Source organism: Fervidicoccus sp. SLHALR4 (genome assembly GCF_058692745.1).
This window is the reverse complement of the sequence record NZ_CP182483.1, coordinates 573,649-629,942: the sequence shown is the minus strand read 5'-3', so window position 1 is coordinate 629,942 and position 56,294 is coordinate 573,649. Positions and strand designations below refer to the sequence as shown.

Below are 56,294 nucleotides of genomic sequence, written 5' to 3'. Positions count from 1 at the left end.
GAACACCAGCTTCATCGGAAAACAGAGATGCTTGGAAGAATCTCAGAAGACCGTTTTTCTCCAATATGAGCCTCGTTATCATTCCCGGCCAGAACATGACATTTCCGAGAAGGCCCATCCTGATCCCTTTCTCATGAAGCCCTTCAACTGCTCTCCTAGCGTCCTCGAATGCCATCTTTTCCGCTTCTTTTCTCGAGACAGCCTTCACCAGGGCTCTGAATAGATCCTCCTGGGAAGCTCGTAGCTCCTCAGCGAACACTTCCGCGGAATCGAGGATGGGGCTCTTGAACGCTCTTTCCAGCCTCAGTCCATACGCTCTTCTGTAAGCTCTGAACAGAGCATCCTCTGTTTCGCTCCTCTCTTTTCCCAAGATTGCCGAGAGCTCTTCGGCTATCAGTGAATAGAACATCCCCAAGTCCAGCAGCGTGTTCCATATGTCGAAGGATACGCACTTCATCATCCTGCCCCAATCATCCCTTTCTGCCGTACTTAGCTATGAACTCGTCGAGCATCCTCTTTGCTTCAAATGGGGATGAGACGGGCTTCGGAGGGTGCTTCATGTAGTAAGCGCTCGCCTCCTGAATAGGTCCCGCGAGTTTGTTGTCCAGCGCAAGCTTTGCCAGCCTGATGAGATCTACCATAGCAGCTGCGTACATGCTCTTGTCGTCGACCTTCAGCTTCACGTCGAGCTCTACTGGAAAGCCTAGGAAAGATGTGGCCTTGATGTAGATGTATGCTATTTTCGTGTTCCCCAGAAACGGAACCCAGTCGCTTGGACCTATCCTTATCCTCTTCGCCTGTATTATCTCAGCGGGGTTCTTGAGAGTGTGAGCCACCGCGCTCGTCTTGCTCTCCCTCTTGCTGCTCAGCCTCTCCTCTTCCTTCATGTTCAGAAAGTCCGTGTTCCCACCTATATTCAGTTGATAGGTTTCGTTGACGGTGAGGCCCCTCTCCCTCATCAGCGCAGTCAATGAGGAATGCAGTATAGTCGCCCCGAACTGCCCCTTTATGTCATCTCCCAGAAGAGGAAGTCCTGCTTTCCTGTACTTCTCCTGCCACTCGCCCTTCGGATCGCTCGCTATGAAGACAGGCATGCCGTTTATGAAAGCAGCCCCTGCCCTGAGGGCAGCTTCAGCATAGAACCTCGTGGCTTCCTCCGATCCCACTGGAAGCATGTTGATTATCACTTCCGCCCCGGAATCCTTCATGGCCTTCACGATTTCATCCATGCTCACTTCCCTCCCGTGGGGCATGAATATGCTCCTCATGTGCTCAGCAACGCCGTCGAGAACAGGGCCCGCAATTACCTTGACTCCGGTTCTAGTATCATCCAGAAGCCTTGGGAATATGTTTGGGCCCTCGAAGATCGCCTCCCCGAGGTCCTTGTTTATCTTCCTCACGTCCACGTCTATGGCGAGAACGAAGTCTATGTCCTGTATCTTGTAGCCTCCAATATCTTCGTACAGCACTTCCTTCGTTCTGGAAGGATCCTTCTTCGCCAGGAGGACCCCCTGGACTATGGCTGAAGCGCAGTTTCCAATTCCTATTAGTCCTACCTTTATCTTCCCCATGCTCATCACGTATAAATTTTTTTATATGTAATTCGAAACATCAATTAGAAGCACTCATTAAAAAACTTTTCAGGCTGGTAAAATGACAGATCCGAAGACGTCTAAGGCATTCGAAAGGCTGAAGAAGAAGCTGGAGGGGGAAGTTCTGTGGATTTACATATCGAACCTGCTGATGGAAGAAGGGGGACTGAGCGTCGTTGAACTGAAGAGGAGGCTGAAGGAAAAATTCGACATCTCGGTGAAAACTGTGTATCTCTACACAGTCCTGTACAGAATGGAAAGGGAAGGTCTTGTCGAGAGGAGGACTGAAGCTGGGAAGGAGAGCGTCTACCTCCTCGAAGAAAGGGGAAAAGAGATCTACCGCAGAGGGCTAGAGTATTTGAGGAGCAAGCTGAAGCTTCTCTCAGTAGGGGAGGAAGCCGAGTGAGAGGGGGAGCTCTCTGCTGTAGGTGTACTCCTCTTCAGACTTTTCGAACAGAAATATGTGCTCATGTTCGATTAGGAGGAAGTCTCTCTCCTTCCTCTTTCTCCATGCTATGGTACCTGTCATGTTGTGCTGGACTTTGATTATGTGCTCTCTGAGCGTGAATCCAGCCTTAAGGAACTGGAGCATAACCATGTAGCCAAGAGGTATGATGTGCTTCTTTGCCCTGGCATCCCCAACCATTATGGCGGCCTTCTTCCCGGGCTTCAGGATTCTGTAGAGCTCCCTTGCCACCTTCCCCATTTCCCTCAGATAATCTTCCAGCTTGAGCCTTGAGAGATCCCCATCGGCCTCGCTCCCGCTGGAATACCTTATTATTCCAGCATAGGGGGGATGACCAGCCACAAGATCTACGCTCTCATTTTCCAGAAGGTTGAGGTTCCTCGCATCTCCTTTGAAGAGCTTCACCTGAGCCTCCCTTTCCAGGAGGGGCTCGATCCTGCTCCAAGCGAGCATTACAGCTTTTTCATTTACATCAACGCCTATGCACTTCCTCCGCAAGAGGGCGCACTCTATTAATGTCGTGCCGCTTCCCATGAAGGGGTCCAGGACAAGCTCTCCTTCTTTGGAGTAGAGGAGGATGAGGTTCCTCGCCACCTGCGGAGCCCAGTTGCCCCTGTAGGAAGAATTGTGCTTGTGAGTAGCCCACTTGCCCCTGACTGGAAAGCTCCAGACAGTTGTTTTTTCAACTTCGAATCCTTTTGGCTCTACCTTTCTCGGATTAGGGACCTTGAGGGAGAACTCCCTGCCTCCCATGACGACTCTTTGATTGGCGTCTCTGAAGCGGAGGAAGTCTTCATATGTTACTTCGCTCATCCCCTCCGACAGCAGAGCGTGATGCAAAGCTATTTTTTCCGCATAAATCTCTGCTTCCACCAACCGCCATCACTGAAAAAAAGATAACGCATAAAATAGGATCAAAAATGGCAGGGCGATGCTGCTCACTCTTCGATTGCTTCCCTATCGTATGGTTTTCCCAAGGAAGCTGGCATTTCAGCTTTTCGAGAAGTGTAGATGAGGATGATGAGAGTTACAATGAAAGGCAGCATGAAGAGGAGCTGATAGGGCAGGTTCACTTCCATTGCCTGTAGAGTATAGACCAGGACTTCAACGCCAGCAAACAGGAGAGCCCCCAGGAGGATGGGCAGGGGACTCCACCTTCCAAATATCGTTATCGCTATCGAAATCCATCCCCTCCCACTGACAATTGTATTTGTATAGATCCCAGTGAACCCGAGAGCGAGATAGGCACCGGCCATCCCCATGAGAGCGCTCCCAATGATAGTGAAGACGTGCCTCATTAGGAAGACCTTGATTCCAAGCGCATCAGCTGCTCTCGGATTTTCGCCAATGCTTCTCACTTTCAGTCCAAAGGTAGTGCTGAAGAGGAGATAGTGCAGGCCAATAGCGAGGAGAATAGTTAGATAGACCATGATATCTTGGTTGAAAAGAACTGGACCCAGATATGGGATCTGCGAAAGGAGGGGTATGCTGATTTTCGGAAGCAAATTCACCCTTGGTGGAGATAAAGTTACACCTATGATCTCCTTATAGAGGAGAGAGCCGAATCCTGTTGCGAAGATGTACAGAAGTATTCCAACTATGAACTGGTCTATTTTCAAGTAGTTCGCAAAGAACGTCATCATGATTCCAATAAGAACACCAACACCTAAGCCGGCCAGTATCCCAAGCAGATAGCTTCCGCTGAAGTATGTAACCAAAAACGCTGTGCTGGCTCCGCTCAGCATAACGCCTTCAGTCGAAACATTGAAAACGCCCACCCTGCCGCCTATCATAATTCCCATTGATGCCAGAGAATATGGAACCATCAATACAAGAACGTAGCTCATCAAGCTAGTTAATTCTGCGTAGTCCATGCCTTTCACCTCCTCCTCTGCCTGAAAGCATCTACTGTCATTATAAATAGCATCATCAGAGCTTCGGTTATCAGTGCTATTTCATACGGGGTTCCCATGGTTCTCTGCATAGCATTTGCGCCAATCTCTATTACAGAGAAGAAGAAAGAAGTGAGAAGCAGCAAAATGGGATTACCTCTAGCCATCAGGCTGACGATAATTGCGAGATTAGCATAGTTGCTCTGCATACCCTCAACGAATCTGAAGTAGAGGCCGGATACCTCCAATCCTCCTGCTAATCCGGCGACCGCGCCTCCAATTACAAGAGAAAGTGGGAATAAGTAATTGGTTTTGATCCCAAATTTGAATGCCGCTATCGGGTTAGATCCGGTTGCTCTCAGCTCATATCCAAATACGCTTTTGTATATGGCGAGAAATGCTACAAGAGCTACAGCAACAGCAATTAGAGAACCGATGTTGATCTGAGCTCCTATAATTGGGAGGTGGGCTGAGGGGGAAATTGGGATCGTCATGGGATGTCCTGCTGAGACGTCTCTCCACCTACCCAGAGCAAATAGATCTACTAAGTAGAAGGAAATGAAGTTCATGAGAATTGTGGATATTATCTCATTAACATTGAATAAGTAAAGTAGCGCTGCTGGAATGCTGGCCCAGAGGGCTCCCATAATCATGGCGAACAACAACATTGAAGGGATAAGAATGTAGCTGGGAAAACCTGAGAGCCCGATTCCCACTACAGCGGCTCCAACAGCACCCAAAAGGAATTGCCCCTCAATGCCGACGTTGAATTTTCTGGCTGCTAGAGGTATCGAGAACCCAACACCCATCAAATAGATTGGAGTAAACTTGAATATTGTCAAGGCGAAGTTTGGAAGCGATGAGAAACTTGTGGTTAGTATGGTTTTATAGCCTGTTAGAACGTCCTGGTGCAGGGAAAGAAGGATGATGCCGGCCACGGCAAATGCTGCGATGACGGCCAGCAAATAATATAGCACAGTGCGAAGTTCTCTCTTCAGAGAGGATATCGAGATCTTTTCCACATGCATTCACCTCATTTGACTCCTGCCATCAGCAAGCCGATCCTCTGCTTGTTGAACTCCTCTCTCCTGAGGATCCCTGCTATTTCACCTTTGTACATCACTGCTATTCTGTCCGAAACAAGCATAAGCTCGTCCAGATCTTCCGATACGAAGATTATCGAGTTTCCTCTGTTTCTGAGTTCGATTAGCTTTTTCAAGATCCTCTCTGTTGCTCCGATATCGAGCCCTCTGGTTGGATTATAGGCAATAATCAGTTCGGGATTTAGCATTAGGGCTTTTGCCACTACAACTTTTTGTATGTTGCCTCCGCTCAATCTGCCAACTCTGACCTGTTCGCTCGGGGCCTTTATTTCATATTCGCTAATAGCTTTTCTAGCATTCTCGTTCATCTTATTGTAGAGTAGAAATCCCCTTCTCTGAAACTCCTTGAATCTTTGAAAGCCCAAGATCAAGTTCTCAGAAACGCTCATGGTTGGAAGAGAGCCGTCGATCAGTCTATCTTCTGGTATGAATCTGAATCCCGCCTCTATTCTATCTTTTATTGTCAGCTTAGAAATTTCTTTTCCTTTGAAAAATATCTTTCCTTTTTGCTGTTTATGTACTCCCATTATGGTTTCGCACAGTTCCTTCTGTCCATTGCCAGACACGCCAGCTATACCTAAAATTTCCCCGCTGTATGTAGCGAGCGATATTCCCTTGAGGTCGACTTCCCCCACTCTCGCCCAGAGATCTTCTATTCTGAGGACCTCGGTTCTTTCGCCGGCTGCAGGTATAGAAGTCATCCCTCCTATCTCGCTTTCCAGGTCGACTTTCCTTCCAACCATCATTTCGACGATCTTTTCTGCATCCATTTCTTCCTTCTTCATTTCTCCAATCTTTTTCCCCTTTCTGAGAACTACTACCCTATCTACAGTCTCAAGAATTTCTCTTATCTTGTGGGTTATCAGAACTACGCTTATTCCTCTTTTTTTCATAGCTAGCACGGAGCGGAGCAGCTCATCTGTTTCCTGGGGGGTTAAGTTGGTTGTAGGTTCATCGAGTATCAGAAGCTCGGCCATTCTGTAGAGCGCTTTTAAGATCTCTACTCTCTGCTGAATTCCAGCGGGGAGGTACTTAACTTTCTCTTCGAGAGGAACTTCCAATTTGTGCTCCTTCATTAATTCCTCTACTCTCTCTCTGTATTTGCGGATATCCATTTTGGTGAAGTCGTTTTTCCCTGTTGTAGTGCCAAGTATTATGTTCTCCAGAGCAGTGAAATTTCTCACCAGCTTGAAGTGCTGGTGAACCATGAAAATTTTGCGAGAAATTGCGTCCTTGGGGGACTGTATTTTGACTTCCTCGCCATTGATGATGATTTTTCCGCTGTCGGCTCTGTAGAGGCCGTAGAGTATATTCATTAGTGTCGTTTTTCCTGCACCGTTTTCTCCAACCAGCCCTACTACTTCTCCAGCGCCTATCTTCAGCGAAACGCCATCTAAGGCCTGCACTTCACCGAATCGCTTTCTGATATCGATCATCTCAACTTCCAAACTTACCACCGCAGTGGATATGCTCAGGCACTGAACTTCTCATTAATTTACATTTAAGTTACATCATAGTTAAGTTAAGAAGCCAGTATATATAATTTTTTTAAATATATATGTCACAAAAATTTAAATATAAATATACCAAATATAATTATCAATGTAGAATATAACAAAATAAATCGTGTAAGGTGTGTGTTTGTGGTAAAGGCTTCAAACAGAGGGATTTCAACTTCGGTTGTTGTAGTAGTCGTAATAGCAATAGTAGCTATAGCCATCGCGGGGATCTACCTCTCAAGCAGAAGCGGCGGAGGCGCTACCCAGACAACTACGACGACATCGACCTTTGCAAATACAACAACGACAACTCAACCGCCCAAGCAGTACAAACTTGCAGCTATATTCCCAGGAAGCGTTCAGGATGCTGATTTCAACACTCTTGGCTATCTAGCAATAACAAAAGCAGGAGCAACTTATAACATTCCTACATCATATTCAGACAATGTGGCTGTTCCGGACGCCTCCAGAGTACTAACTGAGTACATAAATCTGGGTTACAACATCCTCTGGGTCCACGGTGCGCAGTTCAACACAGCGGCCCTGCAATTGGCTTCTCAGTATCCAAATGTAATATTCATAATAGAAACCGACGGGCCACTTGCAAATCAGTCAAAGAACGTCTGGACCATCGATAGAAACTTCCCAACAGGATTTTACGTTTTGGGGGCCATTGCTTCGCAAGTGACAAAAACTGGAAAAATCGGATATTTGGGGGGGCAGGATCTTCCGTTTAGCGTTGCAGAGCTGAATGCTGTCCTCCTGGCAGTGAAGACCTACAACTCCAGTATTCAGGTTGTAGCGAATTGGGTCGGAGATTTCAATGATCCTGTCAAAACGAGAAGCATAGCACAGAGCATGATTTCCAGTGGCGTCGACGTGATTCTTTCAAGTGTTAACTTAGGAAACTACGGGCTATTTGAGGCCGTAAAGAACACTTCGGTACTGGTGACTGTTAAGTACACGGATAAGTCTTCGTTTGCGCCAAACAACTACATAACTTCATACATCCAAGACTACAGCGTCGCATTGAACTACATACTGGACAGAATAATTAACCACAGTGAGACTTCGGGCTATTACAAAATGAAATTTGGCTTACCGGGACAGCCAGATACAGCATGCTACATTCAGCTACCACTGAAGAATGTCCCCAGCAACTTGAATAACTTCACTCAAGATATTATTAATAAGATTGCCAGCGGACAAATCGTGGTGCCGTTCAACACAACCAGACCATAATTTTTTTCATAAAAAAGTTTTGTTCAATCCTCGCGAAGAATTTACTTCCTCTTAAGAGAAAGATTCTTTCGAGTGTAGCAAAAAGTTTGATGAGGATGTGCCAGACTCTGACCTATCCCCTCTCTAAAATGGAAAGCTTCCCTTCAGGAGGTTCACCGTTCCCCCGCATCTGTAGGGGTTTTCATCTGTAAATCTGAACCAGCCTCTTTATAGAAAAATCATGTGCTTCCATTGATTTGTTGCTAAGCTTTCTCATATTCAAAGAGTCAAGCGCTGCACTCCTGCAGAAGCTATCGCCAGGAGCTCAACTAGGCTCACAGCATCTAGAGCGCTGTTCAGAGAGAGCTCAACCGTCAAGCCGTCTATTCTCTTCGCCCACGGAAGATATTCTGCGATGTCTGCATATCCTGTGCTGAGGAATGTTATTCTCAGATTAACAGGCTTCTCCAGAGATATGAGCCTCAGCTCTCCATTCCTTGCCCTTTCCACTGATGCCTTCACAGCGCTCTTCAGCTCTTCCAGAACTTCAGGCATAGAAGGACTCGAGGATGAGTACCTGCTGTATGAGTGCTTGAATGGAATGAAAACCGCCCATGGAGTGAATTTCCTCACCTCCTGCTCAAGAGCCGCGTCTCCAGCAACCAATGCAACGGGGATTTTCAGCTCGCTCAATGCAAGAGAATTGATGAGGTACTCGCTGACCTGAACCTCATTTATCTCGATCCTCTGAATAGCACTGCCACTGTAACTGTGGTCGAACGTGGCCCACTTAGTTCCAAAACTGGCATGATAGCCCAAAAACAATGCTATGGAGCCTTCGCTTGCTCCAGTGAGCATTGACCTTAGTCTTGGGTAGCCCCTAACTAGAACAGTCCCTCTTGGGAGCTCAAAGGGATCAATGTTCAGCATTTCCCCATGGCTGTCAGCCACAACCGCTTCTTTGTACCCATTTTCGAATAATGTCCTGACAGTCTCGGAAACTATAGACGTCGCGATCCTCCTGGCTTCATTCCAGAGGGGCCTATCATGAGAGAGATGAGCCCTGCTGACTACGTGGGGCATCCCTTCCAGGTCAACCGAAATGAATGCTTTCACTTTCAATTTCACCTCCATAACATTCATGCTGGAAGTTAAATTGTTTACAATTGAAAGCCTCGCTATTTATGGCGTGTATGGAAGCTTATAAATTTCTGCGAGCACTCAACGGGGAACCAGTGAACCTCCTGAAGGGAACCCCTCGCTCTAGAGGGCGAAGAGGAGGTCAGAAGGAAAAGCGTAATAGTACGAGAAGCGAAAAGCAGCATAGATGAATGGTGATCCCGGTTGATAGATGAGCTTGAAAAGCTTATAGAGGAGGCTGACAGAGCTCTCGAGGGGAAGATCCACAGAACCCCCCTCGACTACAGCGCCACATTCTCTAGAATTGGCAACAGCAAGGTTTACTTGAAGCTCGAAAATCTGCAGAAAACCGGATCTTTCAAGGTAAGGGGAGCTCTATTCAAGATAACGAGGAATCTGGAAAAGGCAAAGGCTAGGGGTGTGGTGGCAGCCTCCAGCGGGAATCATGCACAAGGTGTGGCCTATTCTTCTTCCGTGATGGGGGTCAAGGCTACCATAGTTATGCCGGAGACCACCCCTCCATTCAAAGTAAACGCCACAAAGTCCTATGGAGCTGAAGTCGTTCTCTTTGGAAGCGTGTACGACGATGCTTACAGCAAAGCGCTCGAGATCTCCGAAAAAACTGGGGCAATGATAGTGCATCCTTTCAACGATCTCGAGGTAATGGCGGGGCAGGGAACGATAGGCCTTGAGATATTGAGGCAGCTTCCAGACGTCGAAGAAGTGGTCGTCCCGATAGGAGGTGGAGGGCTGATTTCAGGCATAGCAACGGCGATTAAGGCGAAGAAAAAGAGCGTGAGAGTAGTTGGCGTGGAGCCTGAGGCAGCCCCCAAGTACAAAGCGGCGAGGGAGAGGGGATCCCTCATTCGCATCGATCCTCATCCAAGCCTGGCAGACGGCGTCATAACAAAGTCAGTTGGCGATCTAACCTACGAAGTAATGAACGCTGTCGTCGATGATGTTGTAACGGTGAGTGAAGATTCCATTGCGAGAGCTATATACCTGCTCATGGAGAGGACCAAGCTCGTTGTTGAGGGAGCTGGTGCTCTTCCGGTGGCGGCCCTGCTCGAGGGGAAGGTAGGCGGTGATGAAAGGAAAACAGTCTTTGTCCTGAGCGGAGGGAACATAGATCTGACGACGCTCTACAGAATAATTCTGAGGGGGCTCTCCGCTGATAGGAGGATAGCAGAAATAGCCCTTATACTGAAGGATTCGCCTGGAGAGCTGAAGAAGGTTCTTGAAATCATCACTAAATACAGGGGAAACATTCTGGAAATAAAGCACGACAGGCTGGGAATAAACATCCCACCAGGCTATGCCAAGACTGAGCTCATTCTTGAGCTCCCGAGCAGCGACTTGGAGGATAGGGTTAAGGAAGATCTAAGGGCTTTCGGGTTCCGCATAATATGAAAGCAATAGCGGAATCCTTTTATATCCTCTTAGAACTGCAATAACCTAGTCGCACATTTCAAACGATTTTCAAGCATGAAAGCGGAAGCCTGATGCAAATGTCAAGAAAGTTCGAGCAGTCCTTCAAGCTTCTGCTTGGGAGGTCTGCGAAGAAGATCACCTACGGAGCTCTGGGACTAACGCTCATTTTCTCGATAATAAAAGGGACATTCATTTATTTCGGGGAGCTGGCGTTCACCTCGGCTATGCTGCTCATATCGAGAAACAGGGTGCTCAATTTAAGGAGGATACTAGCTATATCTTCGCTGACTGTTGCCATAGCCGCTATGATGGAGCTCGTGTTATTCAGACCTCCCTTCTCTCTTTTCCTAATGGTACCCTCAATAACTTCGCTCGTTTTGCTCTCTCTATCTCCCGGCAGCTACATGTATATAGTTCCATTTTTGGCCTCGGCTGTCATATACAGCAGGATAAGCGATAGAGCTGTAGCAGGGAGCTTCATCTTGCTTATGGGAATAATCGCAGTGAAGCTGCTTGCTAAAAAGCTTGCGTTTGGGGAGGATCCCTTTCTACTGTTCAGCTCGTTTGTTCAGTCTCTCTTCGGCAACACAAACTCATTCGAAGATGTCATGAGCAAGCATTCGGAGGAAAAGACCTTCAGGCTCCCAATCTTCAAAATAGAAGGGAACCCTCCAGTGCTTATTATGGTATCTGAAATCCATCCTGGTCCCTTCAAAAATGTTAGCGGTGCGAAGCTGATAGAAATGCTCAGAAGCGTGGCGAAGGAGAAGGGCTACGAGCTGGTCTTTCTCCACGGAACCGGCGGACATGAGAATGACCCAGCTTCTATAAATGAAGTGGAGAAAGTTGTCAACACTCTGCAGTCCTCTCTCGAAGAGGGTAAGTGGATCCCGTGTATGGGAGAAGGAATGGAGCCGTTCTCCATCAGCAGCTCCGATGTTAAGATAAGCGGATTCAGCTTTGGAAGCTGCCCTCCATTGATCTTGATCTCCAGAAAGAAGAGCTCTATGGATGATATCCCGGAGGAGGTTGTCAAGGAGCTCGGAGAGGTTCCTGGCATATTGGTCGATGCGCAGAACAGATTCGATGGTGAGATCGATTGGGGACGCGGAACCATTGAGGAGCTGAAGGAATTACTCGCGAAAATCCCAAAAAAGAGGTGTGAACCTGAGATCGGGTTCTCAAGGGTGCCGCAGGAAGAGCTGGATCCCTCGGGGAGAGAGATCGGGCCTCTCGGCATGGGCATCTTGAGCATCCGCTGCGGAGAAAAGCGCGGAGCCTTCGTTGTCATTGATGGGAACAACATGACGGAGGAGGCAAGAAGTGCGCTTGAGAGCGCCGCAAAGGAAATGGGATATGATGTGGTTGAGATAGCCACAACCGACAACCATGAAAACACGGGGGGAGCTAAGGGGAGAGGATACAGAGTCGTAGGAGAGAGCATTTCACCTTCTCTCCTAGCAAACAAGCTTGTCTCAGCGCTGAGGAGCAGCGAGAAGTCCTCCAGCCGCAGAATTGCCTGGTTTTCCAGTCTGGAAGTCAAGATCAAGGTTTTGGGGAAAGAAGGGTTCGGCCTATTTCAGAGGATAGTTGGAAACCTTGGCTCCTTCGGCGTCTTGCTTGGTCTCTATATCATACTCACCATCACAGTATCACTGATATTCTGACCTTCACGATTTTTGGATTTTTCCTCAAAAATATTGAAATATATACGATGAATTAAATTTCAGCATGTATAATGTGCATCTGGTGGTCTTCGTGGAGAGACTGAAAGAGTTCAACGAGATGGTCTCCCAAATAAGCAAGGAGAACCCAGACAAGTTCGCTGCTTTCGCCCATCTCTTAGAGAAGGTTGAATCAAAAGGAGCTCTGGATGTAAAGACGAAGGAGCTGATAGCACTGGGCATTGGTATAGCAAAGCACTGCGAATGGTGCATATCCTACCACATCAATGAGGCCCTCAAGGCTGGAGCTTCAAGGGAGGAGATCCTCGAAGCTGCCTGGGTCGCTGTGCTGATGGACGGTGGACCGGGCCTAGCACATCTGGTACCAGTTCTGAAGGCTCTAAACGAGCTATCCAGAAAGTAGGTTTTGTCTCGATGTCTAGAAGAATCTGGAAAGCTTAAAAAAATGTGTGGTTTTTTGAGAGCTCAGAATTTTTTCACTTCTTCTGAAGCTTTTCGGCCTCAGCCTTGCTGAGTATCCTGTAGATGGTTATGCCGGTCTCGGGGCTCTTGCCCTTTACAGCAACTCTTCCGTTCTTCAGTGTCACTATTTCGGGGTTGAGGAGCTTCACTTTCTTCCTAGCTTTCACATCGAATGCTTCGAACTCCATATATCAGGCACCTCTTCGTTTCAATTTGAGATAAGATTCGGTGCGTGCTTATATAAACATATTCCAGCCTTGTGGTGCGGAATGCTTTATTTAACCCACAGCGCTCCAGAGCTTCCCCGCACGGATGTTTAAAAACCAGCCTGTCATATATCATTAAAATTTTGATTGTTTATTCGTAAAGTGGTAATACCAGTCTGAATTTTGACAGTAAAATGAGCTCGTGTATTACGCAAAAAATAGCCTTGTGGTTTGTTTTGCTATAATGGTATTACCAGTGAATCTACCGGACATCCACAGTTAGCGATCATAAGATCTTAAAGCCGAACCGTTCAAGCGTTTTTGCTACAGAATAAATTGGAAGGCCCACGACGTTGTAGAAATCTCCTTCGATTTTTTCGATTAAAACGGAGCCGAGGCCCTGCGCTGCGTACCCGCCCGCTTTATCCATTCCTTCTAAGCTCGAAGCATAGGACAAAAGCTGCTCTTCGCTGAAGCTACCGAATTTAACCCTTGTGCTGACTATATACTCCTCCTTCCTGCTTCCATCTCTGCTCGAGACATGCACTCCACTTATGACAGTGTGCCACCTTCCGTTGAGCTTCCTCAGCATTTCCACATTCTCATTGAGAGAAGAAGGTTTTCCCAGGATCTCCCCATTTATAAATACAACTGTATCTACTCCGAGAATCACGGAATTCGGAGGCGCTGCAGCCCTGACTGCTTCAGCTTTCCTGGATGCGTTGCGGAGTGCTGTGAACTCGGGATCCCCCTCGATTACTACCTCCTCAACTTCCGGCTCTATCACAATGAAGCTCACTCTGAGCTGCCTTAGCAGCTCCCTCCTCCTACTGCTCCTGCTGGCCAGTACTAGCATCCTTGCTCCTTCCTCCCAACTCATATGCAGAGGACTCAAGAAATATTATCTTGAGGACGGCGATTTAATAAAGGAATTTCTCTAAAGGCGATATTGCTTTAACCTGGATTTCGCAACTTAGTTTTGTCTGTCTGAAAGGGTGGGTGGTATTATGGGACAAAGTTTATTCTTCATAGGGACAGGCGCTGGGGGGAGCTCGGGATCCGGGAGATGGAGGGCTTCCACTCTCGTTGAGCTTTCAGACCAGCTGATTCTGGTAGACTGTGGAGTCGGCTGCCACTACAGGCTGAGCGATAGGGGATATCTCCAAGACCTCGATCTGGTTTTCATAACTCACATGCACATGGACCACTTCCTCGGGCTCCCTGAGCTGATATTTCAAGCACACATGGAAGGGAGGAGGAGATCTCTGAGGATCGTTGGTCCCGATGGAATTGCAGAAGCTATCAGAATTGTAGGGCCCCACCTCTTCACCAACATAAACTTTAAGCTGGAGATCGAAAGGGCAATCCACGGCAGGGTTTTCAGTGTGGGTAGCGCAGTGCTCAAGACGCTGGAAGCCTGCCACGTCGTTCCAAGTTACGGCCTGAGAATAGAGGAAAAAGACTTAAGCATTGGCTTCTCATCTGACACCAAGCAACCTTGTGCGGGCCTCTCGGAACTGAGGGGAGCAAAGGTGCTCGTTCATGAGGCTACATGTGATGATAGAAACGAAGAGCTCTGCAGGACTTACGGCCACAGCACAGCGAGACAAGCCGTTGAGGCTTCGATTTCTCTGGGAAGCGAGCTCCTCCTGCTGAACCACATCGATGAGAGGTTCCATGATGTGAGATCTACTGAAGCGGAGCTTCTCAAGAACATCAACAAACCTGCTGTGAGAATTGTGAATGATTTGGAGAGGTATTTCATTCGATGAGACTTTCGAATACTAGAGCGAAAGTGGTTCCTCCTTTCTCCTCAATTAATTTGAATTTTCCCTCGGCTTTCCCTTTGACTTCTTCAGGCCTCTTCCTTATCCTCCCTTCAATAGCGTCGAGAAGCCATATGTGAGGATATTTTTTATCGATATCTATGATGACTATCCTGCGGGCGACTCTGCCTGCTTCGATCATGCTGGCCTCCCAGTCGGAGTAAAAAATGGAGTTCACGAAAAAGGCGCAGTCGAAGCTTTTTCCACCCCTGACGGGCAACGCTTCCATGCTTCCCATCACATATTCTCTTTCTCCGTCGATCTCGAAGATCTCGGCGAGGTCTATCCCCACATATAGGGATAAGCTCCCCAAAATCTTGGCGAGATTTCCCCTTCCACAACCGAGATCCAGGATTTTCCTGCAGTTGAACCTCCTCTGAATTTGATAGGAGAGCTCATATTCCTCAAAGCTCCTCCTGGCGGGGTAAAATCTGTACAGCACGGACAGATAAGAAATAAGGAGCTTCCTCCTAAGTCTTTCCAATTTGCTTCTGATCTCTTCGCTCAGCATCGCGCCCCGCTGCCTGCAAAATATATGTTAATATAAAAAAAGATTTTTGGTTCCGAAGATCACTCCTTTCTCAAGCTCCTGCTGGCGACTACTACGCCAATCGCAAGGAGAATTGCTGCGGTAAATGCAAGGATCACCAGGTCTTTGAATATGTCAGGGCTGCTGGCGGCGCTCCCCATCAGCAAAGCCTGCCTCAGTATATCTGCCGTGTATGTTAGCGGGTTGAACTTTGCGACGCTCTGCAACCAGTCGGGCATCATGGTCAGCGGAACGAGGACGTTGCTGGCAAACATAAGAGGGAGGTTGAGCAGGTTCATGACAGCCATCTGCGTCTCCCAAGACTTCGCCCTCAGCGTTATCGATATCATCAGGGTTCCGATTCCCACAGCAAACAGCACCAGCCCTAATACTGCCGCCAGGACCTGCCAAAGGCCTGCCACATTCAGCTTCAGTCCAAACGGAATTGCAATGGCCAAAATTATCAGAGACTGAGTCAGCGCCTTTATCGTTCCTCCTAGGACTTTGGATACGATTATGCTCCCTCTAGATATTGGGGCGACAAGCAGTTTGTTTAGGTAGCCGAGCCTTCTGTCCCAAGATAGGCTCATTCCTGTCTGAAGCCCTGCGAACAGCGAGATAACTGCCATCATTCCAACAGCCATGTACGAGAAGTAATCTATCTGCGCTGTCCCAAACAGCCTTGCCACTATGCTGTTGAACAGCCCCTGTATCTGCTGGGTAACGAAGGGTGGAAGGCTGTTCAGCACATCCGGAGGTATGCTGAATATTCCCGTCAGATTGAATGCCTTTCCAAAGAGCCCTATCCACAGTACCGGCTGAATGAGCATCATTATTACTACATATGGCTTGTTGACCCACTTCTTGAGCTCCCTAAGTGTGAGGGCGTTTATTTCTGTGAAGAGACCACCTCTCGAACGATCTTCTGCCACTCCGCTTCACCTCCTCCTTCTCATTATAGCTCTCTCCCTGAAAGCCTCCTCCTTTGAGACCTCTGCCTCTCTTATTCTCTTGCCAGTGTATTCGAGGAAGACCTCGTCGAGAGAGGGCTTTATCAGGTTCACGGATTTCATTAACACTCCCTTTCTGGAGAGCTCCAAGACTATGCTCGGAAGCACTTTTTCTCCCTCATAAGCCTTTATTCTGATGGTGCTTCTCCTCAGCTTGACATCCCTTATGAGCCCGTTGTTGGGGATCAAGCTCTCAACGCTCCCTTCAGGAAGGCTCTCCACTTCTATTTCAATGATGTCTCCTCCGAGAGAGTCTTTGAGCTCCTTCGGAGTCCCAATAGCCTTTATCTCCCCGTAGTCTATTATGGCAACCCTGTCTGAGAGCTTATCAGCTTCCTCCATGTAGTGAGTTGTCATGATTATAGTCATGTCCTCCTCCTTCCTTATCCTGTTTATGTATTCCCAAACAGCAGTCCTCACCTGGACATCCAGGCCGAGAGTCGGCTCATCGAGGAATAGGATCTTCGGCCTGTGAAGCAGAGCAGCTGCGAGCTCCAGCCTCCTCCTCATACCTCCCGAGTAGTTCTCCGCTTTTTTGTCGGCAAATTCCGTGAGGTCCATGAATTCGAGTAGCTCCTCTGCTCTCTTTCTCGCCAGATCCTTCGGCATGTGGTAGAGGGCTGCCTGTACCATCAGATTGTCCCATCCGCTGAGGTCATCATCTACTACAATATCCTGAGGGACCAGGCCGATTATCTCCCTGACGCGCTTCGCCTCTCTTACGACGTCGAAGCTCCCAACAATGGCCTTTCCCCTCGTGGGCTTTATCAGCGTTGTGAGGATGCTTATGGTCGTGGTCTTTCCCGCCCCATTGGGGCCGAGGAGGCTGAAAATTTCACCGTGGTGAACGGTGAAGGAGATCCCCCTCACTGCCTGTATATTTCCAGGATATATTTTCCACAGATTTTCAACGATTATTTCATCCATCTGAATCACCTTCAAAAATTGAACTGATCCTTTCTCTGGCCTCATTCAAAATGCGTATAACTTCTTCCTCTTTTTCTCCCCTGATTTCAGGCAAGTATACATAGATTGTCCTCAGCAGCCTTCCAACGGCCTTCTTGAGCTCCACGTGCTCTCCGCACTTGAGCTCCCTGACCCTCTCGATGTGCTGGTCAATCTCCTCTTTCTTTTCGTCGAGGAGCTTCTTCCCGCTTTCGGTGAGCTGGTAGTATCTGCTCCCCCCTATTTTCTCTGAAGCGATCAAGCCCTCCTTTTCGAGCGCTCTCAGAGTTGGATAGACGAGGCCTGGGCTAGGGGAATATTCCCCCGAGAAGAGCTCTTCGATAGATTTTATAACCTCATAGCCGTTTATCTTTCTGTCACCTATGACCTTGAGGACGAAAAGCCTGAAGGCCTTCCTGGCAACAGCTTTTCTTTCACCCATTCGCACGCTGTCCTTGCCCAGAGATTTCATTCTATCCGCCTGTTTTTTATTATTTCTTGATATATCGAGAAATATCTTATAAGCTAATAAACTTTTAACCAATACACACAAGTTCTTCATCACCGTTCTAAACTAATCGGAATATCGTGCCTCCCTTTGCATCTCCTCATTTTAGAGAAGAATCCTTTCTTTTATGTAGGGATGGAGAAGAGAGAGGTGCGCGAATTGGTGGGCCCGCTGGGACTCGAACCCAGGGCCTCCGCCGTGTCAGGGCGGCGTCCTAACCAGGCTAGACGACGGGCCCTCTTGCGCAACTATTTTTCGAAAAGCACTATTTAATAAATTTTCATTGAGCCTTCATGCTTTCGATCAAGCAGTTTTTTGAGGCAGGTACTCATTTTCTGGGGAACTTGCTTCTGGAGAGGTTGTAGCATCCGTTCCCTCTCTCGAGATACCCTTTCTCTATGAGAGATTCTATGTGCTTCTTAGGGTCTTTCAGCCCCATTATGCTCTCCAGCTCTCTCACTGCGAGTATTTCTCCAACAGATACATTGTTGATGAAGTAGGTCAGGACTCTGTACTCTTCGTCGCTCAGCTCAGGAAACTTGCTTCTTGTTTGCTGAGATTTCTTATCTTCGTGAAGCAATCCCCTTCTCATCCCTTTCGCTGCTTTGAGCTCAGGAGAAGGCCTATAGCGTATCTAATGGCGTCACTTCTGCTCTCAAAATGCCCGTTGCTGACAAGCTCATCTATTTCCTGCGCCATCTCCGAGGGGATCTTGCAGGTAATGAGCGCCATTCCTGACCTTCTCATCCAATCATTCACCAGTAGAGTAATAATTGCAGGTGTAGGTTTTTAAAACGGAGCTCGTTGCTAAAAAACCTCAATGAAGTGGGAAGATCAAACAGCAAAGTTAGCAGATAACCCATCGTCCTCTTTATAGCGCAAGATCCGCTCAGAAATACTGCTTTCAGTGCTCAATCCTATGTGGAGAAACTGCCCATCCAAGTTTGTGATAGAACATGTTATCTATAACTATGATTTTTACCTGTTGAATATTTGACCGTTTCGTTGGCAGTTTCCTGGAGTAAAGGGAGTCTAATGAGAACAACAGACCTTTTATACAAGCAGAGCAGAAAACTTCGTAGAGATGATGTGCTATGGATCCGATGCATAAAGAGCTCCAATTGACATGCCGCGTACTCAGGGAACTAGGATACAGACCAGTGATAGTGGGTACATATGCCTTGATTTTGCAAGGCTGGCTCCCCAAATCATATATAATAGAGACAAAGGATATCGACATATTTGTTGATGACCCGGCAATAGTGTTCGATGATAGATTCGAGAAAAAAGTAATTGGACTAGGATTCAATCTTGGGAGAAGCGAAGTTGGGGGAATTTATATAGATACGGAAAAGCCCATAGAAGTACTCTATCCTATCCACGATATTTTCATTCCAAAAAATCTTCTTAGATATATCATAACAATAAGTGAAATGGAAGTACTTGAAGGCCACGCGGTTTTGGTGGCAAAGTCTCTCGCTGGAGATATCAAGCATTTAGCTCACACAATAAAACAAATGAATGTCAAAGTGGATATGAAGATGCTTCGAAGATTATTAGAAGACACTCAAAATGAATTGGATCCCAACATTCGTCATATTGTGGCTAGAAGGATTGATGAGTTCATCAGAGAATTCCAGTTTCAGAAAGCAACCAAGAGGTGATATTGTGAGGTTCAATCTCGGAAGTCTGCTCTCTGCCCTCGAAGGCTGGATCCTATGCATAGAAGAGTGCAGCGATGAATGCTCTCTCTGCATAGACCCACCTGACGAAATTAAGACTTTAAAAGATAGCGAGAAACTCTACGTAGCTCTCTACCTTGCTGGCAGAAAAACCATGGACTACAGAGTTGCTGCAGCCATGCATATTTATTTCCTCAGGAACAGAGTGTTGGTGAATCCCGAGCTTTTGATGAAGGCCCTAAGCAAAGCGAAGATAATATCCAGAATTCCTCCGACTATGGAAGATGATTCTCCATATCTTTGGGAAGCGGTGAAATGGAGAGGTGTCGCTTATGCGCAGACGATCCTAGACCTGGAGAAACTCTTAGTTATAAAAGTCAAGCCTCCAAGGAGTAAGAGGGAGAGGGAAAAGCTTAGGATATTGCTGGAGGGTAAGAGAATCAGCACTAGGAGAAAAACTTATACTGTTGAGGGGATGATCAAGAAGCTAAGTGGCGATAGAATAGCTCCATGGATCTACGTAGTGCCGAAAAAGGCTTTGCCGAAGCTTCTAGAACTTATAAAAGAAGAAAGCCTTGAGCGGATTTATCTTTACAGCTGAAAACTTCACACTTCTGACCTCCTCCCCATTCTAAAATGGAAAGGTTCTCTTCAAGGGTTCGCAGGCTCCCCGTATCTGTTCTGGCTTACATTTGCCATCTGCGGGGCAGTCGGAGTGGTCAGAAATCCCCCACTGGACCGGTATCCTTTCCACGGGGTTCGGGCTAACCCTCATCCTCACCGAGAGGGTTAAGAGACCTTCATAGCTCAACATTCTTACTCGACCCTGTACTTTGAATGCTTGTAGAAATTTATAAGCTTCATCCTCGTCATAAATGGCGAGGCTCTCGATTGTAATTGATCGAGGAAACCTTTGCTCTCCAATGGGAGGTCAGCATGCACAGCTGGGAAAAGAGAAAGGCCGAATATATGGAGAGAATTGAAAGAGATAGGGAGATCGGTTATCTCGACCCAGGCATCGATGAAATTCTGAGAATTATAAATTCGAGGGAGAAGAGCTACACAACCTCTTCATGCACCGGCAGAATTTCAGCTGTAGATGCTGTATATCCGTGGAAGAGAGAGGAAGAGACCCCTTTATTCAAGAAGCACGATTTCGTTACAGCAAAGGAGATCAGGGAACTGCTGAAAATAGTGCCGAGGGACATCCTTTGGCTGATTGCGAGCGGTCCAATACTCCACATATGTTGCAGGGACCTAGAAGAAGCTGGATATTATTTGCAGGTAGCAAGGCAGTCGGGGTTCAAGCACTCCGGGATAATGAGCTTCTCGGAGGACTGCTTCATGGTTGAGCTGATCAGCGGAACCCAGCTGTTCGTTCCATTGAGGAGCGCAACCAGCATATTTATCAGTGAAGACTCTATAGATGAGCTTTTGAGCTTACTTAATGGTGCCCTCTCTGAAGGGAGGGGAAGGTTAGAGAGGTTTAAGGTAAATTTGGGGGGAAGAGGTTGAAGGATAGAAAGCTTTCCGAGATCGGAGAGCTGAGAGCTATAAAAGGCCTTCTGAAGATCTTGGAACCCGTCGCTCTCAGAGATCCCTGTTTTCCTTTGGACGACGATGTTCAGGCCGTCGATGATTGCAAAATAGCGGTGAAAATAGACGGCTACAGTGAGGGATCGAGCAGATACCCGTGGGAAGACCTGGAAGACTGGGGGTGGAGGGCTGTGACTGGCCCGATAAGCGACCTGTCGGCGAAGGGATACTCCGTCGTTGGGATAGTCTACAGCCTTGGAGCTCCAAGAGATGAGAGCTTCAGAAAAATCGCCAGAGTGGTTGAGGGGATAAGAGAAGCGCTGGAGCAGTACGGAGTTCCATTCCTAGGAGGAGATCTGAATTCCAGCGATGGTGGCATGTGGATAGACGTCGCTGCAGTTGGGGTGCTCTCTGCCCCCCACCCTGTTCCCCGCAGAGGAGCGAAGCCAGGGGACTCTGTGTACACGACGATGAAGAACGGCTATGGTAAGCCGGGTCTCCTGTACAAAGTTTACCTTGAACGCTCTTGGAACTCGATTTCCAAGAGGATGCTCAGGTTCAGGCCAGCGGCTGTGACCGAGTTTCCAAAGATAATCTCGTCACTGCATATAACTTCAACAATAGATTCGAGCGACGGGCTCGCCAAGAGCCTCAAGCTGATGGCTGAGGGGGGAAACATTTCCATAGTCTTGAAAAGAGTTCCCATAACAGGCTGGATGAAAAGGACTCTTTCCAGGTATGGAGTAGATATCGAAAGCTCTGTGTTGTTCGGAGGGGAAGAGTACGAGGTGATATTCACAACGGACGAGGAAAAGAGCAGAGTGCGCGAAGTTTGCTCGAGCATTGGAATAAGATGCCTGGAAATAGGCGAGGTCGTCGAGGGGAACGGAAAGCTCATTTATAGGGGGAGGGAGGTGGCTGGTGGAGGATGGGATCAGTTCAAGGGAAAGGAGCAGTGAAGAAACTCTCCGTCATCCTGCTGGATCTGTTCAAACCTGTTCAAACAGCTTTCCTCGCTGCTTCTGGGGTGATAAGCTACATCGTTTCTTCGAAAGGGTTAATAAATTGGAGGATCCTGTTCCTCCTTACCATTTCCCTGTGCTTCACAATAGCAGGAACAACCGGGCTGAACATGTACCTCGACAGGGATATCGACTCACTAATGGAGCGGACGAAGAGGAGGGCTCTTCCATCTGGGAAGATCGATAGCAGCGAGGCAGTTGCTGCATCGATAGCTTTCCTGTCCTTCGGGCTGATCGCATCGATGCTCATAAACTGGGGGGTCTTTCTGGCAGCTGTGCTAGGATCCTTCATTGACTTGGTTATCTACACGTGGATGCTCAAGAGGAGGACTCCCCTGAATGTTGTATTCGGCAGTATAGCAGGCGGCATGCCTGCTCTCGGGGGCTGGCTGGCTCATCCAAACTCCTCTGTTCTGGGAGGCCTCCTTCTATCATCCGTTGTTGCCCTTTGGTCCTTGAACCACATATGGTTCATATCCTCCTACTATTCACTTGATTATGTCAGGGCGAAAGTACCTATGCTGCCTCTCTTGGTCGAGAGGAGGAGCATGGGATTTGCATCGAACGTAGTTTCTTCATTAATACTTCTGCTGCTCGCATCAATGTGGTATTTCGGAGAGCTCGAGGGCTGGGCTCTCGCAGTCCTGGGAGCTTTTCTGGTCTACTTATCCTTTCTACAGCTGAGATACTCGAGGGCTGGCAGCCGAGATCTCGTTAAGAAGCTGTTCCGCGGCTACACAGCTTTTCTGGGCACTACTATGATCGTGTTGCTAATAGGAGCAATAGCTTAGCAAAACTGCAACAGCATCTGTGCTGCGTAGAGGCTCCTGAAGGGTGCCGAATTCTGCTCAGACGGGGCGCTTCCCGAAAACGTTCTGCTTCAAAAAAAAAAAAGAAACAGAAGGAGTTTCAGAAAAATTATTTTCTGTAGTACTTAGCTGCATCCATTATCGCATCTATTATCTGCTTATAGCCGGTGCACCTGCATAGAATCCCGCTGAGGAACTCCTTGACTTCTTCCCTTGTGGGGTTTGGATTCTTCTGCAGGAAGTAGTGAGAAGCGACAACGAAGGCGGGGGTGCAGAAGCCACACTGAAATGCTCCATGCTCAATGAAGGCTTTCTGAACTGGTGCGAGCTCGCCATCTTTGCTTATTCCGGCTGCTGTAACTACTTCTCCCCCGTCAGCTTCAACTCCCAGCACCATGCACGACTTGACGGGCCTTCCGTTGAAGAGCACAGTGCAGAGGCCGCACTCTCCCTTCCAGCATGCAGCCTTGACGCTCATCTCCCCCAGCTTATCCCTCAGCACTTCAAGGAGAGTTTCGTTGTCTTCAACTTCCACTGTTCTGACTCTTCCGTTCAATTTGAACGTGATTGTTCTCGCCACATTGCCTCACCTCATAAGGGTTTTGAACGCTTTCACGGTTAGAACCTTGATCAAATGCTTCCTGAATTCCGCGCTGGCATAGGGATCATCTATGACATCCAGGCCGTTTGCCAGCTTCTCTGCCTCCTCCTCGAGCACATCCTCAATACTTCTCGCTTTTTTCAGGCTCTCCTCGAATTCCCTGGCCCTGTACGGAAGCTGAGTAGCAGCTGTGATGACCAACCTAACATCCCTCCTTCCCGGATCGCTCGGATTTGCCAGGAGGGCCGAGATGTTGACAATTCCGTATTCCGTTCTGGACTGCAGCTTGATGTAAGTGGATTTGCTCCCTTCAGGCGGCTCTTTGAAGACGACCTCTGTAACAATCTCGGTTGGGTTGAGCTGAGTCATTGCTGGACCGAGCACGAGGCCATCGACGGGAAGCTGCCTCTCTCCTTCGGCGCTCACTGCACGCACTTCAGCATCGAAGAGAACAGCTGGGCCTGGAATGTCGACGTAGGGCAGGCCTTCCAGTATGTTACCGACAATAGTTCCCCTGTTTCTGAGGATGGCGTCAGCCATGTGGCCGGTCGCCTCATACAGCGCTCTGAACCTCTCCTTGAGCTCGGGGTTGCTATCGAAGAATTCGAGGAGCTCCGTTCCCGTGACAGTTGCTCCTACAACGAGCCCTTTTCCCGGGACATATTGGAGCTTCTTGAGCTCGGGGATGCCTTTTATATCCACGACGATCTGAGCTTCCAGCAGCCTTTCCTTCATGAACCCAAGGAGCCCAATGCCTCCGTTCATTATCTTCGCTACCTCAGCATTTTCCTTCAAAATGCTTAGTGCCTCTTCTAAGCTCTTGGGCTTTATGTACCTGAACTCAGGCAGAGTTGTGTACGGTGCAGACATGCAGCTTCACCCCCTCCACTCCTTCAGAGCTTTCATTGCCTTCTCTATCAGGTCGGGCCTCTGCTGCTTTATGGCCCTCCATATCATCTCGTTGGTCAGCGGGAGCTCTGTCAGCTCAACTCCAGTGGCCCTCTGTATGGCGTTTGCGATTGCTGGGATTACTGCGATCATGACGTTCTCTGAGAAACCCCTCGCTCCATAGGGGCCGTTGGCCTGAGGCGTTTCGAGGAACTTGACCCTTATGTCGTCGGGAACATCCCTCGCCCTTGCGATGTAGTAGAAGCTGAAGTTCGGGTTCGCCACTCCTCCCCTGTCATCGAAGATGATCTCCTCGAACATTGCCCTGCTCATTCCCATGACGAGGCCGCCTATTGCCTGCCCTGTTGCTGTGAGCGGGTTTATCACCCTCCCCAGGTCATATACCTGAGTTGCTTTGAGGACCTTCACCTCTCCTGTGAGGAGATCGAGCTCGATTTCAACAGCTGTTGAGCCGAATGTGTAGAAGACAGTGACGTGCCCGGGCTCGGGATGGCCTGTCTCAGCATTTATTGGAAGAGCCTGTCCTGTGTCCGGATCCAAATAGCTGAGAACCGCTGGATAGTGCTTCCCCTTGCCTATTATGGGACCTCCGTAGACCTGCCCGTTCGCAAATGTATATCCCATGACGATCTCAGATAGGGGAATCGACGTCCAGGGCTCTCCCTTGACATAAACCTTGCCATCGGCTATGTCGAGCTCCTCCGGCTTCACCTTGAGGACTTTGCTAGCAACATCTAGTATCTGCCTCTTGGCGTCTTCCGCTGCTTCCAGCAACGCGGACCCCACAGTGAAGAGGCTCCTGCTCCCGACGGTCTGCCATGTGTAGGGGTTCCACTCCGTGCTGTTCATCCATGAAAGATGAACCTTATCCAGCGGGAGGTCGAAGTATTCTGCCACTAGCATCCTGAATGCATTGACTGTTCCTTGTCCGTAGTTTCCTGTGGCCACAAGGACATCCACGCTCGCGTCTTCATTGAACTTTATCACTGCTGCGTCAACAGCGTTAGGAGGCTGGCTTGGGCCCTTGAGGCTCACCGCAATTCCCTTTGCCCTAACTTTCCACGGCTCCTTTGGCTGCTCCGGCTCCTTGTCCCACTCGATGAGCTCTGCGGAGGTTCTCATAACTCCTGGGAGATCTCCCTGATCTGCCCTCATGGGGGTACCATATCCCGTCGTCGAAGTTGGATCCCCCATCCTGAGGAAGTTCTTGCTCCTTATCTCCAGGGGGTCGAGCCCGAGCTCTTTGGCTCCTATGTCCATCATCCTCTCCAGCACCCAGTGGTTCTCCGGATAGCCGAAGCCCCTGATAGCTGTGGTGGGAACCTTGTTCGTGTAGGCAGTGATGCTCTCGCAGTAGGCATTGGGCATGTCATAAACTCCTGTGCACGCATATCCAGCCGTTCTGGCCACGTTTACTGCGTAATCTGCGAACGCTCCTCCATCGAAGAGGAATCTGACAGAGTAGGCTACTATCCTCCCGTCCCTCTTGAATCCCATCTTGGCCTTTGCCCTGTATCCGGCGACTATGGGCATGCTCTTCATCTGCTCTGCCCTGCTCATTGAGAGCTTCACTGGCTTGTATCCTGCTTTCTTGGAGAGCATTGCAACGAGGGGCTCATTCAGAATCCCAGCCTTCCCTCCGAACCCTCCGCCCACATATGGTATCCTTATCTTTATCTTCCCAACGGGAATTCCCAGGCTCATCGCTGTCAAGTATCTTGGAGCGTATGGAGACTGGCTGCTCGTCCATATCTCAATGTCTCCCGTTATCTTGTAGTGGGCGATTGTGTTCCATGTTTCCATGTAGGAGTGGCTCGTGAAGGGGATCCTGAACTCTCTCTCGATGACAACATCCGCTGAATCGAGGGCGTCCTCTCCCTGACCCTTCTTGAGCTTGAAGAGGTTCGCTATATTTGTTCCAGGTATAGGCTTGAATGCCGGGGAGACTCTGTACTTTCCAAGGTCGGGGTGGAGGAGGGGAGCGTCAGGCTTTATAGCCTCCTCGGGATCGAAGACCGGGGGGAGGGGGTCGTACTCCACCTCCACCAGGTCTATTGCCTTCTCGGCGGCTCTCCTGCTCTCTGCAACAACTGCTGCTACAGGGTGGCCCACCCACAGGGCCTTTTCTATCGCCAAAATGTCTCTGTCTCCCACATAAATGCCGAGTCTGTAGGGAAAGTCCTTTCCAGTTGCCACAGTAACAACACCTGGAACCTGGAGCGCCTTGCTGAAGTCAATGCTCTTTATCTTGGCATGAGGCTCCGAAGAGGTCACGAGCTTGGCATGGAGCAGACCTGGAAACTCCATGTCGAAGACGTACTGCGCTGAGCCAGTGACCTTTTCATACAAGTCCGGCGGCGGCACCGGCTTGCCTATTATTTTGAACTGAGTTGTGCTCAAAATTTTCACCCTGAATAATTTTAATTTTATTTCAGATACTATTTAAATTATTTTCCTTCAAAAATCCGGAACTAACTTTATAACTTTCATCTGGCAAATCCTTGAGATAGCGTTTGAGTGGAGAAGCTCAGACGTGCCAACCATCAGGGTTAAATTCTACGGCAGGCTAGCTGACCTGTTGGGCGAGAGGGAAGTCCTGCTAGAAGGAGTTGATAAACTCTCAGACGTATATGAGAAGCTCAGAGAGAAGCTGGGAGATAAGGCGAAGGTGCTGTTTCAAAGTGATGGTGAGCCGAGGGCGGGGTTGAAATGTATTGATTATTAGAGGAAAAGTTTATAAGTATTGATATTCAGATATGTTCAAATAGATTAATATGAGCAATGCAAACGAGCATCTGCTGAGGCCTAAAGAAGTTTGTAGAATCCTCGGCGTTAGCTATCCTACTCTTCGTAGATGGATTAAGGAAGGTAGGATTAGAGCTATTCAAACAGTTGGTGGTAAGTACCGTATTCCTGAAAGTGAAGTGAAGAGATTGTTGAGTGGAGAGACGGGTAAGGAAGTTAGGGCCGTTATATATGCTCGTGTGAGCTCTAGTGATCAGAAAAACGACTTAGAGAGACAAATACAGTACCTTATGCAATACTGCTCAGCTAAAGGATACAGAGTAGTTGATGTTCTAAGCGATATTGGTAGTGGCCTTAAAACTGACCGTAGAGGTTTGCTGAAGCTGTTCGACTATGTAGCCAACAGACAAGTGGATGTTGTGGTCGTCACATATAAGGATAGACTCACAAGATTCGGCTTCGAATACCTAGAGTACTTCTTCAGGCAACACGGTGTTAGCATAGAACCAGTCTTCGGAGAAGAACCCAAGGATGCCTACCAAGAACTTACAGAAGACTTGATAGCAATAGTGACAAGCTTTGCAGGGAAGCTCTACGGTATGAGGAGCCATAGGAAAAAGAAACTTGTCGAGAGTTTCAAGGAGCTCCTAGAAGAGGTTGAAAAGAGTGAATAGGATAGCGAGGACTGTTGTTGTCAAGAGTATTAGACTTCCGAGGAAAGTGTTCAGAGTTTTTGTTGAGCTTGAAGGTATGTACAGAAACATAGTTGAACAAATAGCAATCTATGCTGCTAGGAATGATATAAGCAGCTTCATCAGGCTCAAAGCATTGAAGTATTATGAAATGAAAAAGCTCTACCCTCATTTGCCATCTCACTACGCTTACACAGCATGCCAGGATGCTGCTGCTAGGGCTAAGAGCTTCCTTAAACTGAAGGAGGAGGGCCGTGCAAGAAGAGAACTACCAGAGGTTAGGAGGATAACGATATGGTTAGACGACCACCTGTGTAAGCCAAATGGCTATACATCTATAGAAATTGCTACTCATAAGGGATGGATACCCGTAGAAGTTGAGCCTCACAAGCAATTCTGGAAGTATGTAAATAGAGGTTGAAAACTTGCCAGTGAAGCCAAGATAAAGCTGGATAGAGAGAACAGACAGCTAATAATCTACCTGCCTTTCTTCAAAGACATCGAGGAGTATGAGCAAAAAGGCTTCGTCCCTGTAGATGTCAATGAGAATAACGTGGCAATATTGGTTGACAATGCTCCTTACCTGCTTGAGACAAACACCAAGGATGTTGTATTAGGATACTATTACCGAAGGAAGAGGGTTCAGAAAAAGTATGATAAGCTATATGGAGCTAATTCGAGGACTAGGAGGAAGGTTCTGAGGAAGCTCAACGAGAAGCACAGGAAGAATGATGCCAGGTGGAAGATAGCGAACATAATTGTTAGAAATGCCTATAGGAAGCGGTATGCTATAGTGCTAGAAGAGCTGGGGGAGAACCCTGCTGAAGGAATGATTAAGAAAATCAAAGACGAGCAGCTCAGGCACAGGATACTTCAATCATCCTTCAGAGGAGTTCAGGAAGCCATAGCGGAGAAGGCGAAGGAATACGGCGTTCCAGTGCTCTATGTAGATCCAAGAAACACATCGAGAACCTGTCCAGTACATAAATCAAGAATCATTTACAGAAACGGCTCTAGAATCGGGAGGTGCTCAAAAGGCGGAGAGCTGTGGCACAGAGATGTCGCAGCTGTATGGAATCTCCTCCGTAGAGCCCACCTAGGCGATGGGAGCAGTGCTCCAAGCCTAGGTGGCCCAACTCTAGATGGGAGCCCAGTGCCGTTGGGCTCGACGGCCGCCCATGAACCCATAGGGATAGCTAAATCTCTGTGGGCGAGGTGGAACTCCCTAGATGTGAACATGAAAACATATAAAGTAATTGGAATGAACATCTAGGGAGAAACGGTTATAGTCGTGATCAACGGAGAAGCTGCATCATTCAGAGGAGGTAGGGAAGCGAAGCTGTCCCAAGACGACAGCATAACCTTCGACTCGATCGATGTGTTCCAAGTCGAGGGGGGCGGATAGCTTCAGGAGCAATCTCTAGGAAAGTCTCAGGCCAACTCCACCCTCACGATCTCTCCTGCCTCGTATCCCTCAACGTTCCTTGGGATCCTGAGAAAGCCGCCGGAGCTGAGAAGGGAGCTGAGTATCCCGGATCCCCTCAGCAGTATTGGTTCTGCACAGAGTCGCTCTCCACATACGCTAAGCCTGACCCTAATGAAACTCTCGAGCCCCGCCTCTCCGAACACTCTGCTGCTCAGCTCAGCAAACACATACCTCAGCCTCTGCTCTCTGATTCCCAGTGCTTTCTCTATGAAGGGGATGAATATGAACCTCAGTCCAACGAATGCTGCCACCGGATAGCCAGACAGCAGGAAGACCGGCTTCCCGCGAAGCTCTCCAACGCTCGTGGGCCTGCCCGGCCTCATTGCCATGCCCCTTATGAGAATCTCCCCTCCGGCTTTCTGAAGAGCCTTAACGCAGAGATCCCTGCTCCCGGGTCCAGTGCCACCTGTGGTTATGATCGCGTCTTCCCTTCCGGCGGCTTCTGAGATGGCTGAAGAGATCGCTTCGACATCGTCTTTCACTATTCCGTACCTTCTGACTTCGAAGTAACCAAGTTCCCTGAGGTAGCCTGCGAGCAGCTTCGAAGTTGAATCGAATACAAACCCCTCTCCTCCAGGTTCGCTCACTTCCGAACCCGTGGCAATTATACCAACCCTCAGCTTCCTGAATGCTTTTGCCCCAGCTATGTTCAGAGCAGAGAGAGAAGCTATGTGCCAGGGCCTCAGCGGAGTTCCCCTCTTTATCACGACCGCACCAGCTTCAAAGTCTTCTCCCCTCCTCGAAACATTCTCATATTTGGAAACTCCTTTCATCACATATAGAGTTCCACGCTCTACTTCAGCATCTTCCAGCATGACTACAGCATCAGCTCCTTGGGGGAGCGGATCTCCTGTCGATATGGGAGCAGCCTCGTCGCAGGAGATCTCTTCGCTCTTCTCTCTCTTCAGACGAAGAGGAATGGGGTTATTGGGAGAGGCTGAGGAGAGGCCAGAGCTGCAGACCGCATATCCATCGACAGCGCTCCTGTCCTGAGGGGGAACATCTATAGGAGCAACCACGTCTTCAGCTGAAATTCTCCCAAGAAGCGAATCGAGATCGAGGATCTCGATATCGGGCGATATTCTGAACCTTTCTACTAGGAGCTCAACTGCTTGATCTACTGGAGTGTATCTCATCATTGGCCGCGACCACCGGAATATAAGAGCGGTTTCTTCATTTATAAAAAACGCTACGGAACGGTTATCGGTGCGATTTGGAGAAGAAAGTTTACCGGATTACGCAACTCGAACATCTGTCTGACTTTTTCCCCGCCCTAAAAGAGGCGAGGCTTTCAGTTGTAATGACTAGGCAGCCAGGCTGAGATGAGCGGTTAATATTTCTAACTCGAAAACCTTTTTATTAGAAATTGTAAGAATCTTAATGAAACTCGAATCTGACCCTGCTCAGAGGTGTGCGCGATGTTCGAAGAAGAGGAGGAGTGGTGGGAAGAAGAGGAAGGCGAGGAAGAAGAGGAGGAGTGGTGGGAAGAGGAAGAGGAGGAAGAGTGGGAAGAAGAGGAGTGGTAGAGGCCGGCAGCATCAGAGCTGAGGAGAGAACAAAAATTTTTAATGTATCGTGAAGCTTCTCCGCATACGAAGTTTGTTCTCCCGAGAGGAGTGGTTTTAAGCATTGTGCACAGAGAATTTGCTTCAAAGAGGTGCGATGAAAAGCTTATGTATTTACAGTTGCAGATAAATCAGAGGTGGGATCTTTGTTTCAAATTCCAATTGTTCTTCAGACCATGACAGTTGGCAACGTCTCCTCAATAGATCTGCTGACCTCTAATCCGAAATTGCTCATATCTATTGGGATACAGGTGATACTGGGTATCCTCTTAGGATACATCTTAGCTAAGGCATTCAAGTACATCATAGCATTCATACTTGTTCTAGTGGCTGGAGTGATTCTGAACGTGTGGAGCCTATCTGGATCCGGAGACTTCCTGCAGAAGCTGACAGGGAACAGCAGCGAATATCTTCAGTATTTCATGGAGCTGGCTAAATTCCTGAGCGTTCTGTTGGTGGGCCCCGTCCTGGCAGGCTTCGTTATAGGGCTGATATTGGGGTGGCTTCACAAATAATTGGTGAGCGGGGTATTAAACAAGCACAGTGATCGAAGTAGGCTCGCCGCCCGAGGCCTTTCGAACATTCATCGCCCTGTGCCAGAGACCTGCATTTCTTATTAACTTCTCTATGCATTTCATGAAATCAGCAAGACTTCTGAGGGGGTTTTTTACGCTGGCGATCGAAGCGAAGGATTTGTTCAAGGTCTACAGTGGCGGAGTCAAAGCTTTGAGAGGCCTCAGCCTTTCGGTAGAGGAGGGAAGCATCCACGCTATCTTGGGCCCCAATGGAGCGGGCAAAACTACGCTGATAAGGATACTCACAACCCAGCTGATACCGACTTCAGGAAGCGCCAGAATCTTCGGAATGGATGTAGCGAAGAAGGCGGCAGAGGTGAGAAAGCTCGTAGGATATGTTCCCCAGGAAGTTTCTCTCTGGACAGACCTTACCGGGTACGAGAACCTCTTGATCTATGCTAAAATATACGGAATACCTGGGGAGAAGAGGAAGAGAGCTATTGAGGAAGTGCTGGACATAATGGAGCTGAGAGAGGCCTCGGGCAGGCTTGTTAAGACCTATTCGGGAGGGATGTTCAGGAGGCTGGAAATAGCCTGCTCCCTCATGGCGAAGCCCAGGCTGATGATACTGGATGAGCCTACAATTGGACTTGACCCGAGTGCGAGGAGAATCGTTTGGGAAAAGATTCTGGAATACAAGAAGGAATACGCCACTACGGTCTTCTTCGCGACGCACTACATGGATGAGGCCGAAAAGTACTCGAATAAGGTGAGCCTCATAGTATCTGGTACCGTCATAGAGACGGGAACGCCACAGGAGCTGAAGGAGAAGGCTGGGGGGGATAGAGTATACCTGCGGCTTGACAGGGAGGTCAACGGAGCAAGGGAGCTCCTGGAGGGCATTGTGGGAATAAAGTCTGTGAAAGAGATGGGAGATGGTGTTGAAATGGTGGCCGGCAGGGCGCTCTCCGTGCTCCCCTCCATTATTCAAGCACTGGAAAATAAAGGGCTCCACATAAAGGAGATTAGAGTTCAGGAAGCTACTCTCGATGACGCATTCATCGCGCTGACCGGAAAGAGGATATCTGAGGAGGAGGGGAATGTGAAGGAGCTCATCAGTGAGAGGAAGATGATCAGGAGGGGGGCTTGATGGAAAGGAGGTTCAAAGGTCTCGAAGCGATACTGGCAATGGCGGAGCTGGAGATAAGGAGGATCTCCCACGATCCGGTCGAGCTGATCACCAGGGCCATACAGCCAATATTCTGGATTGCGATCTTTGGAAGTGTGATGGCTAAAGTGAGGGCCTTCCCTTCAACGGGAGACTACATTACCTTCATATCCCCGGGAGTCATTTTGCAGTCGTCAACTTTCATCTCTCTATCCTATGGGATAATGCTCGTCTTCGAGAGAGAGTCAGGCGTCCTCAAGAGACTTCTGTCCTCCCCCATACCGAGAAGTTTCATAGTTATCGGAAGGTCTCTCGCTGGAGGTCTGAGGGCTTCGACCCAATACGTTATAGTTCTCATAGTAGCTGTTGCCGTGGGGGCGAAGCTGACCGACGATCCCCTGAAGCTCATTTTGGGGTACATCATCCTCGTCATAGCCTCAATGGGATTCACTGCCCTCTCGATCCTGATAGCTTCAGGGCTGAAAACAAGAGAGAGGTTCATGGGAATAATAGGGGCAATAACTATGCCACTGTTCTTCGCGAGCAACGCTCTCTACCCAATCGACGTGATGCCCGAGGCTATACAGCTGATTGCCAGGGTGAACCCGCTGACTTATACTGTCGATGCTCTCAGAACTCTCCTCGTCTATAACAGCTATTCGGTTGGATCTGAGTTCGCATTCATTGTGGTTTTCGATGCTGTATCTATGATGCTTGCCTTGAAGCTGCTTCACAGAATCATAGAATAGACCCCTTTGCGACTGAAAGCCCCGCCTTTTTAAGGCTGGATGGAAAGCTTATGAATTTCTATTAGCTGTCAAAGCACAGGGTCGAGTGAGCGTGCCGAGCAGTGGGGAGTCCTAACCCTCGCACTCAGGATGAGGATTATATTTGACCGTATCCTGAGAGAAAAGCTTTCTTTGCATTAGCTCCGCTCGAGTCAACCTTTTAACCAAGCAATAATGATTTTTTGATGGAGATGGAGAGCTCATGAGGATGCTGGTGCTTCTCACGGACTTCGGAACGAGGGATCCCTATGCCTCTTTGATGAGAGCTGCTGCGAGGAAAGTGAACCCCGATGCAGTTGTGGAAGATTTGACCCACGGTATAGAGAGGTTCTGCATAACATGCGGTGCGTACGTTCTCTATACATCGTATAAATGGTATCCCGAGGATGCGATTTTCGTCGCGGTCGTTGATCCTGGCGTGGGGAGCGGAAGGAGAGGACTCATAGTAAAGGTCGGGAAGAGGTACTTCGTGGGGCCGGACAACGGGATCCTGTGGCCGGTCATCGAAGAGAATGCGAGCATTAGTGAAGCCTATGTTCTGGAAGAAGAGAAAGCTGCTCTCTGGGAGGTCTCTCCCACCTTTCATGGGAGGGATCTGTTTGCACCAGCAGCTGCGAGGATCTCTCTTGGAGAGGATCCCCTCACCATCTCTCGCAGGACAGATGCTTCCTCCCTCAGACAGCTGAAGCTGGAGTACTCCAGAATTATCGAGGGAGGAGCATGCTACAGAGTTATCTACATTGATGTTTTCGGAGATGTCGTCCTCTCCTCGAAGGGAAGCGAAGCGAAAGCGCTGATGGAAATGGGGAAGCTCAGGTTGCTTCTGGAAGGCAAGGAGATAGGATATGCTGTTCCTGCAGCCTCGTTCTCTCTCGTTCCAAGAAGCGCCATAGCACTCTACAAGAACAGCTCTGGCTTCCTGGAGATCTCGGCGAATATGGGAGATCTAGCCAGCACGTACGGGATAAAAGTGGGGGATGAAGTGTGTCTGAAGCAGTAAAGGCGGCTAAAAGGGTAGTTTTCCCGGGAAGATTTCAGCCTGTTCACAGAGGTCATTTGGAGGTAATAAAGTGGCTGCTGGAGAGGGCCGATGAGATAATAGTCGCAATAGGCAGTGCCCAGAAGAGCCACACCGTTGAAAACCCGTTCACGGCAGGGGAGAGAGCCCTAATGTTCATGGAGTCTCTGAAGGATGAAGGGATAAGCAGGGAACGAATAATGATAGTTCCTGTCCAAGATATAGAGTTCAACAGCGTGTGGGTTGCCTATCTGGAATCCCTGCTACCGCCCTTCGACGGCGTTGCTTCGCGGAACCCTCTCGTCGTGAGGCTGTTCAAAGAGAGGGGCTACAGTGTTCTGGTTCCCCCCAATTTCAATAGAAGCGACTACAGCGGGAAGAGGATAAGGGAGAGGATGCTGAGAGGACAGGAGTGGAGGAATCTTGTCCCGGAGGCTGTTGCTAGGATAATCGAGGAGATAAGGGGGACTCAGAGGCTAATCAGCGTCTCTCTATCAGACGAAGAAGAGAGGTAGAGCTTTTTTCCGCCTTTCTAAAGCGAAAAAGCTAAGCTTCCCCGGGAAATGACTGCTCGGAGCGAGAGGGAGCTCTCTTCCAGAAGAAGCATGTCGGCATCGGCTCCCCTCTGAATCCTCCCCTTTCCTTGAAGGAGCAGATGATCTGCTACGTTCTTTGTAGCAGGCAGCAGAGCCTCCTCCAGCTTCATCCCCTCCAAGAGCACGAGGTCTCTCACTTCGTCCAGAAGAGAGCTCACTGGGGAGACGAGAACTCTCAGGAGCTTCCCGTCCTCGCTGAATTCAGGCATGCTCCCATTGCCATCGCTGCTCATCGTTATCCTCTGCATCGGGACGCCGCTCTTCAGAAGGTACTTCACTGCCTCGGAAGGCTTGACCGACCTGCTGAAGCCGCTCTTCCTGGAGACCCCAGTGGTCACATCCAGGTAGCCGCCGAGCCTTCCAAACTCGACCGAGTTCTCTAAGACGGCGCGGCTTCTGTTCACATGTGTTGGAGCAAACTGCGCTATAGGTATGTCCGTCTCTTCGACGATCTCCAAAATCGGCCTGAATCCCTCTTTCTCTTCACCCATATGGATGTGCACTATCCCTGCCTTTCCGCTCAGCATCCCTCCAATCCTGGCCTCGCTGGCAACCCTGAGGAGCTCCCTCTTGTCCGGGTGGCTTGACCTGTGATCGGAAAGCGCGATTTTGACTCCAACGACCTCGTTTATGAGGATGATGTCGGATGCGACTGAACCTGTGATGGTAGGAGAAGGTATCTGGTAGGAGCCTGTATAGATGTATGCTGTTACTCCTTCCATGCTCAGCTGCCTAGCCTTCATCAGGAGATCCCTCAGCGACCTCGTTATTCCGTCCGTTCCAAGCAGTCCCACGGCTGTAGTTATCCCCGATCTCAGCAGGTCTTCAGCTCTCAGAGGGGGAGTCCTGAATATGGGCCCTCCCTCACCCCCCGCACCGTTGAAGTGAACATGCTGATCTATCAGGCCAGGGACGACGAAGCAATCCTCGGCGCTCACTATCTTGGGCTGTCCCAGCACTTCCTCCACCTCTTTTTCATCTATGTTCTGCTTTATGAGCACGATCTTGCCGGCCAGAGACAGTATGTCTTGCCTTCCCATTGGTTCTGGGGCGTAGACTTTGCCCCCTCTCACTATGATGGGCTCGCTCATCCTCTTTCACCCCGCTCTCGAGTAGAGGTGGCAGGCAACGAAGTGGTTGTCCTCGACCTCCACCATTTCAGGCTCCTCCCTGCGGCACACTTCCATGGCCATGGGGCACCTCGGGTGGAACCTGCAGCCTGGAGGAGGGGAAGCAGGATTAGGAGGCTCCCCCTCTATCGTTACTTCAATCTTCCTGTTTGGATCTGGATGGGGTATGCTGCTCAGGAGGAGCTTCGTGTAGGGATGGAGGGGATTGAAGAAGACCTCATCAGCAGGGCCCAATTCGACTATCTTGCCGGCGTACATCACAGCTATCCTGTCGCTCATGTAGTAAACGACGGAGAGGTCGTGGCTTATGAATATGTAGGAGGCGCCGAACTGACTTCTCAGATCCTTGAGGAGATTGAGAAGCTGCGCCTGCACGCTTACGTCGAGTGCGCTGGTAGGCTCATCGAGAACGATCAGCTTGGGTCGGGGTGCTATTGCCCTTGCAACGGAGACTCTCTGCCTCTGCCCTCCGCTGAGTTCGTGGGGATATCTGAATAAAAGGGCTTCGCTCAATCCGACCTTCTTCAGAAGCTCTGTTACTGCCTCCCTCTTCTCCTTTTCGCCTTTCACAAGACCGTGAATCTCGAGGGATCTTCCTATTATATCGATTATCCTCATGCGGGGATTCAGGCTGGAATACGGGTCTTGATGAACTATCTGCATGTGCTTCCTCAGCTTCCTCACCTCCCCTTCCTTTGCCTTCGTTATATCTCTCCCCATGAAGTAGAGCTTCCCGCCGGTCGGCTCTAGGAGCTTTATGGAAGCTTTTCCAAAGGTGGTCTTTCCTGAGCCGCTTTCCCCAACTATTCCCAGGACTTCATTCTCTCCCACGCTTATGCTGACCCCATCCACTGCTCTGACAGGGGGGGATTTTCTCAGAAAACCCGACCTCGAGAAATGGACCTCGAGCTTCTCCGCACAGAGAATGGGCTCGCTCATCCTCTTTCACCCCGCTCTCGAGTAGAGGTGGCAGGCAACGAAGTGGTTGTCCTCGACCTCCACCATTTCAGGCTCCTCCCTGCGGCACACTTCCATGGCCATGGGGCACCTCGGGTGGAACCTGCAGCCTGGAGGAGGGGAAGATAAATCAGGAAGCGATCCTGGAATCGCTGCCAGACCCTCCTTCTTTATCTCTCTCCTTATGGTCGGCACTGTTTTCATGAGCATAACGGTGTAGGGATGCTTTGGGTTCTGGAAGATCTTGGTCGTCGGAGCTATTTCCATTATCTTGCCTGCATACATGACAGCTACGGCATCGGAAACCTGGGCTGCCACGCCGAGGTTGTGAGTTATGAATATTATGGAGAGATTCATCTTGATCCTGAGCTCCTGAAGAAGCCTGAGTATTTGGGCCTGCACGCTTACGTCGAGGGCGCTGGTAGGCTCATCGGCTATTATGAGGTCTGGGTTGTTGGCTATAGAAGCTGCTATGAGAACCCTCTGCTTCATTCCCCCGCTCAGTTCGTGCGGGTACCTCTTCATCACTTCCTCTGGTGAGGGGATCCTCACCTTCCTGAGCAGAGATACAGCCTCCCTCTCGGTCTCTTCATCGCTCATTCCTCTTCCTCTCCCCCTCTTCAAAACATCCCTGAGAAAGGAGCCTACCTTGAAAACGGGATTGAGAGCTGCTGAAGGCTCTTGAAATATCATGGAAATCCTATCTCCTCTGAGCTTCCTCAGCTCCTCTCTCTTCATTGCGAGCAAGTTGCTCCCTTTGAACAGAATCTCCCCTCCTGCTACTACTGCGTTGTGAGGCAGAAGCCCCATTATAGCATGCCCAAGCGTGGTCTTTCCCGAGCCACTCTCCCCGACAACAGCAAGGGATGATCCTCTCTCGAGTTTCAGCGTTACGCCGTCCACGGCCCTGACGAGGCCGAGATCTCCTCTGTAGAATATCTTGAGATCCTTTATCTTCAAGATCTCTTCAGTCCTTGATTCTTGGATTGAGTACATCGTTGAGACCATCTCCAAGGAGGTTGAAGCCAAGAACTGTGAGCACGAGGAATACTCCCGGAAACACCCACATGTATGGGGCTGCGTCCAAGTAGTAGAGGGCCTCGCTTATCATTGCTCCCCACTCCGGAGTTGGGGGCTGGACCCCCAAACCGAGAAAGCTCAGCCCAGCTGCAGTCAGTATCGAAGCTGCTGTCCTCAACGTTGCATGGACTACGATGGGAGAAAGGCTGTTTGGGAGGATGTATCTGAAGAAAATGGATGACCTGCTCTCTCCAGCAGCTCTGGCAGCCTCAACGAAGTCCAGGGACTTCACGGAGATCACTGCTCCCCTGGCTATCCTGGCAAATTGGGGAAAGTTGTAGACCCCTATTGCGAGTATGACGTTGTTGAGACCGGGGCCCGTCACTGCTGAGACGAAGAGCGCCAGAAGGATATCGGGAAAAGCGAGGAGTATGTTCACTGCCCCCATTACGGCATCGTCAATTGCGCCGCCCAGGTACCCGGAAAATCCTCCGATGATTGCTCCGAAGACCAGCGAGATGGCAATCCCTGCAACGGCCACTGTGAGGGAGATCCTTGCACCCCAGAGGACCCTGCTGAGTATGTCTCTTCCCAAATAATCAGTCCCGAATATGTGATTCCAGGACGGCGGCTTCAGTGCTTCGGCTAAATTGCTGGATGTCGGGCTGTAGGGAGAGAGGAGGGGGGCTGATATGGCAATGACGATGAACACCAAAACTAGGGAACCGCCAATTACAACGTTTTTGTTCCTCATCATCTTTCTGAGGAGCATTCTCCTCTGCGGAGTGATTATGCTGTCCGCATTTATTCTCACTCAAGCCTCACCCTCGGGTTTATGAGAGCGTATAGAACGTCCACAGCCGTGTTCACTATTGCGAATAAAGCAACTATCATCATGAGGCCGAACTGGACGACTGGGTAGTCCCTTGCGAATATCGAGTCAACGATGAGCCTTCCCAGTCCGGGATATGCGAAGACGGTTTCGGTTATCACAGCGCCGGCGAGCAGATAGCCGAAGTTGAGTCCAGCAACAGTGACGACCGGTATGAGAGCGTTTCTCAGAGCATGAACGAACACGATCTTCCTTCTGGAAAAGCCGAAGGCCTCGCTCGTCTTTATATATTCCTGGCTCAAGGCTTCGATCATGCTTGACCTGGTCATCCTCGCGATGGGGGCCGCTCCTATCAATCCCAGTGTCAGAGAAGGGAGCACCAGGTGTCTTAGGGAAGGGGATGAACCTATGACGGTAGCAGGGAAAAGCTGCAGCTTTATCGAGAAGATCACTATGAGGAGGACAGCCAAGAGGAAGACGGGCATCGAGACTCCCAAGAGAGCGAATATCATGACCAGCCTGTCAGCAAACGTGTTTCTCTTCAGAGCTGCAGCTATGCCTAGGACTATACCCAGCGCGAGAGATATAACAATGGAAAGAGTAGCCAGTTTAAGCGTGTTGAGGAATCTGGGAACTATGAGGGTGGTGATGGGAAAGCCCGAAACTAAGCTGTTCCCCAGGTTCCAAGTGAGGAGCCTCTCCATGAACATGAAGTACTGCACTGGAAGGGGCTTGTCAAGCCCCAGCCTCACCCTCATGTTCTGAATGTCCTGAAGCGTGGCTTCGGGTCCCGCCAGTATCTGTGCGGGATCCCCAGGAAGCATGTGTATCATTAGGAATATTATGATGGAAGCTCCCAGAAGTGTGGGGATCAGGAGCAAAAAACGTTTTAGTATATAGCTCCAGAGCGGAGCCGCTATAGCGCATCACCAGCTCTTCAAGCGCTGTAGGCATACTTGAGCAGGACTATCTCTATCGGCAGGTAGACCACTCCCTTGACGTTGCTTTTCATTCCAAGAGTATCATACATCTCCACGAGGAATATCCACGGCGCATCGTTGAATATTATCTTCTGTGCTTGGCACATGGCATCGAGCCTCTCCTGTCCGAGGGTCACCATCTGCTTCTGTATGAGAGCGTCCACCTGTGAGTTGTTGTAGTAGCCGTAGTTGCTTCCCGCCGGGGCCCACATCCAGGATGCGAGCAGGGGCCTCAGCACCCAGTCTCCTTCTCCAGTCGAGGGAGCCCACCCCATGAGGAAGAGCTCCTTGTTCTGAGACTGATTGTACGGCTTCCTCACTTCATTCAGGTAAGACGTCCACTCCCAAACCTGCAGGTTCACCTTGACTCCGATGGCGCTCAGGTAGCTCTGCACGGCCTGAGCCATCTGATAGTCTCCCACATATCTCCCCTGCGGAGTCCACAGGTTCACCTCGAGCTTCTGACCGTTGGCATTCTCAACATATCCGTCACCGTCCCTATCCCACCACCCAGCCTCCTTGAGAAGCTCCTTAGCCTTGGTAACGTTGTAGCTGTAGTACCCGGCATTGCAGTAGCCGTATGTGCTCGATGCCAGCGGAGATGTAGCCGGCTTGCCGAGCCCGTTCAGTATTGAGCTAATTATGGCTTCCTTATCTACAGCATAGTTGAATGCCTGCCTCACTCTGACGTCCTGGAACTTCGGGTTCATCAGGTTCATCGCTATGTATATCACCCTTGAAGTTGGGTAGGCCCTTGTTACAATGTTGCCTGTTCCGTTCAGAGATGCAACGTCAACCGGAGGTATCCTGAGGACGAGATCCACGTCTCCAGTCTTGAGCAGATTTTCTCTGGCCTTGTCATCGGCTACAACTTTGATTATTATCTTCTGGAAGTGCGGCGCTGCGGTTTTGTTCCAGTAATTCGGGTTCGCAACGAGGGTTATGTGATCTCCCTTAACCCACTCCTGCAGCATGTAGGGGCCGGTGCCTACGGGGTTTGTCTTCACATCTTTGCCTGAGTTTATCAGAGTGGGGGAAATTATAAGTCCCGCTCCATGAGCTAAATCATTCAGAAACGCTCCGAAAGGCATCTTCAAGTGAAACGCAACCGTGTAGTTATCTATGATTTCCACGGACTGAATTATGGGAGCATAGAGGCTGGTCCTCTGGAGCTTCAGAGATGTGTTCAGGACCCTGTCGAAGTTTACCTTAACCGCATATGCATCGAAGGGAGTTCCATCTTGGAAGTAGACTCCCTTTCTCAAGTGGAAAATGTAGGTTGTCCCGTTGTCCTTAATTTCCCAGCTCTCGGCGAGCATAGGCTTGATGTTGAGGTTCTGGTCGAATTCGACCAAGCCTTCATATATTATCCTGTTCACCATCTCTGAGGGGTTGTCTGTTGCATCCTGGGGATCAAGAGTTGAAGCATCTGTTCCCATGGCAACAACAAGGGTTCCTTGAGGCGCCGCTGAAGTTGTTGTGGTGGAGGTTGTCTGAGTTGTGGTTGTTGCAGCTGGTGAGGTCGTAGAAGTAGTTGTTGAGGGGGCTCCGCCTCCCCTCGTTGCAAGATAGACTCCGGCAACAGCTACTATGAGAATGACTACAACTGCTACTGCGACTGCCGAGCTAGAGATTCCTCTCTCCCCTCTCAAAGAATTCACCCATGAAAAGTGTTTTTCTATTTGATTTCTTGATGAGTTAGATATAAATTTTTTCACTTCATTTTTAAAAAATTTTCAAAATTTATCATCCAGATTTCTCTTTTCTTCCAAATATGATTTCACTACACCGCTCGCTTAAAAATGTTTATTATGCCCCGCGAGGAACCGTAGATTAAGGATGGGCCATGTCCTCCAAATCCAAGGAGAGGAAGAAGAAGCCGAGCGGCCTCATGTCTGCGGCAGGGCTGATCAGCTTCTATGAAGACACCGATACGAAGTTTTCCATATCGCCGACCGCAGTAATCATCATTTCAATAGCATTTGTGGGAATTGTTGCCGTCCTCAGGCTCCTGCTTCCTTAGAAGCTGAATGCATTGCTAAAACAATTACACATATTCTCTGCTGAAAGCATTTTGAAAAAAGCGTGAATTTTTTAAAAAAATCACTTGAAAATGAAGAGCTTCTCGGCCTTCTCCTCTGGAAGGAGGGGCAACAGCAGCTTGCCCAGCCAGATCATAGCTATCCAGATTAGGGCGCCTCCCAGGCCGATTAGCACTTCAGCTGCCCCCGGTGCGTAAGCAACCTCCCTCACGACTCCAGGCACAACTTCGAAATACACTGTCTGCGGGACAACGACGATCAGGTAGAGCAAAGCGAAGCCTGAGAGTATGGAGAGGACGGATGATGCTACAAGAGATGATACTGATCTTTTCGATGCTGCCATCCCAGAGAGCACCGGCGATATCACCAGACCAGCAACAACCGCCGTCCAGAAGATCGGAGCATAGGGTCCACGCAGCATCCTGTTAAATGAAGCCCAGGACTCCGGGTTGAAGTACGCCGAGAGGAATGCCCAGAACAGCAGGAATGCCAGAACAAGTGAAGCAGCTGCAATCATCCTGCCGTAGTATGACGAAATGAATTTTGCCTCTCTTTCTCTCTCTTTCATCGCTATTGAAGCGAATATCCCCATGCCGGAAGCTCCCAGAATGAAAGAGCACGCTATGAAGAGAGCTACCAAGTACGAGCCGTTCCATGCCGGGTATGTCTGAACAACTCCGAAGACTTGAGACAGGTTGGAGACGAGCATCAGCTCGACAACTGTTCCAATGATCGTCAGCACAAGTGCTCCCATCGTCTTTGCGGAAGCCCCTTCCCCGCTCTCCTTCACTATTGCATAGATCAGCTCCGCTAGAAGGACTATGAAAGTCGTGGCATAGAGCACAGCCATCCACGCGATCCTCGATTCAGGATTGAAGCCCGCAAATATATCGACGAACCCGTAGGGCTTTGAAAGATCGAGCAGTATGATGAACCACGAAGGCAGGAGGGTCCCGGCTGCAAACCATAGGGCCAGCTTCCTCAGGCTCCTCAGCTCTCCGTCTTTTCCTTCATATCCAAACAGCGAGGGAGAGAGAGTGACAACTGCTGCACCTGCGGCTGTCATTGCGAAGAACATGTACCCGGGAACCAGTAAGCCCCAAGCTATTTCCCCCACTTCCTTCCTTCCAAATCCCACTATTCCCAAGGCAATTCCAACGACGAGCAATACCAGGCTCAATACGAGCGAAAGAGTTCTCTTCACTCTGCCTCACCCCCTCACGACATAAAACTTAGGATCCGTCCCCATGTACTCCTTTATTCTGGTGGTCTTAGCAGAGGAGATCCTCTTGTTTATCTCGCTGTTGGGATCGTCGAGGTCTCCGAAAGCCCTGGCCTCAGCGGGGCAGACTTCCACGCAGAAAGGCAGCTCTCCCTTCGCGACCCTCGCTTTGCATGCATCTCCCATGCACTTCATCGGCATCATCTTCACAGGATGAGGCCACCTTGCATTGTAGGGGCAGGCAGTTATGCATGCTCTGCATCCTATGCATTTATCATAGTCAATTTCGACGAGGCCTGTGCTTCTGTCCACATGTGAAGCTCCAGTTGGACAGACCTCCACACACGGAGGCCTCTCGCAGTGCTGGCAGGACAGGAGAAGGAGCTCAGGCCTGCCTCTTTCCTTAGTCACTATTCGTATATTTGTCGCTAGGGTTCCCCAGAATATGTTCGGGTTCGGATCTTCCATGAGGTCCGGGTAGTTGTTGGAAGCGCAGGCTACAACGCATGCTAGACATCCGATGCATTTGGATTCATCATATAGGAATGCGTATCTCGTCATGAGCGACACCTCACAGCTTCTTTATCCTGACTGAGCAGTTGGTAGCACCGTAGCCTATGACCGGATGAAGAGAGACCTTCGCGAGGAATTCTGGATTCACTCCCTCAGTTGAGAAGTGCTTCGCAGCAAGCAGCCTCTTCGCCCTCCTTCCGCCCGTCTGGGCCCTCACGTAAAGAACCCCTTCCCTGACCCTGCTTGTGACTTTTACTTCGGCAACGGCCTTTGCACCGGGGAGATCTAGGCTCTCAAGCTGTATGGCATCGCCGTCGCTTATCCCCAGCCTCTCTGCATCCTTAGGATTCATCCAAACCTTCCTGTCTTCGACGAACTTCGCCGGCTCCAATATTGTGGCGGTGAGGCTCGCTGTGGGGCTCTTGCTGTTTACAAGGTAGAACTCGTCAGGAGCATTCGGAAGCGTATATGCAGGAGGCGTGTATTTGGGAAGGGGATCCAGCCCAGCTCCCAAAGCTGCCAGCGAGTATATCTCGACTTTTCCGCTGGGTGTTCCCAGCTGTGTCTTGTACGGCCTGGAGTAGTAGCTCTTCTTCTTCAGTATGTAGTATCCGTTGGTCTCAAGCTCCTCCGTGATCTTGTCCTTGCTCACGCCCCACTTGTTGGAAATGCTCGCTATTATGCTGTTCAGCACCGCTGGAACGAACTGAGACTCAAACTTGGAGTAGTCCGCGTAGTCGTCCTTCCATCCGAGGGCATATGCCCTCTCTGGAAAAGCCCTCCTGGCTATTTCAAACATTGCCCAAACGGCTTCCCTGGGATCGCTGTCTTCTGGGGGCTCGACGGCCTTCTTGGTCATCTGCAGAACAGCGTGCGAAGTCCATTTAGTGGCGAAGATCTCGTCTCTCTCCAGAAATGTGGTGTCGGGAAGGATGTAGTCTGCATAGTCGGCATCGTCCTGATATAGTATGTTTACGAAAACGAGCAGATCGAGCTTGTTGTAGGCCTGTATCACCTTCGAGACGTCCATGTCCCTCAGCATGGGAGTCGTACCTATCACGAACAGAGCCCTTATGGGATATGGGTCGTCTTTGAGGATAGCATCAAGAACTGCATCGAATGTTCCGAGGGTGAGCTTGTACTTCAGCTGGTCAACCCTCTTCTGCGTAGCGTCTGCAAACATCTCCTGGGGCATGGAAGCTCCGTAGACTGTTTTGGCATAGGTCTTCCCCCCGGATGTCACGAGCGTCACTACGCTTGGAACTCCTGCTGCTTCTTGGAACACTAACCCACCAATAGCATCTATGTTCCCAACGAGAGCGTTGAGGATCAGGATCCCCCTGACGGCGTCATATTCGTTCCCGTTCTTCGCTGCCCACCATGTGTCGTCGGCAACACCGTGGTAAAGGGCGAACTCCTTTGCTATTCTCCTTATCGTGTCCTCATCGACTCCAGTTATCTTTGAGGCCGCGCTGGGAGAATACTGGGAGGCTCTTTCCCTCAGCAGGAGGAATGCCGTTTTCACGTTAGCTGTTGAACCGTCTGCGAGGGTAACGGTTCCCTGATAGTTCAGGTCGGGCTGAGATGCTGCATTGTACGGGACTATTGATGACGTGGATGCATCGTAGACCATATATGCCGTTTGGCTGCCTCCAGGCTTAATGTCGGCTTCGGTGAGAGGAGCTCCGTTCTCCTTGATGAGGAACGAGGCATTGGTGTACTTCTTCAGGAAGGTGGAATCGTAAAGTCCCTCCTCGATTATGACGTTGATGAGGGATAAGACGAAGGCGGGATCTGTTCCTGGTAAGATGGGGATCCACTCCGCATTTCCGAAAGACAGCTCCGGCATCCTGGGATCGACGACTACGATCCTGAGCTTAGAGTTTGTGCGGGCTCTGTGAACTTGGCCCATTATTCCAGTGCTCAGCGACCTTCCTATAAGGAGGAGGTAGCTCGCGTTCTCATAATCAGGATCAACGAGGTTTGGGCCTGCAGCTCCGAGGATATGAGATCTGGCCGCGCTTCCAGCGAGGTGGCAGGTGCTCACATGAGATATGACGTTTGGGGTGCCCAACAGGTAGCTGAAGAGGGGGATGTAGTAGCTCCAGCAGTCATGGTAGGTTATAGCGACCGATTTGTAACCGTATTTGGAAACTATGTCCTTAAGCTTTGAGGCTATTTCGTCCAATGCCTGCTCCCACGATACCTCCTGGAAAATCCCGTCTCCTCTGTTTCCAGTCCTCTTCATCGGCTTCTTCAGCCTGAGAGGGTCGTCGTAGAGCCACGGCAGCATTGCTGCCCTTCCGCAGAGACCCGGCTGCGGGTGACCATCTATGGGAACAGCTCCTACCGGCTTCCCATCGAGGATCCCTACTTTTATTCCGCAGGCACCCCCGCACATGCCGCACGAAGTGGCTATATATGTAGGTAGATTTTGAGCGCTCTTGGGGGCGGCTTCAGCCTTAGCAACGCTCTCTGAAAGGCTCTCAATCAGCTTTAATCCCTCGGCTGGGATAGACAGGGCGAGAGCAGTGAAGGCTGCAGTCTTCAGGAAGTCCCTCCTGGTCAGCCTGACTTTGAACTGCTTTTCTTCGACCATCTTTTCACCCGATTTGTCATTATTTTCATTTTATTGTAAATAACACTTATTTCTGTTTATAACTTTTTTAAAGATATAAATATATTTTTCTTCCCCGAAGAAAACTTTAAAGCAATGCCTCTGCTCCAAAGATCCCGGGAAAGAGCTTGTGATGAGATGAGAGGAATGGTTGAGCACGGAACGTTTCTAAAACCAGTTTCCCTAAAAGAAGCCAGAGAGCTGGCAAAGAGCAGCTTTTACATTCCTCCGAGAGTTCGCTACATTGAGTTGGAAAACTCTCTGGGATGCGTTCTAGCGGAGGACATAATTTCTCCGGTTGACATCCCTCCCGAGGATAGGAGCTTCTATGATGGTTTCGCCTTGAGGAGCAACGACGTTGCCTCAGCAGCTCCAAACCGACCTGCTGTATTGAAAGTATCGCTGAAGGGCTATGTAGAGAGGGGCGCTGCAAAGCCCGTGGGGGCGGGAGAGCCCATTCCGGATGGTGCCGACTGCGTTGCGAGGGCGGAGATCTGCAGCGTCCGGGGAGAAGAAGTTGCAGTGAGGGCTCCCGTGAGAGAGGGAGAAAACGTCATACGGAGAGGGAGCGATCTGAGGAAGGGTGATGTTGCCCTCAGGAGGGGAACGGTTCTTAGGCCGCAGGATGTTGCCCTCGCCATGGACTTAGGCTTCCGTACCGTTAAGGTATACGAGAAGCCGAGAGTTGCTGTAGTCCATGTTGGAGAGGAAGTCCGCAGGAAGAAGGCTGAAGGCTTTCCCTATCCAGAAAGCTTCTCCAGAATGGCCTCTCTCCTCCTCAGCTCTTTCGGATTTGAAGCCTCTCACCTCGGCATATTTCCTGAGGATGCTTCTGTGCTGAAGGAAGTTCTGTTCGGCGCCGCAGAATCCTTCGACTCCATCGCTGTTGTGGGAAGAGCCTCCATAGGAGAGGGCGACATCGTTCCCAAGGTGGTTAGCGAGGTGGGGAAAGTCGTTTTCCATGGAGTCACTGTATCTCCGGGGAAGGTCAGCGGCATGGCTGTTGTGAATGGTAAGCCTGTTTTCATTGTTCCAGCCCATGTCGGCTCAGCTATGGCTTCGCTGCTCCTGATAGTTATCCCAGCTTTGAGCAAATCGTTCTACGGAAGAGAGGATCCCTATCTGAAGCTGAAAGCCAGGCTAAAGGGGAGAATAGATGGCAGGCCCGGCCTAACAGCCTTCAGGACAGTCCTCTTGAGGAGGGAAAGGGGAGAATTCGTAGCTTACCCTGTGAGCAGAGAGTACGGCGGATCGCCCTTCCTGACCTCCCTCACAAAGGCCAATGGATTCATCCTGCTCGATCCTGGTCGCTCTCTTATGGAGAACGAGTTTGCAGAGGTGAGCCTGTTCTCCCCAGCAGAAGCTCTTCCTCTATCTCTTGGATTGTGGGGGGATGAGTAGCTTTGATGCTCATCGCAATAACGGGGAAGAAGAAGTCGGGAAAGACCAAGCTGGCAGAGGACCTGGCAAAAATCCTTTCAGAGAAGCACTGCGTAGCATACATAAAGCACGTTCACCACAGAGGGGAGCCTTTCGACAGAGAGGGGAGCGATACTCAGAGGATGACAAGATCGGGGGCAAGGGTTGTGATCGGGGTGTCGCCTGATGCCTTGTTTTTGAGGATGAAGACCGAAGAGGAGAGCCTGGATCTAGCTCTGAATGCTCTGAAGACTTTTCTTCCTGAATGTGGAGTAGTGCTTATCGAAGGGTTTCACAGCCTTATAGCGAGAAGAGGGGACATCTTGAAGATATATGTTGCCCAGGGAGACGAAGATGCCATCTCCATTGCAAGTGAGGATGCTAAACCGGATGTGATTTTCTGCGCAAGCTGCTCGCTTAATGAAGCTGATGGGATAAGGGTGCTGAAGGAAGCCAAAGAGGTTGTGGAAGCCGCAGAGAGCAAATTGAAATGAGTGCACTGATCTTTTTACTAAAAAGATGATTTGAATTTTTTGAAAAAAGGTTTGGTCTTTTCCTGCTGCCATCCTCTGCGACTGCTCTCTTGCCTTCGACTGCGTCTCACTCGACTTTCCTAGCTATCAGAGATGTGAGGGGGTGCCCTTTGACCAGAGGAGAGAGGAGCATCTGAGGTATGGGTGGAGGATAGCGGAAGCCCACATCCTTCATCCTTTTCAGCGCTAATGAGAGCTCCTCTGGCTTCATTCCGATCCAGAGCTCGTCATCCTGCGCCTCAGCTATTGCTCTGGCTCCTCCGCATGGAATGGTTAGCCAGGGGGTCTTCCCCTGCTTCGCTGTAGCGACAACTTCGCAGGCAGCATGACCGTTGAAATCGGAGGATGGCTTCTTCCCAACAGCGTCGAAATAGCTCACCAGTAGGAGATATGCTTGAGCCGAATTTACTATCAATATGATTCCGTCTGGATCCTCTCCGGTTATGGAGAAGTTCTTCAGTGGTGCGAATATTGCTGATTTATATTTTTCCAGTTCCAGCGATCTTATCCCAGTAACCAGCTTCTCGAAAAGCTCCTTTGAATAGGCCCAACCTTCGATCCACCTCTTCATCAAGTCCTCTGGGGGCATTCTGAATCCGAGAATGTAGCTGCCGACGACGCAGCTATCTACATTATCTCCATCCACACCCAAAACTCTACCGTAGATCGAGGCGAGCTTGATGACTTGACATAGGGCCAGCTTCTCCTTCATATATGGCAGCTTCGCCCTCTCTTCATACAGCTTGAACCCTACGGGATCACCCTTCGGCCTGAGAAGCTCAACCGTATCTGAATGGAGCTGCCTATAATCCATGGTTGATGCCCATTTATTTAATAATTTTCGGAAATATAAAAACTTTAATTAAAAAATTTTGAATAATTCCGAGAAGCTTCAAATGTTAGACGGGCATGTTCGCATGCTTCTTCGGAGGTATCCTGACCCTGACTTCTCTCTTCGTTGAGAGAACTTCGAGCGCCCTGTAGAGCTTGAGCCTGGTCTCGCTCGGCAGAATCACATCGTCTATGTAGCCCCTGGCGGCAGCCATGTACGGAGTCGCCAGCTTTTCCTTGTATTCCTGCGTTATCTTCTCAATGAACTTCTTTCTCTCTTCCGGATTCTCAATGGAAGAGATCTCCTTTCTGTACAGGATCTCGACAGCTCCCGAGGGGCCCATGACAGCTATCTCTGCTGTTGGCCAGGCGACAACATAATCTGCCCCGAGATGCCTGCTGCTCATTGCTATGTATGCTCCTCCATATGCCTTCCTCATTATTACTGTCAGCTTTGGAACTGTAGCTTCACTATAAGCGAACAGAATTTTGGCTCCGTGCCTTATTATGCCTCCGTGCTCCTGGGAAGTGCCAGGCATGAATCCAGGGACGTCGACGAAGGTTATTATTGGGATGTTGAAGGAATCGAGGAAGCGAACGAACCTGGATATCTTATCGCTTGAGTCTATGTCAAGAGATCCCGCTAAGTGGTTTGGCTGGTTTGCCACGATCCCAACGGTCCTCCCTCCGAGCCTCGCGAATCCTATAACTGCGTTTTCGGCCCAGTGCGGGAATATCTCGAAGAAGCTTCCTCTGTCGACTACCCTCTCTATAACTTCCTTGACGTCATAGGGCTTATCCGGATCGTCTGGAAGGAGAGAATCGAGCTCAGGGTCAGCTCTCTCAACGGGATCTTCGGTCTTCACGAAGGGAGGATCTTCGGTGTTGTTGCTAGGTATGTAGCTCAGCAGCTTCTTTATGAGATCCAGCGTATCTCTGTCATCCTTCCCAACAAGGCTGGCTATGCCGCTCTTCGTGGAGTGGACTTCTGCTCCTCCGAGAGACTGCTCGTCGACCTCTTCTCCGAGAGCTGCCTTCACTACTCTCGGTCCTGTGATGAACATGTAGCTCGTCCTCTGTGTCATGATTATGAAGTCCATCAGTGCTGGGCTGTATACTGCGCCGCCCGCAGTAGGCCCCATTATTGCTGCTATCTGCGGTATAACCCCGCTGGACATCACGTTCATGTAGAATATGTCGCCGTATCCCTTCAGGCTGTCCACTCCTTCCTGTATTCTGGCCCCGCCGCTGTCGTTCAGGAAGATCATGGGGGCCCCCACGCTCAGCGCCGTCTTCATCGTCTTCACTATTTTTTCTGCGTGCTTCTCTCCCAGGCTTCCTCCCATGAACGTGAAGTCCTGCGCCGCTATGAAGACCGGCCTTCCATTTATCTTTCCAAAGCCGGTCACAACTCCGTCTCCCAGACCGTACCTCTTCTCCATGCCGAATCCTGTTGCTCTGTGCGTGACAAACATATCGATTTCTGTGAAGGTTCCGGGGTCGAGGAGATATTCGATCCTTTCTCTTGCAGTCATCTTCCCCTCTTTGTGCTGCTTATCTATTGCCTCCTTTCCTCCTCCCAGTAAGGCTTCTTCCCTTTTCGAGGAAAGCAGTTTGAAGAGTTCTTCTTTGCCCATTTCATACACCTTAGTTAATTTTTAATTCAAACAATATTAAAAAAGATTGCTTTATAAAATCTCATTAAAAAATCACATGAGGGCCGAGAGGTACAGAGCTGCAACTATCGCTGTCGTTATGACTCCAGCGACGTTCGGCCCCATCAGCTCCATTATCATGTAGTTGTCGGAGTTCAGCTTAAACGCCAATTTCTGCGCCAGCTTTGCTGTTGTGGGAACGCATGAGACTGCGGCAACTCCCAGCAGCGGATTGAGCTTCCCTTTGCTGAAATAGCTCAGTATTATTCCTCCGATCATTCCACCGAGGCTCGACAGGAAGAGGGCTGTGATTCCGAGCAGCAGGATCTTCCCAACGACAGGATCCATCACCACATCTGCTGTAGTTGAGACTCCCAGCACTAGAGCTAGGAAGAAAGTCGAAACGCTGAGTATGACTTCATCCAGCATCTTGACATACCTTTCGTTTCCCACCTCCCTTATCAGGACTCCGATGAAGAACGCCAGGAGCAGCGGCGAGGCCGATGGGAATATGGCGCTCAGCAGCACTGGAACTATTATAGCGAACGCTATTTTCTCCGCTCTCCCAACCTGCACTGACGAGGGAGGCATTATCTTCGAAGCCATGGACTTCGGGACGACTACTTCGGCGAGCCTCTCATGATAGAGGTAGAGCAGGCTGAGGTAGAGGTACCCAACTACTGTTATTGGAATGAACAGCTCCGGCGCCATGGCTATCGAAGAGAACAGGACGATCGGGCCATCTGCGCCTCCTATGAGAGCAACGGAAGCCGCCTGCTTGGTGGTGAGGCCCAAGTAGGTGCCAAGGGGGAATGTGAAGACTGTTCCCAGTTCGGCAAAGGCAGCCAGTATCATGCTCACATACGGCCTGGCCAGGAGGAAAGATATGTCTGTCAGCACTCCTATTCCCATGAATACGAGGGCTGCTATCAAACCAGTCATGAATGTGAAGTTGTAGATGGGTTGCAGCCAGAAGTACGAGATCCAGTCATAGCCTGTCAGGTTCCACGAGACATGGGGGTTTATCAGCGCAACTCCATTGATCCTCAGAGCCAAGTAGGCAGCATTAGCAGCGGCGACTCCTAGGCCGAACGGTATCATGATGAGGGGCTCCAGTATCTCCTTGATCCCTCCGTATATAACGAGGATTCCTCCTATTATCAGGAATAGTCTTACGAGTAGCTCCCCCGTTGGGAGGGAGAGAAGGGGGATGGCCTGAGAAAAGTCGATGGCTACCATCACTTCTTCCTCCTGTTCATTATTCTCGTCAGGAAGACCCTAATGGTGTCTATGATGAATGCTATTGTTATTGATATGACAAAGAGGGCGAGGTAGATCAGGGCAGCGACTAGCCAGAGGTTCATGCGGTCATTCCTCCTACCTACTCAATGAGGATGAGGGGTGCATCCTTCTGGACGAACTGGCCTGGCTTCACATACACAGCCTTAACTGTGCCGGTTTTGTTGGCCCTTATCTCGATGTCCATCTTCATCGACTCTATTATGACGACGGGCTGGCCTGAGCTCACCTGCTGTCCTTCTGAAACCTTCACTTCCTTGACCTTTCCAGGAACCTTGCTGGTCACGGCTGCTCCTCCAACCGCCGACGGCTGAGGAACCGGCTGCGCCTGCACCGGCTGCGGCGCTACTGCTGTTTGAACTGCTGAGGGAGCTGGCAATTCCGGCTTCTGCTGGATCTGCGGAACCGGTGCTGCAGCTTCTCTGGCAGGGGCTTCAGTTCTCGTGGTGGATGGGGCTTCCTCAAAGCTAACACTCAATCTCGTTCCTTCCACCTCGACGTCTATCACATTTCCTCTATCACCGACTATCTTGACCAAGTATTCCTTGTTGTTAACCCGAACTTTGTATTCGCTCACCTGCATTTCACCTCGGCTATCTGAGAGCTTTCTTTTCCCTAAAGTAGGGATCCTCCCCGAAGGAGGGGTTCATCCTCTCGCTCAGCACCCAAGCACTCTGGAGCAATTTGGGTGCCTGAGGCTGGGATGGATATGCGGTTCCCTTCATCTTGAGATAAGAGTGGGCAGCTGCAGCGGCTGCCGCAATTTTCTTGATCTTGAGATAAGAGTGCGCAGCAGCAACAGCAGCCGCTATCAGCTCTGTGCTTATCAGAGCTGCTGGTGCAGGAGCTGCCGAGATCTGCGGGGGTGAAGGCGCTGGTGCTTCCAGGGCTTTCTGTCCTTTCCTTGGGGCTACTATAACTCTGAAAACAGCAAAAAATGCCCCTATTATCAGGAAGAGCAATATGTAGCTGATTAAGTTCGATGTCGATGGCACGGTGTCTGCTGCGGCTAAGCTCAGCATAACAGCTTCCAGATTGAGCATCGGATTCACCGCTATATTGCCATTATAGTTTTCTAACAATAGACGAGGATTATAAAGGTTTTTGCTATTTTTTTGAGGAAAATATTTTTGAAAAATCTGCTCACTCCTCGAAAGAGGGTGGCATGAGCAGGAGCTCCGGCTTGAAGAGCCTGAACGCTATCATGTAGAAGAGGGCAGTCTCGCCAAGCAACAAGGAAGCGTGAAAAATCAGAGAAGTGAGGGATCCCTGAACGTAGCTCATGAGAACGAGTACGCTGTTCATATAAGGTACGGCCAAAAGCGGAAGGTAGGCATATGATGGCAGCCTGCTGACATCTGCAAGAAGAGCTAGGAAGAATATGACCATTGCTATCCCCGTTACTGCAGCGGCAGTCGCGTTAGCTCCTCGAGAGCTCCTCGCGCTAACTACGAAGGGGGAAACTATCGCGCATGTGGCGAAGGCCGTTGCAGCAACATCGAGGCTGTGAACAAGCACGAGGCCAGCGTCTATGAAAAAGCCGCCTCCTCCATATGCCTCAGACAGAAGGTAGAAGTACACGATGACTCCAATGATGTCGGCCAGACCAGCCATCATTCCCACTACACTGCTGGCCAGTATCTTTCCCCCCAGAAGGGACCTCCTCTTTATGGGGAGGGAAAGGAGCGATTCCAGGGTTTTCCTCTCCTTCTCCCCCATTATGCTGTCAACCATGTAGCTCACCGCTGGGGTCGTGACGAAAAACAGGGCGAAGGCCAGCATCCTCGCAGTATATGTGAGCTCTTCTGCTGTCGGAGGCGCCGGAGCTCCCCCCGTCACATATGAGCTCTGCAGGATCCTCACAGGCTGGAGGATGTCAGAAGAAGTTGCCGATATGTTGGAATACTTCAAAAGGGCTTCGACCCTCTGCTGAGAGAAGGAAGAGGAGAGGTAGCTGACAGCGCTGCTGAATATGCTCTCAGCCGCATCTGCTCTGGCAGTATCGGCCCTCTTGTAGCCTTCAAGAAATGCTGCTCTGGATATATTGCTCAAGTTCAAGCCAAAGCTTTCAGGGATTAATATGACGTAGTCAAGTTTCTGGCTCCTCAGCGCTTCAGGAAGCGATGAGAAGCTGTAGAAGCTCGCCTTCTGTCCACTTGATCCCGCTGACATCTCGATGTACTGGAGCAGCATTTGCTCGGCCTCTTTCGAAATGGTGCTGTTGTCCAGGTTCACCACCCCGAAGGCTATCGGCTGCGTCCTGTATATAGCAAGGGTGATGGCACCCAGCAGAGGCAGAGAGAGGAGGGGGAGGACTACTACAGCGATCAGGGTTCTCCTGTCCCTGAGCAGATCCTTCATTTCCTTCCAGAGAACTGCATATGTCTCCACATGCTTCACCTCCTTTCCAGGGCTTTCACGAAGGCCTCCTCTAGGTCCCCTGCTCCATATCTCTCTGCGATCTCTCTGGGGGACCCCTCCTCGATTATCTTCCCCCTGTGGATCAGTATTACCCTGTCGCAAAGCCTCTCAACCTCCAGCATATTATGGCTACTCATTAGCACCGAAGCTCCCGTCTGTTTGGCGTGCTCCTTTATTGCCCTTCTGACCTCAAGAGAAGAGAAGACATCCAGACCGCTTGTCGGCTCATCGAGGAGGACTAGGGGGGTCCCCAGCATCAACGTTCTGGCAAGAGCTATCCTTCTCTTCATTCCTCTGCTCATGACTCCTGCTGGCCTGCGCAGCTCCTCGCCGAGGCCGGTTAGCTCAGACCCCCTCTTCGCAACTTCCTCCGCTCTCTCCCTGTCGAAGAATATCATAGCATAGAAGAGGAGGTTTTCATATCCGGTAAGCCTATCGTAAATCCCCACATCTTCCGGGAGGTAGCTGACAAGCCTCCTCGCCCTTTCGCTGCCAGCTTCCTCCCCAAAAACCAGAACAGAGCCGCTATCTGGTTTGAGCAGGCCGGCGGCGATCCTCAAACTGGTCGTCTTCCCCGAGCCGTTGGGCCCCAGGAGACCGACTATTTCCCCCTCTTTTACGTGGAAGCTTATGCCGTCGACCGCAACTCTCCCCGAAAAGGCCTTCCTAACGTTGCTGAAAACCAGCGCTTCTTTGCCGCTCAATTCGCGCACCAGCCTTCGTCTTTAGGCTTGCAGAGCTCAGCTTTTGCCCCGCTGACAACACTCCGCATCACAGTCCCGCTTAACTCGGGCCTACGCGGAGCTCTCTCTCAGCGGGGCGGTAATAATATTCGATACAGGGGGTTAAAACGCTTCAGCTCGGTGGAGTCTCCTCATCTGTGCCTCGGAGCTTGCTCAGCTCATCAACGCCTTTCCACCTTTCATAGAGCGCATGCTCTATCCCGAGGACATCGAGGATCTTCCCAACTATGAAGTTGACCATGTCTTCCACAGTTTTGGGTTTTGTGTAGAAGGCCGGCATCGCCGGGAGTATTACGGCGCCGGCCTCGTGAGCCTTCAGCATCGCTAAGAGCTCAACACGGCCCAGGGGCGTCTCCCGAGGAACCAGAACGAGGGGCCTTCTGAGGCGAAGGGCGTTGAGGGAAGCTCTTACAACGAGGTTTTCGGAGATCCCGTAAGCTATCTGAGAGAGAGTCTTCATGCTGCAGGGTGCGACGACAACTGCATCATCGGAGCTGCTTGAGCTCGAGATGGGAGCGTCGAGCCGATCTTCGTAGTAGACTTCCAGCATTCCGCTCCCCGTTTTCTTCTTGAACCACTCCCCTATATCGAAGCCGAGCTCGTGCTTGGAAACCTGCTCAGCTCCCCTAGTGTAGACAGCAGTGACCTTCACATTCCTTAAGAGCAGCTCTTCTATAGTTCTCAAGCCGTAGACTACTCCGCTGGCGCCCGTAACGGCCACAGTTATGGAGTTCTTCTTCATAAAGACACCTTTCACATTCGCATGTTGTTGATCATTTGGTGATTTAACGAGTATAATATTTTGAAGGTATAAAGGTAATATGCTTCCAATGGGAGGGCATTTTTGAGTTTGAGTGAAAATCATCAAGGAAACATGAAACACGGCTCCAGAGTTTCGCTCGTTTTGCAACCCTTCGAGCTGATTTCCTTTTTTATAGCTAATTCAAACATAAACTTTACTATTAAAGCCGAAAGCGTTTCCCCGCTCACAATACTTTTAGGTATTTCTAGACATTTTTAATTCCGTGAGCGGGGTTAGCCCTTGGTGCGGGTTCATAAGCTTCAACCGCACCCCATGGGGCTCCGTCGAGCCCAACGCCACAACCCTCCCATTTGAGTTCAGGCATTTGAGCCCGATGTTTATGGCTCCAATTAAGTCTCTATCAAGTCCATCTCCAGCTTTCATTTGCTTGCTCAACTGCCTCCAGCTCTTTCTCTTTCTACGCTCCTCTGACAAGCCTTTCATATTCTGATTCTGGGATGTACCATCTGCCGTGGATGTTAATTGCTCTGATTTTTCCCTGCTTAATCCACTTAATAACCGTGATACGAGCAACACCCATCAAATTAGCGAACTCGCTAAGCTTGTAGAGCTTCTCTACCATGCTGCATCAAGTATTTACTAGCATTTAGAAGTAATTAAATTTATCGAA

Annotated in this window: 60 protein-coding genes, 1 tRNA gene and 1 pseudogene (1 of these 62 running past the window's edge); 23 read left to right on the top strand and 39 right to left on the bottom strand. The window is 49.9% G+C overall.

The annotated features are described in order from the left end of the window. Together ACLGLO_RS03335 and ACLGLO_RS03330 are read right to left on the bottom strand one after the other, a co-directional pair. Positions 1–457, bottom strand: the 5' portion of a protein-coding gene (locus ACLGLO_RS03335) for an HAD family hydrolase (RefSeq protein WP_492128977.1). Its footprint begins 230 nt before the window's first position; 457 of the gene's 687 nt are visible here — the first part of the coding sequence; the start codon lies at positions 455–457; its stop codon lies off the left edge, out of view. Between the two features lie 13 nt (positions 458–470). After that, a complete protein-coding gene (locus ACLGLO_RS03330; RefSeq protein WP_492128976.1) occupies positions 471–1,571 on the bottom strand; it encodes an inositol-3-phosphate synthase in 1,101 nt (366 codons plus the stop codon). Positions 1,572–1,653: 82 nt separating this feature from the next. On the opposite strand from ACLGLO_RS03330, the gene ACLGLO_RS03325 reads away from it, so the two are divergent. Next, positions 1,654–1,998, top strand: a complete 345-nt coding sequence (locus tag ACLGLO_RS03325; protein ID WP_492128975.1) for a PadR family transcriptional regulator — start codon at positions 1,654–1,656, stop codon at positions 1,996–1,998. Here ACLGLO_RS03325 and ACLGLO_RS03320 read toward each other — a convergent pair. From ACLGLO_RS03320 to ACLGLO_RS03305, 4 genes are all read right to left on the bottom strand, one after another. Beyond that, on the bottom strand, positions 1,975–2,931 hold the full coding sequence (locus ACLGLO_RS03320) for a TRM11 family SAM-dependent methyltransferase (RefSeq protein ID WP_492128974.1): 957 nt from the start codon (positions 2,929–2,931) through the stop codon (positions 1,975–1,977). The genes ACLGLO_RS03325 and ACLGLO_RS03320 overlap by 24 nt on opposite strands. A gap of 65 nt (positions 2,932–2,996) precedes the next feature. Further along, positions 2,997–3,932, bottom strand: a complete 936-nt coding sequence (locus ACLGLO_RS03315; RefSeq protein WP_492128973.1) for an ABC transporter permease — start codon at positions 3,930–3,932, stop codon at positions 2,997–2,999. Positions 3,933–3,937: 5 nt separating this feature from the next. Then, the gene (locus ACLGLO_RS03310; protein WP_492128972.1) at positions 3,938–4,972 is read right to left on the bottom strand and encodes an ABC transporter permease; all 1,035 of its coding nucleotides are present in this window, start codon (positions 4,970–4,972) and stop codon (positions 3,938–3,940) included. Between the two features lie 11 nt (positions 4,973–4,983). Further along, positions 4,984–6,501, bottom strand: coding sequence for an ABC transporter ATP-binding protein (locus ACLGLO_RS03305; RefSeq protein ID WP_492128971.1), 1,518 nt, complete (start codon positions 6,499–6,501; stop codon positions 4,984–4,986). A 195-nt stretch (positions 6,502–6,696) separates the two neighbouring features. Between ACLGLO_RS03305 and ACLGLO_RS03300 the strand changes: the two genes are divergently transcribed. Further along, positions 6,697–7,794 carry a BMP family protein gene (locus tag ACLGLO_RS03300; protein WP_492128970.1) on the top strand — a complete coding sequence of 366 codons (1,098 nt, stop codon included), beginning with the start codon at positions 6,697–6,699 and terminating at the stop codon, positions 7,792–7,794. 258 nt (positions 7,795–8,052) lie between these two features. Here ACLGLO_RS03300 and ACLGLO_RS03295 read toward each other — a convergent pair whose 3' ends face one another. Beyond that, positions 8,053–8,889: a M55 family metallopeptidase gene (locus tag ACLGLO_RS03295; RefSeq protein WP_492128969.1), complete on the bottom strand. Its 837-nt coding sequence runs from the start codon at positions 8,887–8,889 to the stop codon at positions 8,053–8,055. Positions 8,890–9,117: 228 nt separating this feature from the next. On the opposite strand from ACLGLO_RS03295, the gene ilvA reads away from it, so the two are divergent. The 3 genes from ilvA to ACLGLO_RS03280 all read left to right on the top strand — a co-directional run bounded on the left by ilvA (position 9,118) and on the right by ACLGLO_RS03280 (position 12,432). Continuing rightward, positions 9,118–10,323 (top strand): threonine ammonia-lyase, encoded by a 1,206-nt coding sequence (gene ilvA, locus ACLGLO_RS03290; protein WP_492128968.1) that lies wholly within the window; start codon positions 9,118–9,120, stop codon positions 10,321–10,323. Positions 10,324–10,421: 98 nt separating this feature from the next. Further along, positions 10,422–12,011: a DUF2070 family protein gene (locus ACLGLO_RS03285; RefSeq protein ID WP_492128967.1), complete on the top strand. Its 1,590-nt coding sequence runs from the start codon at positions 10,422–10,424 to the stop codon at positions 12,009–12,011. A 64-nt stretch (positions 12,012–12,075) separates the two neighbouring features. Beyond that, positions 12,076–12,432: a carboxymuconolactone decarboxylase family protein gene (locus tag ACLGLO_RS03280; RefSeq protein WP_492128966.1), complete on the top strand. Its 357-nt coding sequence runs from the start codon at positions 12,076–12,078 to the stop codon at positions 12,430–12,432. A 73-nt stretch (positions 12,433–12,505) separates the two neighbouring features. On the opposite strand, the gene ACLGLO_RS03275 is transcribed toward ACLGLO_RS03280, so the two are convergent. After that, positions 12,506–12,679: a KH domain-containing protein gene (locus tag ACLGLO_RS03275; RefSeq protein WP_492128965.1), complete on the bottom strand. Its 174-nt coding sequence runs from the start codon at positions 12,677–12,679 to the stop codon at positions 12,506–12,508. Between the two features lie 304 nt (positions 12,680–12,983). Continuing rightward, complete coding sequence (locus ACLGLO_RS03270) at positions 12,984–13,592, bottom strand: Maf family protein (RefSeq protein ID WP_492128964.1); 609 nt, start codon at positions 13,590–13,592, stop codon at positions 12,984–12,986. Between the two features lie 112 nt (positions 13,593–13,704). On the opposite strand from ACLGLO_RS03270, the gene ACLGLO_RS03265 reads away from it, so the two are divergent. Continuing rightward, a complete protein-coding gene (locus tag ACLGLO_RS03265; protein ID WP_492128963.1) occupies positions 13,705–14,469 on the top strand; it encodes an MBL fold metallo-hydrolase in 765 nt (254 codons plus the stop codon). Here ACLGLO_RS03265 and ACLGLO_RS03260 read toward each other — a convergent pair. From ACLGLO_RS03260 to ACLGLO_RS03230, 7 genes are all read right to left on the bottom strand, one after another. After that, positions 14,459–15,007 (bottom strand): class I SAM-dependent methyltransferase, encoded by a 549-nt coding sequence (locus tag ACLGLO_RS03260; RefSeq protein ID WP_492128962.1) that lies wholly within the window; start codon positions 15,005–15,007, stop codon positions 14,459–14,461. The two genes, ACLGLO_RS03265 and ACLGLO_RS03260, sit on opposite strands and share 11 nt — an antisense overlap. A gap of 86 nt (positions 15,008–15,093) precedes the next feature. Then, positions 15,094–15,984 (bottom strand): ABC transporter permease, encoded by an 891-nt coding sequence (locus ACLGLO_RS03255; protein WP_492128961.1) that lies wholly within the window; start codon positions 15,982–15,984, stop codon positions 15,094–15,096. A 6-nt stretch (positions 15,985–15,990) separates the two neighbouring features. Next, complete coding sequence (locus ACLGLO_RS03250; RefSeq protein ID WP_492128960.1) at positions 15,991–16,989, bottom strand: ATP-binding cassette domain-containing protein; 999 nt, start codon at positions 16,987–16,989, stop codon at positions 15,991–15,993. Then, on the bottom strand, positions 16,982–17,479 hold the full coding sequence (locus ACLGLO_RS03245; RefSeq protein ID WP_492128959.1) for a PadR family transcriptional regulator: 498 nt from the start codon (positions 17,477–17,479) through the stop codon (positions 16,982–16,984). Before ACLGLO_RS03245 ends, ACLGLO_RS03250 begins: the two co-directional genes overlap by 8 nt. 196 nt (positions 17,480–17,675) lie before the next feature. Next, positions 17,676–17,753, bottom strand: a tRNA-Val gene (locus ACLGLO_RS03240). Between the two features lie 90 nt (positions 17,754–17,843). Then, on the bottom strand, positions 17,844–18,107 hold the full coding sequence (locus ACLGLO_RS03235; protein WP_492128958.1) for a PolB1-binding protein PBP2 family protein: 264 nt from the start codon (positions 18,105–18,107) through the stop codon (positions 17,844–17,846). After that, on the bottom strand, positions 18,104–18,262 hold the full coding sequence (locus ACLGLO_RS03230) for a ribbon-helix-helix domain-containing protein (protein WP_492128957.1): 159 nt from the start codon (positions 18,260–18,262) through the stop codon (positions 18,104–18,106). The genes ACLGLO_RS03235 and ACLGLO_RS03230 overlap by 4 nt, the downstream gene beginning before the upstream one ends. A gap of 347 nt (positions 18,263–18,609) precedes the next feature. Here ACLGLO_RS03230 and ACLGLO_RS03225 point away from each other — a divergent pair, with 347 nt between their 5' ends. The 5 genes from ACLGLO_RS03225 to ACLGLO_RS03205 all read left to right on the top strand — a co-directional run bounded on the left by ACLGLO_RS03225 (position 18,610) and on the right by ACLGLO_RS03205 (position 22,546). Beyond that, entirely contained in the window at positions 18,610–19,179 is a 570-nt protein-coding gene (locus ACLGLO_RS03225) for a nucleotidyltransferase (RefSeq protein ID WP_492128956.1), read from the top strand. 4 nt (positions 19,180–19,183) lie between these two features. Continuing rightward, the gene (locus ACLGLO_RS03220) at positions 19,184–19,798 is read left to right on the top strand and encodes a hypothetical protein (protein WP_492128955.1); all 615 of its coding nucleotides are present in this window, start codon (positions 19,184–19,186) and stop codon (positions 19,796–19,798) included. 296 nt (positions 19,799–20,094) lie between these two features. Then, complete coding sequence (locus ACLGLO_RS03215) at positions 20,095–20,712, top strand: tRNA(Phe) 7-((3-amino-3-carboxypropyl)-4-demethylwyosine(37)-N(4))-methyltransferase (protein WP_492128954.1); 618 nt, start codon at positions 20,095–20,097, stop codon at positions 20,710–20,712. Continuing rightward, positions 20,709–21,692, top strand: coding sequence for a thiamine-phosphate kinase (locus tag ACLGLO_RS03210; RefSeq protein WP_492128953.1), 984 nt, complete (start codon positions 20,709–20,711; stop codon positions 21,690–21,692). Before ACLGLO_RS03215 ends, ACLGLO_RS03210 begins: the two co-directional genes overlap by 4 nt. After that, a complete protein-coding gene (locus ACLGLO_RS03205) occupies positions 21,662–22,546 on the top strand; it encodes a protoheme IX farnesyltransferase (RefSeq protein ID WP_492128952.1) in 885 nt (294 codons plus the stop codon). Before ACLGLO_RS03210 ends, ACLGLO_RS03205 begins: the two co-directional genes overlap by 31 nt. Positions 22,547–22,673: 127 nt before the next feature. On the opposite strand, the gene ACLGLO_RS03200 is transcribed toward ACLGLO_RS03205, so the two are convergent. From ACLGLO_RS03200 to ACLGLO_RS03190, 3 genes are read right to left on the bottom strand one after another with little or no spacing between them, the layout of a single operon-like run. Continuing rightward, on the bottom strand, positions 22,674–23,144 hold the full coding sequence (locus ACLGLO_RS03200; RefSeq protein ID WP_492128951.1) for a (2Fe-2S)-binding protein: 471 nt from the start codon (positions 23,142–23,144) through the stop codon (positions 22,674–22,676). A gap of 6 nt (positions 23,145–23,150) precedes the next feature. Further along, positions 23,151–24,035 carry an FAD binding domain-containing protein gene (locus tag ACLGLO_RS03195; protein ID WP_492128950.1) on the bottom strand — a complete coding sequence of 295 codons (885 nt, stop codon included), beginning with the start codon at positions 24,033–24,035 and terminating at the stop codon, positions 23,151–23,153. 6 nt (positions 24,036–24,041) lie between these two features. Then, on the bottom strand, positions 24,042–26,474 hold the full coding sequence (locus tag ACLGLO_RS03190) for a xanthine dehydrogenase family protein molybdopterin-binding subunit (RefSeq protein ID WP_492128949.1): 2,433 nt from the start codon (positions 26,472–26,474) through the stop codon (positions 24,042–24,044). 133 nt (positions 26,475–26,607) lie between these two features. Here ACLGLO_RS03190 and ACLGLO_RS03185 point away from each other — a divergent pair, with 133 nt between their 5' ends. The 4 genes from ACLGLO_RS03185 (at position 26,608) to ACLGLO_RS03170 (ending at position 28,784) form a co-directional block, all read left to right on the top strand. After that, entirely contained in the window at positions 26,608–26,799 is a 192-nt protein-coding gene (locus tag ACLGLO_RS03185) for a hypothetical protein (RefSeq protein ID WP_492128948.1), read from the top strand. 49 nt (positions 26,800–26,848) lie between these two features. Beyond that, positions 26,849–27,493 (top strand): IS607 family transposase, encoded by a 645-nt coding sequence (locus tag ACLGLO_RS03180; protein ID WP_492128947.1) that lies wholly within the window; start codon positions 26,849–26,851, stop codon positions 27,491–27,493. Next, positions 27,486–27,932 carry a hypothetical protein gene (locus ACLGLO_RS03175; RefSeq protein ID WP_492128946.1) on the top strand — a complete coding sequence of 149 codons (447 nt, stop codon included), beginning with the start codon at positions 27,486–27,488 and terminating at the stop codon, positions 27,930–27,932. Before ACLGLO_RS03180 ends, ACLGLO_RS03175 begins: the two co-directional genes overlap by 8 nt. 132 nt (positions 27,933–28,064) lie before the next feature. Continuing rightward, complete coding sequence (locus tag ACLGLO_RS03170; protein ID WP_492128945.1) at positions 28,065–28,784, top strand: IS200/IS605 family accessory protein TnpB-related protein; 720 nt, start codon at positions 28,065–28,067, stop codon at positions 28,782–28,784. 158 nt (positions 28,785–28,942) lie between these two features. Here ACLGLO_RS03170 and ACLGLO_RS03165 read toward each other — a convergent pair whose 3' ends face one another. Further along, positions 28,943–30,136: a molybdopterin molybdotransferase MoeA gene (locus ACLGLO_RS03165; RefSeq protein ID WP_492128944.1), complete on the bottom strand. Its 1,194-nt coding sequence runs from the start codon at positions 30,134–30,136 to the stop codon at positions 28,943–28,945. Positions 30,137–30,708: 572 nt separating this feature from the next. Here ACLGLO_RS03165 and ACLGLO_RS03160 point away from each other — a divergent pair. The 5 genes from ACLGLO_RS03160 (at position 30,709) to ACLGLO_RS03140 (ending at position 34,566) form a co-directional block, all read left to right on the top strand. Beyond that, a complete protein-coding gene (locus ACLGLO_RS03160; RefSeq protein WP_492128943.1) occupies positions 30,709–31,077 on the top strand; it encodes a hypothetical protein in 369 nt (122 codons plus the stop codon). A gap of 121 nt (positions 31,078–31,198) precedes the next feature. Further along, on the top strand, positions 31,199–32,227 hold the full coding sequence (locus ACLGLO_RS03155; protein ID WP_492128942.1) for an ATP-binding cassette domain-containing protein: 1,029 nt from the start codon (positions 31,199–31,201) through the stop codon (positions 32,225–32,227). After that, on the top strand, positions 32,227–32,994 hold the full coding sequence (locus ACLGLO_RS03150) for an ABC transporter permease (protein WP_492128941.1): 768 nt from the start codon (positions 32,227–32,229) through the stop codon (positions 32,992–32,994). Before ACLGLO_RS03155 ends, ACLGLO_RS03150 begins: the two co-directional genes overlap by 1 nt. A 241-nt stretch (positions 32,995–33,235) precedes the next feature. Further along, positions 33,236–34,033 carry an SAM hydrolase/SAM-dependent halogenase family protein gene (locus ACLGLO_RS03145; RefSeq protein WP_492128940.1) on the top strand — a complete coding sequence of 266 codons (798 nt, stop codon included), beginning with the start codon at positions 33,236–33,238 and terminating at the stop codon, positions 34,031–34,033. Further along, a complete protein-coding gene (locus tag ACLGLO_RS03140) occupies positions 34,018–34,566 on the top strand; it encodes a nicotinamide-nucleotide adenylyltransferase (RefSeq protein WP_492128939.1) in 549 nt (182 codons plus the stop codon). The genes ACLGLO_RS03145 and ACLGLO_RS03140 overlap by 16 nt, the downstream gene beginning before the upstream one ends. A 17-nt stretch (positions 34,567–34,583) precedes the next feature. Here ACLGLO_RS03140 and iadA read toward each other — a convergent pair whose 3' ends face one another. From iadA to ACLGLO_RS03110, 6 genes are read right to left on the bottom strand one after another with little or no spacing between them, the layout of a single operon-like run. After that, positions 34,584–35,738, bottom strand: a complete 1,155-nt coding sequence (gene iadA, locus ACLGLO_RS03135; RefSeq protein WP_492128938.1) for a beta-aspartyl-peptidase — start codon at positions 35,736–35,738, stop codon at positions 34,584–34,586. A 6-nt stretch (positions 35,739–35,744) separates the two neighbouring features. Beyond that, complete coding sequence (locus tag ACLGLO_RS03130) at positions 35,745–36,716, bottom strand: ABC transporter ATP-binding protein (protein WP_492128937.1); 972 nt, start codon at positions 36,714–36,716, stop codon at positions 35,745–35,747. 6 nt (positions 36,717–36,722) lie between these two features. After that, positions 36,723–37,742, bottom strand: coding sequence for an ABC transporter ATP-binding protein (locus ACLGLO_RS03125; RefSeq protein ID WP_492128936.1), 1,020 nt, complete (start codon positions 37,740–37,742; stop codon positions 36,723–36,725). Next, on the bottom strand, positions 37,702–38,568 hold the full coding sequence (locus tag ACLGLO_RS03120; RefSeq protein ID WP_492128935.1) for an ABC transporter permease: 867 nt from the start codon (positions 38,566–38,568) through the stop codon (positions 37,702–37,704). The genes ACLGLO_RS03125 and ACLGLO_RS03120 overlap by 41 nt, the downstream gene beginning before the upstream one ends. Next, complete coding sequence (locus ACLGLO_RS03115) at positions 38,565–39,482, bottom strand: ABC transporter permease (protein WP_492129127.1); 918 nt, start codon at positions 39,480–39,482, stop codon at positions 38,565–38,567. The genes ACLGLO_RS03120 and ACLGLO_RS03115 overlap by 4 nt, the downstream gene beginning before the upstream one ends. Positions 39,483–39,523: 41 nt before the next feature. Continuing rightward, positions 39,524–41,218, bottom strand: a complete 1,695-nt coding sequence (locus tag ACLGLO_RS03110) for a glutathione ABC transporter substrate-binding protein (protein ID WP_492128934.1) — start codon at positions 41,216–41,218, stop codon at positions 39,524–39,526. A gap of 194 nt (positions 41,219–41,412) precedes the next feature. Between ACLGLO_RS03110 and ACLGLO_RS03105 the strand changes: the two genes are divergently transcribed. Continuing rightward, a complete protein-coding gene (locus ACLGLO_RS03105) occupies positions 41,413–41,589 on the top strand; it encodes a preprotein translocase subunit Sec61beta (protein ID WP_492128933.1) in 177 nt (58 codons plus the stop codon). A gap of 80 nt (positions 41,590–41,669) precedes the next feature. On the opposite strand, the gene nrfD is transcribed toward ACLGLO_RS03105, so the two are convergent. From nrfD to ACLGLO_RS03090, 3 genes are read right to left on the bottom strand one after another with little or no spacing between them, the layout of a single operon-like run. Then, on the bottom strand, positions 41,670–42,812 hold the full coding sequence (gene nrfD / locus ACLGLO_RS03100) for an NrfD/PsrC family molybdoenzyme membrane anchor subunit (RefSeq protein ID WP_492128932.1): 1,143 nt from the start codon (positions 42,810–42,812) through the stop codon (positions 41,670–41,672). Positions 42,813–42,818: 6 nt separating this feature from the next. Beyond that, entirely contained in the window at positions 42,819–43,391 is a 573-nt protein-coding gene (locus ACLGLO_RS03095; protein ID WP_492128931.1) for a 4Fe-4S dicluster domain-containing protein, read from the bottom strand. Between the two features lie 10 nt (positions 43,392–43,401). Then, positions 43,402–45,942 (bottom strand): molybdopterin-containing oxidoreductase family protein, encoded by a 2,541-nt coding sequence (locus ACLGLO_RS03090; RefSeq protein ID WP_492128930.1) that lies wholly within the window; start codon positions 45,940–45,942, stop codon positions 43,402–43,404. A gap of 165 nt (positions 45,943–46,107) precedes the next feature. Between ACLGLO_RS03090 and ACLGLO_RS03085 the strand changes: the two genes are divergently transcribed. Together ACLGLO_RS03085 and ACLGLO_RS03080 are read left to right on the top strand one after the other, a co-directional pair. Then, entirely contained in the window at positions 46,108–47,361 is a 1,254-nt protein-coding gene (locus ACLGLO_RS03085) for a molybdopterin molybdotransferase MoeA (protein WP_492128929.1), read from the top strand. 5 nt (positions 47,362–47,366) lie between these two features. Continuing rightward, positions 47,367–47,873 (top strand): molybdopterin-guanine dinucleotide biosynthesis protein B, encoded by a 507-nt coding sequence (locus ACLGLO_RS03080; RefSeq protein ID WP_492129126.1) that lies wholly within the window; start codon positions 47,367–47,369, stop codon positions 47,871–47,873. Positions 47,874–47,979: 106 nt separating this feature from the next. Here the strand turns inward: ACLGLO_RS03080 and ACLGLO_RS03075 are convergent, their stop codons facing one another. The 10 genes and pseudogenes from ACLGLO_RS03075 to ACLGLO_RS03030 form a co-directional block, all read right to left on the bottom strand. Further along, the gene (locus ACLGLO_RS03075) at positions 47,980–48,726 is read right to left on the bottom strand and encodes a DUF169 domain-containing protein (RefSeq protein ID WP_492128928.1); all 747 of its coding nucleotides are present in this window, start codon (positions 48,724–48,726) and stop codon (positions 47,980–47,982) included. Between the two features lie 85 nt (positions 48,727–48,811). Next, complete coding sequence (locus ACLGLO_RS03070) at positions 48,812–50,380, bottom strand: acyl-CoA carboxylase subunit beta (RefSeq protein ID WP_492128927.1); 1,569 nt, start codon at positions 50,378–50,380, stop codon at positions 48,812–48,814. Positions 50,381–50,452: 72 nt separating this feature from the next. After that, entirely contained in the window at positions 50,453–51,637 is a 1,185-nt protein-coding gene (locus ACLGLO_RS03065) for a sodium ion-translocating decarboxylase subunit beta (protein ID WP_492129125.1), read from the bottom strand. Further along, positions 51,637–51,762, bottom strand: a complete 126-nt coding sequence (locus ACLGLO_RS03060) for a hypothetical protein (protein WP_492128926.1) — start codon at positions 51,760–51,762, stop codon at positions 51,637–51,639. The genes ACLGLO_RS03065 and ACLGLO_RS03060 overlap by 1 nt, the downstream gene beginning before the upstream one ends. Positions 51,763–51,779: 17 nt before the next feature. Next, on the bottom strand, positions 51,780–52,274 hold the full coding sequence (locus tag ACLGLO_RS03055; RefSeq protein WP_492128925.1) for a biotin/lipoyl-containing protein: 495 nt from the start codon (positions 52,272–52,274) through the stop codon (positions 51,780–51,782). A 16-nt stretch (positions 52,275–52,290) separates the two neighbouring features. Continuing rightward, positions 52,291–52,740: a hypothetical protein gene (locus ACLGLO_RS03050; protein WP_492128924.1), complete on the bottom strand. Its 450-nt coding sequence runs from the start codon at positions 52,738–52,740 to the stop codon at positions 52,291–52,293. Between the two features lie 100 nt (positions 52,741–52,840). Beyond that, positions 52,841–54,088: an ABC transporter permease gene (locus ACLGLO_RS03045; RefSeq protein ID WP_492128923.1), complete on the bottom strand. Its 1,248-nt coding sequence runs from the start codon at positions 54,086–54,088 to the stop codon at positions 52,841–52,843. A gap of 5 nt (positions 54,089–54,093) precedes the next feature. Further along, positions 54,094–54,822: an ABC transporter ATP-binding protein gene (locus tag ACLGLO_RS03040; RefSeq protein WP_492128922.1), complete on the bottom strand. Its 729-nt coding sequence runs from the start codon at positions 54,820–54,822 to the stop codon at positions 54,094–54,096. A 151-nt stretch (positions 54,823–54,973) separates the two neighbouring features. Next, positions 54,974–55,603: a UbiX family flavin prenyltransferase gene (locus ACLGLO_RS03035; RefSeq protein ID WP_492128921.1), complete on the bottom strand. Its 630-nt coding sequence runs from the start codon at positions 55,601–55,603 to the stop codon at positions 54,974–54,976. A 484-nt stretch (positions 55,604–56,087) separates the two neighbouring features. After that, a pseudogene (locus tag ACLGLO_RS03030) lies at positions 56,088–56,246 on the bottom strand (helix-turn-helix domain-containing protein); the annotation flags it as partial. Between the last annotated feature and the right edge of the window lie 48 nt (positions 56,247–56,294).

Coding starts and splice junctions, on each gene's coding strand:
- ACLGLO_RS03145 (WP_492128940.1), top strand. CDS start 33,236: ATGAGGATGCTGGTGCTTCTCACGGACTTCGGAACGAGGGATCCCTAT.
- ACLGLO_RS03125 (WP_492128936.1), bottom strand. CDS start 37,742: ATGGTCTCAACGATGTACTCAATCCAAGAATCAAGGACTGAAGAGATC.
- ACLGLO_RS03285 (WP_492128967.1), top strand. CDS start 10,422: ATGTCAAGAAAGTTCGAGCAGTCCTTCAAGCTTCTGCTTGGGAGGTCT.
- ACLGLO_RS03235 (WP_492128958.1), bottom strand. CDS start 18,107: ATGAGAAGGGGATTGCTTCACGAAGATAAGAAATCTCAGCAAACAAGA.
- ACLGLO_RS03265 (WP_492128963.1), top strand. CDS start 13,705: ATGGGACAAAGTTTATTCTTCATAGGGACAGGCGCTGGGGGGAGCTCG.
- ACLGLO_RS03245 (WP_492128959.1), bottom strand. CDS start 17,479: ATGAAATCTCTGGGCAAGGACAGCGTGCGAATGGGTGAAAGAAAAGCT.
- ACLGLO_RS03095 (WP_492128931.1), bottom strand. CDS start 43,391: ATGACGAGATACGCATTCCTATATGATGAATCCAAATGCATCGGATGT.
- ACLGLO_RS03065 (WP_492129125.1), bottom strand. CDS start 51,637: ATGGTAGCCATCGACTTTTCTCAGGCCATCCCCCTTCTCTCCCTCCCA.
- ACLGLO_RS03090 (WP_492128930.1), bottom strand. CDS start 45,942: ATGGTCGAAGAAAAGCAGTTCAAAGTCAGGCTGACCAGGAGGGACTTC.
- iadA (WP_492128938.1), bottom strand. CDS start 35,738: ATGAGCGAGCCCATCATAGTGAGAGGGGGCAAAGTCTACGCCCCAGAA.
- ACLGLO_RS03150 (WP_492128941.1), top strand. CDS start 32,227: ATGGAAAGGAGGTTCAAAGGTCTCGAAGCGATACTGGCAATGGCGGAG.
- ACLGLO_RS03165 (WP_492128944.1), bottom strand. CDS start 30,136: ATGATGAGATACACTCCAGTAGATCAAGCAGTTGAGCTCCTAGTAGAA.
- ACLGLO_RS03230 (WP_492128957.1), bottom strand. CDS start 18,262: ATGAGAAGGTCAGGAATGGCGCTCATTACCTGCAAGATCCCCTCGGAG.
- ACLGLO_RS03070 (WP_492128927.1), bottom strand. CDS start 50,380: ATGGGCAAAGAAGAACTCTTCAAACTGCTTTCCTCGAAAAGGGAAGAA.
- ACLGLO_RS03085 (WP_492128929.1), top strand. CDS start 46,108: ATGGTTGAGCACGGAACGTTTCTAAAACCAGTTTCCCTAAAAGAAGCC.
- ACLGLO_RS03060 (WP_492128926.1), bottom strand. CDS start 51,762: ATGAACCTCTGGCTAGTCGCTGCCCTGATCTACCTCGCCCTCTTTGTC.
- ACLGLO_RS03225 (WP_492128956.1), top strand. CDS start 18,610: ATGGATCCGATGCATAAAGAGCTCCAATTGACATGCCGCGTACTCAGG.
- ACLGLO_RS03250 (WP_492128960.1), bottom strand. CDS start 16,989: ATGGATGAAATAATCGTTGAAAATCTGTGGAAAATATATCCTGGAAAT.
- ACLGLO_RS03130 (WP_492128937.1), bottom strand. CDS start 36,716: ATGAGCGAGCCCATTCTCTGTGCGGAGAAGCTCGAGGTCCATTTCTCG.
- ACLGLO_RS03325 (WP_492128975.1), top strand. CDS start 1,654: ATGACAGATCCGAAGACGTCTAAGGCATTCGAAAGGCTGAAGAAGAAG.
- ACLGLO_RS03050 (WP_492128924.1), bottom strand. CDS start 52,740: ATGCTCAATCTGGAAGCTGTTATGCTGAGCTTAGCCGCAGCAGACACC.
- ACLGLO_RS03275 (WP_492128965.1), bottom strand. CDS start 12,679: ATGGAGTTCGAAGCATTCGATGTGAAAGCTAGGAAGAAAGTGAAGCTC.
- ACLGLO_RS03105 (WP_492128933.1), top strand. CDS start 41,413: ATGTCCTCCAAATCCAAGGAGAGGAAGAAGAAGCCGAGCGGCCTCATG.
- ACLGLO_RS03280 (WP_492128966.1), top strand. CDS start 12,076: ATGTATAATGTGCATCTGGTGGTCTTCGTGGAGAGACTGAAAGAGTTC.
- ACLGLO_RS03035 (WP_492128921.1), bottom strand. CDS start 55,603: ATGAAGAAGAACTCCATAACTGTGGCCGTTACGGGCGCCAGCGGAGTA.
- ACLGLO_RS03205 (WP_492128952.1), top strand. CDS start 21,662: ATGGGATCAGTTCAAGGGAAAGGAGCAGTGAAGAAACTCTCCGTCATC.
- ACLGLO_RS03075 (WP_492128928.1), bottom strand. CDS start 48,726: ATGGATTATAGGCAGCTCCATTCAGATACGGTTGAGCTTCTCAGGCCG.
- ACLGLO_RS03180 (WP_492128947.1), top strand. CDS start 26,849: ATGAGCAATGCAAACGAGCATCTGCTGAGGCCTAAAGAAGTTTGTAGA.
- ACLGLO_RS03330 (WP_492128976.1), bottom strand. CDS start 1,571: ATGGGGAAGATAAAGGTAGGACTAATAGGAATTGGAAACTGCGCTTCA.
- ACLGLO_RS03080 (WP_492129126.1), top strand. CDS start 47,367: ATGCTCATCGCAATAACGGGGAAGAAGAAGTCGGGAAAGACCAAGCTG.
- ACLGLO_RS03315 (WP_492128973.1), bottom strand. CDS start 3,932: ATGGACTACGCAGAATTAACTAGCTTGATGAGCTACGTTCTTGTATTG.
- ACLGLO_RS03195 (WP_492128950.1), bottom strand. CDS start 24,035: ATGTCTGCACCGTACACAACTCTGCCTGAGTTCAGGTACATAAAGCCC.
- ACLGLO_RS03155 (WP_492128942.1), top strand. CDS start 31,199: ATGAAATCAGCAAGACTTCTGAGGGGGTTTTTTACGCTGGCGATCGAA.